The organism is Pseudomonas caspiana (assembly GCF_040224095.2).
GTDB classification, from domain to species: Bacteria; Pseudomonadota; Gammaproteobacteria; order Pseudomonadales; family Pseudomonadaceae; genus Aquipseudomonas; species Aquipseudomonas caspiana.
Genome location: NZ_CP167995.1, coordinates 3047231 through 3104049, shown reverse-complemented (window position 1 = coordinate 3104049; position 56819 = coordinate 3047231). Strand labels below are relative to the sequence as shown.

Below are 56819 nucleotides of genomic sequence, written 5' to 3'. Positions count from 1 at the left end.
CACCGCACCTGGCTTGAACTGATCGATCCACCCCGCCCTCTCTTCGTCTAGATCACTCACCGCCTGCTCTGACAGCTCGTCGATATCAATACCCAAGCTCGCTGCTGTTGCGAATACAGCGACGAGAGCCTGCTTCAATTCCATTGCGTGCTTGTCGGTCATGTATGAACACTCGTGGGTTGAGATATGAGCTTAGACCAGCAGTGCGCTTGGCTTTAACCCTAGTGGTTATAACGGTTATTCCGAAGTGGCCGCTCAGCTAAAAAAAGCTACTGGTACTAAATATGGACCGGCGCCACCAGGTACCGGAAGAATGCACGGACAGGCAGGTGCACGCTGTCAGATGAATGCGTGCACACCTAGGGAACGGGCTTGAAGGTTAATTCAAGGCTTATGAAGATCATGACCTGCCAGCCAGGCGTTACTTTGTTTCAGGCTTTCGGGGCTGCCGGCGCATAGACCATCCATTACCAGATTCATCAATCTGGCGAGACGGGGGCGCCAGTCTGTCTGGGCATCCATTTGCCATATTCCGGCGATGGCTAGAAAAAAGTCGTCGTTAGTAATTCCGCTACGAATCGTTCCGGCCTTTTCATTTGCCCTCAAAAGCAGCTCTGCAGCTGTCTGGACTGGAGCATATCCAGACTTCCCTGGAAACTCGCAGTCGCCGCGAATCTGTCGCTCATCAACGACCTGATCCCATCGAAGGAAGACTCGGGAACAGCCATCGCTGTCATCAGCACTGGCGGTAACTTATTTGGCATCTTTGCGCCTATCGTCACGGGCTATGTGATCTCCATGACCCATCAATACCACTATGGTTTTGTGATCGCCGGCGTGCTCCTGGCTCTGGGCGCTATCGTCTCAATGTTTTTGACGCGCAAACCGATTGGCCAAGCAAAGGAGACCGACCATGTACGAGTCGCCGCCACTCCTTCTCACTGAGGTATTCGCCACCTACCCCTCTTCTCTTCAAACGGGGGACGGGAACTCCAGTTGGAGTTTGGCGCAGCCGGGCAAGCATATATTCAAAAGCTTTCTGGAGGGCCCGTCCTTTGATAGGAATGGCGTGCTCTGGTGTGTGGATATCGTCAACGGGCGCTTGCTCAATGTCGATAAAGCGGGTGTCTTCAAGGTTGCCGTCGAATACGACGGCTGGCCGAACGGGCTGAAAATCCGAGAGGACGGGCTGGTTTTTATCGCCGATTACAAGCACGGAATCATGACTCACGAACCTGGCTCCGGAGAAGTGAAGCCATTGCTCGAGCGCGCAGGTGTAGAGCGCTTTAAAGGCGTGAACGACCTGTTCTTCGCTCGTAACGGCGACCTCTACTTTACCGATCAAGGTTTGACTGGATTGCAAGATCCAACTGGCCGCTTGTTCCGCATGACGCATGGCGGGCGCATAGATTGCATTCTCGATGCCGTCCCCAGCCCTAATGGCTTAGTGATGAACCTGGACGAGGACGCGTTACTCCTTGCGGTGACACGTGCGAACGCCATTTGGCGTGTTCCTTTATCCGGCTACGGCGCCGCAAAAGTGGGCAACTTCATCCAGCTGTCTGGCGGTGTTGGCCCTGATGGTCTGGCGCTGGATTCAGAGGGCGGTCTCTGGATCGCACATGCGGGTCTTGGCTCGGTTTGGGGCTTCAACGCAATCGGCGAACCCCAAGCAAGAGTGAAAGTACCGGCTGGATTACTCACGACAAACCTAGCCTTTGCATGCGACGGCACCACCGACATTTATGTCATTGAGTCGTCGACTGCGACTATCCACCGCGTTAACACATCCGTGTCCGGAAAACCGATGGTCTCGCACTGTTAGCCATTTTGACGCCGAACAGCACATCACAGCCTATGAAGAGCTGCGCCTCATTACTAAAGTCGAGCGATGAATTCTTATGCGGTTTAACCGACGTCGATTCATACAAATTGCCGGAGCACTAACGGCTTATTGCCAAATGCCGGCTTGGGCAGATGTGCCTTGGTCTAAAGGCAATGACATCCCCAGGCTAAAGGTTCCGGCCGGAAGCGTGGACAGCCACATCCACCTTTATGATGATCGAGTTCCACCTGTTGCTGGTGCCACATTAACTCCACCTACGGCAACTCTTACGGACTATCGTCGCCTTCAGCGCCGCCTGGGCTTTGAACGAATGATCATAGTTACGCCCTCAACATATGGGTTCGATAACAGTTTGATGCTTGAGGGGCTGATCCAGAGCAACGGCAGTGCAAGAGGCATGGCCGTGATTGAGCCAACGATAACCGATGAGGAACTGAACAGGCTGAATCAAACAGGGGTAAGAGGAATTCGATTCAATCTGAGCTTCGGTGGCACCAAGATCGACGAGATGGAACGCCTCGCCTCTAGGGTCAACGAACTTGGCTGGCACATTCAACTGGTGTCGCCCGGCGAACAATTACCGGCGCTGGAATCTAGGTTATCGAAACTGCCATGCCGTTTGGTGATCGACCATTTGGGGCAACTTGCTCAGCCCGGCGGAGTTTCCTCCGAAGGCTTTGCAGCGCTTTCGAGACTACTGGCCACAGGTCGCGTGTGGACGAAACTTTCTGCCCCCTATAACACTTCGAAAATCGGCCCGCCTGAATACTCCGATTTCGGGCAAGTAGCTTCAGCACTCGTGAAACTCAGATCCGACAGGATCATGTGGGGCAGCGACTGGCCTCATCCAACAATGAAATCTGAGAAACCTGACGATGCACAGATCCTCGATCTCTTAGCGATATGGGCACCCGAGGAAAGCGACCGGCGACTCATCCTTCGAGATAACGCGGTGAACCTGTACGGCTTTGACTCCTGATCGTACGAACAGACTCAAGGGCATTGCCCACCTACTTCCGACACGTTAGTCAGTCAAAACACCGCATCCCGGTTGGAGTTTTATAATGATCGCACGCTTGCTTCCGTCCGAAAAACAAGGCGTGAACCATGACGATTTTCTAACGCAGCTTGGTAACGCTGGCTTCCGAGGGGACGTCGCCCAAAGCTATGGTCAGCGGACAGTGCTTGCAACTGACAACTCTATTTATCAGCGACTACCTCAGGCAGCCGTATTCCCTCTGGACGCTCAAGATGTAGAGATTCTCGCGGCCCTGGCGGCGGATCCGAAGCATAGATCCGTAGTCCTGACGCCACGCGGTGGCGGTACCGGCACCAACGGACAGTCGTTGACCGATGGCATCGTCGTCGACCTGTCACGTCACATGAATTCTATTCTTGAAATCAATGCGCAAGAGCACTGGGTGCGCGTTCAAAGTGGCGTAGTGAAAGACCAATTGAATGCTGCGCTCAAACCTTACGGGCTGTTCTTCGCACCGGAATTGTCCACATCCAACCGAGCAACCATTGGCGGCATGATCAATACCGACGCCAGTGGGCAGGGCAGCTGTACCTACGGAAAAACTCGTGACCACGTGCTGGAGCTTTCCACCGTGTTACTGGGCGGTGAGTTACTTCACAGCGCACCATTGGAAACAGGATCACTGAAGCAAGAAGCAGCACGTCGCGATCGAGTCGGTGAGGTATACCGCTGTGCGCTCGACATTGCAGACAACCAGGCCGATCTGATTGAGCGAGTGTTTCCCAAATTAAACCGCTGCCTAACTGGCTATGACCTTGCTCATCTTCGCGAGCAAGGGGATCACTTCAACCTCAACAGTGTGCTGTGCGGTTCTGAAGGCTCTCTAGGCTTCATCGTGGAGGCCAAACTTAACGTCCTGCCAATCCCAAAGTATTCGATTCTAATCAATGTCCGTTACGCCGGCTTCATGGAGGCTTTGCGCGACGCAAAGGCACTGATGCTGCTCAAGCCATTGTCGATTGAAACCGTTGACTCCAAAGTGCTAATGCTGGCGATGAAAGACATCGTCTGGCACGGCGTCGCTGAATACTTCCCTGAAAATCCTGACAGACCGACCTTGGGCATCAATCTCATTGAGTTCAGCGGCGACGATGAAGCCGCTGTCCAGCAAAGAGTTCATGATTTTGTCTTACACCTGCAGCGCGACAGTTCCGTGCTGCGCCTGGGCCACACGCTCGCCGTCGGTACCGATGCGCTGAAGCGCATCTATGCGATGCGTAAACGAGCGGTTGGGCTGCTGGGCAATGTTCAAGGTGAGGCCAGGCCGCAGCCTTTCGTTGAGGACACTGCTGTACCGCCGGAGAACCTTGCTGACTTCATTCAAGAGTTCCGTGCGCTGCTGGACAGCTACCAATTGCAGTACGGCATGTTTGGCCATGTGGACGCCGGCGTACTGCACGTGCGACCGATCCTCGACATGAAAGACCCAGCACAGGCTGCTCTGATCCGCCCCATTTCCGACGCCGTTGCGGCCTTGACTCAAAAACACGGAGGCTTGCTATGGGGTGAGCACGGGAAAGGATTGAGATCCCAATATGTCCCGGATTACTTCGGTGAGCTCTATCCGGCACTGCAGGCGTTGAAAGCGGCTTTTGACCCCTGGAATCAACTCAATCCCGGTAAAATCGCAACACCCAAAACGCTGCCGGATACCCGGTTGACGCGGGTTGACGAGGTGACGTTGCGCGGTGAACTTGATCGCACCATAGATGAGCGGGTTTGGCGCAGTTACGACACTGCATTGCACTGCAACGGCAACGGAGCCTGTTACAACTTTGATCCAGACGACGCCATGTGCCCTTCCTGGAAGGGTACCCGTGACCGGGTTCACTCACCTAAAGGGCGAGCCTCTCTGATCCGCGAATGGCTGAGACTTCAAGGTCAGCAAGACATTGACGTGTTAGCGGCAAGTGACCACATACGATCCACCAGCAACATCGCTAGCCTCGCAAAACGAGCGGTTAATACGGTCGCGCAAAAAATGGGGCAACAAGATTTTTCTCACGAAGTCTATGAGGCAATGGCTGGCTGCCTTGCATGCAAGTCCTGCGCTGGGCAATGTCCGGTCAAAGTCAACGTGCCTGAATTCCGCTCTCGATTCCTGGAGCTGTATCACGGCCGCTATCTGCGTCCGCTGAAGGACTACCTTATCGGCTCACTTGAATACACGATTCCTTACATCGCACGCTTCCCACGCCTATACAACTCTGTCATGGGCGCCCGCCCCGTACGCTTCATGCTTGAGCATATGGCCGGGATGGTCGATAGCCCATTGCTCAGCATCACGGACTTCGACGCTGTCTGTCGCCATTGGGAAGTTGAAATCGCAACGCCTGATCTTCTGTGGACACTGAGTAAAGAACAGCGTGCTCGAAGCGTAATTGTCGTCCAGGATGCCTTCACTCGTTTCTTCGAAACCCCCGTGTTATCGGATTGGATAGAACTGATCTCAAGACTTGGCTACCAAGTCTATATCGCCCCGTTTGCGCCCAACGGCAAACCGCTTCAAGTGCAGGGCTTCATCAGGGCCTTTGAAAAAGCGGCATATTTCAACAGCGAAGCGTTGCACCAGCTTCAAGTCTACGAAATACCACTGGTGGGGCTCGATCCCGCGATGACACTGGTGTATCGCCAGGAGTATGCGAAGACGCTAGGCAGTGACAATGCGCCCACCGTTCTGCTGCCGCAGGAGTGGCTCGCGGATGCGCTCCCACAGGCTCAAAGCGTCAAGGAAGATGCTCCTTATTACTTTCTTCCCCACTGCACTGAAAAGAGTAATGAACCGAGCAGTATTGGCCTTTGGCAGAAAGTTTACGAGCGAATGGGACTGAAGCTGATCTTACAAGCCAGCGGTTGCTGCGGCATGTCCGGCACCTATGGACATGAGACGAAGAACGCCGTCACCTCTGCGGTGATTTACAATCAGTCCTGGGCACCGCTAGTGACAAAGCTTCATGCTTCTGGACGGTTGGTGGCCGACGGATATTCATGCCGAAGCCAAGTTAAACGAATGGATGGTGTAACTGTTTTACACCCCCTGCAAGCGCTTCTAGCCGCTGTAAGAAATGCAGCAGGCTGAGCCATAGGACATCGCACATCTTTTACTTGGGGTTAAGCCAATGGGTCGGTAAAATTCGCAGCATTTTTTGCTATTCGGCACTGTGCCAGTAAGTAGCCTCGATACTAGAAAGGAGTCTCTGTTGAGGCAATTTACCATTTGCACCGGCACCAACCTTACGGACTCCCCGACTCCATTAGCGGTGCAACGACGATCCCCATCTGGAAACTCCCCGCATGCGTAGATCGGTAGTGCAAAACCTTGCGTTGCTCGGTGCATCAAGTTTGTTGTTCATGTTCATCGCTTTCTTCTCCTACCTTGCCATCAGGAACGCCAAGGACAAGGCAAGCTTTGAATTGAAGACGGCCATCAACGAGGTCATTCAACGCTCCGCCGTGACCCAGGCTCAAGTCGATGGAGCCTTCAGAGCGCAAAGCACTGCCGCCTTGATACCCTGTTCGCCTGATCATCTCGCGCTGATGCAAGCTGAGTTACTTAAAGCCAGCTATTTGAAAGAACTGGCGTACATTCAGGGTGATAGCATGCTGTGCTCAACCCTGCCTGGCGCTAACGCTGAGATCTTTCTGGGGCCAGCCAATCATACGACGGCTACCGGAAGCCGTCGTTGGAATCGCATGGTGTTCCCTAACGCCCCTAACACTACGTTTGTCGTTACAGAACTAGATGGGTACGCAGCAATTATTTCGCCTGAGCTAGTAATAGATGTGGGCGGTGATCATCCCGAAATCGCTATTACACGCTTTCGAAACAGTAATCGAATACTTGCGTACTCCAGAGGCGCTTTTAGGCAGGAATGGCTGACCCGCTACGAAGGCAAATCTATATCGTTCTTCGATGATGAATATTTCGTCTTTATTCAGGCAGGCAGCGATGCTTACTCCTCGGTATTAGCTGCAATGCCTGCAGCGCGTGTCAATCAGATGATTCGAGCAGCAATGCCGAGCTATCTCGCTGGAGGCTTTCTAGCCGGTTTGGTCAGCGCCTGCATCCTGTTTGCTTTCGCCCGCTGCCGACTGTCATTCAGATCACAGCTGGTGCGCGCGCTCAAGAGGCGAGAGTTTTTTCTGGTGTACCAACCCGTCGTCGATATGCGTACTGGTGAATGCATAGGCGCCGAGGCGCTAATTCGATGGAATCATCCGGAAAGAGGCATCATTAGCCCAGACAATTTCATCCCGGCAGCGGAAGCAGACGGGCTAATCCGACAAGTCACTGCACAGGTTATGGAACTGGTTGCTGAGGACGTTGGCCGGCTATTCACAGACATCCCTAAGTTTCACATAGCAATCAACCTCTCCGTTGAGGATCTACATTCCGAGAAAACCGAGGAGCATCTTCTCAACCTCATTCGCGTAACGAGGGGTAGTCCCGAAAATATCCTGATAGAGGTCACCGAACGTGGCTTGATGGATCCGGTTAAGGCGAAGAAGGTGGTGGCATCAATTCGGGAGAGTGGCTTTGAAATTGCCATCGATGACTTCGGAATCGGCAATTCTAGTTTGTCATACCTGTCCACGTATGAGCTGGACTACTTGAAGATTGACAAGTCATTCGTGGACGGGATAGGCAATCACCGCAGCAACTGTCCGCTTTGGTTCCACATTATCGAAATTGCCAAGGCTCTCGGTCTTAAGCTCATTGCTGAAGGTGTTGAGACTGAAAAACAGCGGGATATCCTACTTGAAGCGGGTGTGCACATGGCGCAAGGATGGTTCTTCGCCAAACCTCTGCCAATCAATGAACTGCGCATATTTATTGACGCAAGCAGGACACAGCTGCAAGCAACACCCAGCTCCGTATCATCGCGGTGACTTAACCCTAGGCCTCGTCACCTTCTTCGCGTAGCTCATGAAAATGCATCTCGCCCGGAGGTCGTGGTGCGAGATGCTCAACGCTTTAATTCACAGTCTGCCTGGACTTCTCACCTCAATCCGCTGTGGTGGCGAAAAGCATACGCGCCACCAAGTCTAGGGCTCTCGTACACTTCGATACGGTGCTCAAGAAATTTACGTGAGCGCAAGCCTAGTTTTTCGCCGGAATGCTAGCGAGCGTCTCCTTAAGTAACTCTAAAGCGTGTGCCTGAATTTCACCTTGTTGTCGTATATCGGACACTATTTCCTTTTCACGTTTGTAACCTGTCCACACTGGAGTCAAGGTGCGACGACTCATACTTTGTACCGTCCCCAGGTATTGTTGACTTGCATTGTAGAAATCTAGCGATAGATAAGAGGCTGGATCCGAAGAACGATCGCTGATAAGCCTTGTCCGAATATCCAGTTTCGCAACCAGCTTGAAGCCAGTGCGCGAGGCCTCTTCAAGTGAGTGAACTCGTTGCACTTTCCCAAACCGGGCCTCCAGCATTCGTGTGACCTCTGCAACGCTGCGTTCAGGGTCTGAGGTTTCCGCGTAAGCTTCACGGATGGAGCTCATATACAGACCGGCAGTTAACCCTGATTTGTAATGGCGATTGTAGGCCTCTAGCTCTTTTGCTGTTTCTATTGCAGAGTCGCTCATCATGAGAGCAACTGGGCCATTCGGCAAACTGGCAGGGACTGTAGTCCCAGCTCGATTACTGCTATCAAACTTATCAACAGCACAGCCTGAAATCAATACGAGAAGAGTCGCAACAAGAAATACTTTAAACCTTCCAGCTGGACAATTACTTTTCCATAAATCTGATAGTGACGGGAGATTTTGCACGTTAGATTTCCTACAGTTAAAAAAGCATTGGACGCCGGGCACAAATAAACACAGTGTCGAAAAATATTTATTCTCGCCCTCAATGAAATTATTGTAATTTTAATTGCCAGAAGGAAACGGCCAAAATGCTGGCAATTTATGCCAAAACTGCACCGGCGGCACTGCAGCGATTAGTCGCGACGCATCTCAGACCTATGAAAGGGTTAAGATAAAATAGTCCGCGCTTAGCTTTAACTTAGAGATTACGAAGCACGACATGCGGCTGCCACCCTGCCAAACGTCTGCGCAAGCCGTGCGAAATAAATTTTGTCTGCTACTAGCTTGCGAAATAAGTCTTGAACTATGACCTGCGCCCTCTCTACGCACATCTGCGATGGAGTTGGAATTTTATTTGCTATCACACTCAAACACAATTTTGCGGGATCTAGAAACAAGTAACCCTATCAGTTCTTGCAGTTGACAGGACAGGAAGTGAGCATGCATTGCTTGTTCATCATTCCACAAGCACTCGACTATCCAGCTGTTTCCTTCCGCAACTTTCTTCAGCTCACACTTAGCGAGACCCGAAGAGTTTCGCTCAACCAAACCAAGGATATCAGAGATCTTACCTTCAAGATCATCATCCATATTAACTTCAAATCCCATAGCGCTTTTCATCAGGCCCGACATTGGACACACTCCAAATTGAAGCTATTTTTGGCTGCGTTAGCAACCTAGGTAGGAAGCAAGGCGCTCAAGTGCGTTCAGGAACTGCCAAGAAGCTTCTTCGTCGCATTGCACTCAGCTGCACCGTTCAAGATTAGAAGCACATTATACGAAAATCGGGTAAAAAAATGACAAAACGCTTGCGATTTCTGCCAAAATCACAACGATCCAAGGGAGCGCCTCTTGGGAGGAGTTGATCTAAATGCCAGCGAAGTTGATACAATTCATCGTCTATCCTGAGGTTAGCTTGCTAGATCTGGCTGGCCCCTTGGATGTGTTTATCGCTGCAAACCATTTTGCGCATCCTAATCATCCGCCCTACGCTTTATCTATACTAGCGTTAGACTCCGAGACAGCGATATTCTCTAACCTCTCGCTAAACGCAGTGGTGCTGGAAGCAGAATCGCCTACGGCGCATACACTCATCATTCCAGGCGGGCCTGGAATACTGGAGTTTTGTAAACACTCGAAATTTCTTACACACTTTGTAAAGCACGCAGATAGAGCTAAGCGCCTAGTTTCGGTATGCACAGGGATATTTGCACTGGCAACTGCCAAGAAATTAAACGGGCGAAGCGTTACAACACATTGGTCTGCCTATGAAAAGCTGGAGCTAGATTTTCCTTCTATAAAAGTTATGCGCGGGCCTATTTATGTCAATGACGGAGAATTATGGACTTCGGCGGGTGTTACCTCCGGTATCGACTTAGCTCTTGCAATGGTTGAGGCAGACTTGGGCCATGCTGCAGCGCTTGAAGTGGCACGACACATGGTTGTGTTTCTGAAACGTCCCGGAGATCAAAATCAGTTCAGTTCATCGTTAACGCTACAATCCAGAAGCAGTCAATTCTCAGATCTTCACGCATGGATGAATAACAATCTCACAGGTGATCTATCGATATCATCCTTAGCAAACTTCATGAATATGAGTGAAAGAACATTTTCGCGAAGATACAGCGAATCCATGGGCTCAACCCCCAGCAAGATGGTAGAACAGGTACGCTTAGAAGCAGCTTGCCACCTACTTGTCACCTCGAAGACGCCACTTAAGACGATTGCTGGTAAATGCGGCTTGGGTGATGAATCTACCTTTATTCGTGGCTTTACAAAAAAATACTCTGTCACACCCAAGGAATATCGGGAGCGATTCAAGTCATTTAATTGATCGCCTCCTTGAAACCAAGCCTTAACAGGAGGTTGTGATTCTCTGAGACTTATACGTTACCTACAAGCATGGGATTGACCTCGAGCTCTAAAAACTTGCAGTGCCCTATGATTTATCTTCAAGCTTCATCTCACCAAAAAACATTCGCCGATACTCAGACGGCGAAGTGCCAAGCTGAGTGCCGAATTGCTGTCTCAAGGATAATGGAGTGCCAAAGCCTGCCTCACCGGCCACGCACTCAATGGGTAAATCTGTCGTTTCGAGCAGTTGTTGTGCCCTGGCAACACGCTCAACATTTACCCATTTAGAGACGGTGCTGCCAGTGGCCTCTTTGAAGCGTCGGGTAAACGTGCGCCTACTCATTTTCGCTCTATCTGCCAAAACATCGAGCGACAGATCATCTGCTAGGTTCATTCGCGCCCATGCCAACACAGCGGACAGATGTGTCTCACTCGACAGTTGGGGTACAGGATGCTCGATGTATTGAGCCTGGCCACCCTGTCTGTGCGGCGGCGTAACCAGCATCTTAGCTGTGCGATTCGCCACGTCAGCACCAAACCGCTGTCGTATCAGATGCAGGCAGCAGTCAATTGCCGCCACGGTTCCCGCCGAAGTCACGATATTGCCATCACTGACATAGAGCACCTCAGGCCTGAAACGAACGTCAGGAAAGCGCCGCGCAAACTCGTCTCTGACCGCCCAGTGAGTAGTCGCTTCCCTCCCATTAAGTAACCCTGCATCACCGAGCACAAATGCCCCAAGGCATAACCCAACGATCAGCTTTTCTTGGGCATCTGCGAGCTGTAAGGCTGCAACAAGATGTGCAGACGCCGCGACCGATTGATCCCCCCACGCAGGAATGACAATCACATCGGATGCCTCCATCAATTCCAAGCCATGAGGAACAACCAAGCCGATGCCTTGATCGCTACTCACCATCCCTGGAGCCTCTGCGCAGTAATTCACCTCGTATTGGGGCTCACCAGGCGCCGATTGCGCCGTTCCAAGCACTATGCCCGGTACAGAAAGATGGAACAGGCTTACGCCGTTAAAAGCGAGTACGGCAACACGTATGGTTTGCATCTGGCAGCCTCGGGTTGAGCGCTTACTGGATCGCATCAACCGCCAAAAAGGAGCAATGACGATGGCTCGCGCCCACGGACTTTCACGAAAGAAACGAGTACACCGCCCATCCCAATTTCTAAAGCGATGGGAGCTTGGCCCGATTATATCGAAATGTGTCATTCAGGCCACTGTTGGGCGCCAATATATTAGGCAAGAATGCTGTCATCAATGTCTTAGCAGGATTAATCTCGTGAATCTCACACCTCTTTCCCTTGCCTTCATCATTGCTACCGCCGCAGCGGCCACACCAGCATTCGCGGACACAAGCGCACCCAAAGCGCCTGATTTATCTCATAAAGTAGATTTGAAGCAAGTTCGCAATGCGACGGTGCGAATCTCATACGGCGGCACTACCTTCCTGGTCGACCCAATGCTTGCAAAAAAAGGCACCTATCCTGGATTTGAAAACACTTATCGGAGCAACCTGCGCAACCCCTTGGTCGATCTGACCGAATCGCCCGAGAAGGTAATTTCTGGTGTAGACGCCGTAATCGTGACTCATACGCATCTTGACCACTGGGACGATGCCGCTCAAAAAGCGCTGCCTAAAGATATTCCTCTGTTCACCCAGCATGAAGACGATGCGAAGTTGATCCGCTCCCAGGGTTTCAAGAACGTGCGCGTGCTGACAGATGAAGCTGAATTCGGCGGAGTAAAAATCATCAAGACAGGTGGCCAGCATGGCACTGACGAAATGTATGCCGTGCCAGCACTCGCGAAACCACTGGGTGAAGCCATGGGAGTAGTTTTTCAAGCTCCAGGTTACAAAACCCTCTACTTAGCCGGTGACACTGTATGGCGTAAAGAGGTCGACCAGACCATTGAGAAATATCATCCCGAAGTCATTGTTCTAAATGCCGGTAAAGCAATGATGAGCGGATATGACGGGTCGATCATCATGGGTGAGGAAGACGTTCTGCGCGCCTCAAAGGCCGCGAAAAACGCGCAAATTGTCGCTGTGCATATGGACGCAATTAATCATATGTCCCTAACCCGGGAAGAGCTGCGTACATACGTCAAGAACCAAGGCATTGAGAATCGCGTAGATATTCCAGAAGACGGCACTTCATTAGAATTCTGACTTAAACCTAATGGGGTCGCATAGAGGCAGACGCTTTGCCTCTCGACCTCAGGAGTCACTACCCTATCCAAATGCCTGGATAGCCTGACCGGAGATCGTTAATGAAACGTGGCCTTTTAGTAGTTGACCTGCAAAACGAATATCTGCCCACCGGCAAACTGCCGTTAACTGGCATCGAAGCGGCGGTCGCGAATGCTGTTCGGGTGATCAGTCAAGCGCGCGATATAGATGTTCCCGTTTTCCACATCCGGCATGAGTCCGATGAGCACGCTCCGATCTTTGCCAAAGGATCCGACGGCGGAGAAATTCAGCTAGCTGTAGCTCCTGAAGGTCAAGAACATGTGATCGTGAAAAAACACATAAATGCTTTCAGGGAAACTGACCTTAAGCAGCATTTGGAAGCCTCTGGTGTCCAAGAGGTCGTGGTCATAGGTGCGATGAGCCACATGTGCATCGATGCCGTGGTGCGCGCAGCCGTGGACATGGGCTATCCAGTTACCGTATTGCATGATGCCTGCGCCACTCTGGATCTGTCATTTGGCGGTGTAAATGTTCCTGCCGCTCACGCGCATGCGACGATGATGGCAGCCTTTGAGTTCGGCTACGCTACCGTCAAATCCGTGGATGAGTACCTGTCGGCCTAAATGGCAGACGGCTCAGTTATTGGGGCCTCCGGGCCCCTGTTTCTATCACTCGGGGACGCCAAAGACTTAAGGTTTTAGTATCCCTAACACTGCGCCCCAAGCAAAAGACGTGGCCCGTGACAGCCTCATTGACCAGCCGTCATTGATTACAAACCTAACTCGTCAAACTCATTAATGACGTCCTGCAGTGACGCCACCATCGACCGGTAATACAGTCCCGGTGATCCAAGACGCCTCATCTGAAGCAAGGAACAAAATAGCCTGGGCTACGTCTGCAGGCTGCCCATTACGCCCGAGCGGGTGAAACGCGTTGAAAGTCGGCAGTACCTTTTCAACCTGATCAGCGTCCATGAACGTTCCGTAAACCGGCGTCTCAACTACCGCAGGGGCTACGGTGTTGATGCGTATGTTGGAGCTTGCGAGTTCCAACGCAAGGTTACGTGTCAGCGCATGTACACCAGCGTTTGCTGCAGAGTACGCGGCAGACGGGGTTGCACCGACGGCTTGGATAGCCCAGAGGGATCCTGTTTGCACGATTGCCCCTCCTCCACGCTTGAGCATGGCTTTTGCTGCCGCTTGAGCCATGAAGAATTTGCCTTTCAGGATGATGTCCAGGAAAGAGTCGTACTCTTGCGGACTCACCTCAAGAAATGGCTTTGGATTGAAGATGCCTGCGTTGTTGATCAGGATATCGACGCCACCAAAGTTGTGTACTGCGGCATCAACCAAAGCTTTTGCCGTGGCTAGATGTGCAATATCGCCAGCGTAAGTGCGTATCTTTTGGCCTGAAGCATCAATTTCCAATGCCGCTTGCGCAAGTTTTACTTCATCTCGGCCGCCGATGACTACGCAGGCGCCTGCATGAACGAGACGTTTCGCAACTGCTTTGCCGATGCCCGAGCTGCCTCCGGTTACGATAGCGACCTTGTTAGAAAAACTTTGCATGCTTTAATCTCCGGCGTCGGGTTTCGAATGAGGAACGGCGTAGGATGTTAAGTTCGCCTATTCGCTGTAGTAATCACTGGCTTGGCATGCATCCTGAAGAAAAGTGCCCTAGCTGACGACGCAGAAGATTTCGCTCATGAGACAGAAAAACTATCAATGACTACTCCCGCCTACCTGAATGCATTGCGAGCTTTCGAGGCCGCAGCGCGACATCAGAGCTTTTCAGCAGCCGCTGCAGAGTTAAACGTGACGCCCGCTGCCGTAGGGCAGCAAGTTCGGAACCTGGAGTCATGGCTGGGCATTGCCTTGTTCTTGCGTGCAAGCAGCGGGAGTGCTCGTCTGATGCTGACGGACGTAGCACGGACTGCCCTGCCCGATATTCGAGAAGGGTTTGATCGACTGTCTATGGGACTGACTCGCTTGAAGGACTCAGGCGTGCACGCAGGACTAACGGTAACGGTAAGCCCGGCGTTTGCATCAAAATGGTTACTGCCACGTATCGAGCGGTTTCAACAGGATTATCCAGATCTGGATGTGCTCCTGGACACGAACGCTCGATCCGTAGACTTTCAGGTTGAGCGTGTCGATGTGGGGGTTAGGTACGGTGCAGGGAAATGGCCAGGACTCACAGCCGAGCACCTAATGGATGAAGTCATGTTCCCTGTATGCGCCCCTGACTACGCACGACTGAAGAAGGGCAAACTTACAGCAAAGGCTTTGGAAGGTTCTACGCTGATCCATGATCTCTCAATGGCCAATGACCGCGACTACCCAACATGGCGAATGTGGCTGGACGCCTCTGGGTTCAATCACGTCAATGCCAGCCATGGACTGCGGATCAATAACTCTGCTTCGGTTCTACAAGCGGCCATAGACGGGCAAGGCCTGGCTCTCGCACGAAGCGTGATGGTCAAGGACGATTTAGCAGCGGGTCGCCTGGTGCGACCGTTTGCAGACAAAGGCGTGGACTGCCCTTTGACCCAGGCTTACTACGTCGTTTACCGCCCGGAGTGCGCTGAACTGACTAAAGTGAAAGCCTTTCGAAACTGGTTGCTAGTGGAAGCTAACCAATCACCATCTCAGGCCTAGTCGTTATCGCCACTCCTCAAGCTTTAGCTTGCAGCGGACAACCCAGCTCCCCGGCTACACCTTGAGTCGTTGAACTCCGACTCATCGGCAAGCGCCACGGGTTCGCCTTTTTAAACGAATACTCGAAGTCACGCATTTCACGCCCAGCTATGACTGCCTATGAACGAATTCAGACGAATCGTGGTATAGGTCTCGTACCGCTAACCTGACGCCAACCGCAGTAGTTGACGGCATAGAAAATCTTTGTTGTGGAAGAGCCTTCGTTTAGCCAAATATGGCATCCGATCAGTTTTTTTTCAGCTCTAGCGTTCTTCACATCTGGATTACGGTAAAGATTTTCTACCTGCCTGGTTCTTAGCAATGATAATAAATACAAATGCTAATCAAGACCGCCCTAGCCGCCCACGCTGGATACTCCAAGTGATCTTGTGCTTAGTGGCCTTCGCGGCAAATTCGATTTTCTGCCGTCAGGCGTTGATGGAAGGGCAAATAGATCCAGAGTCATTTACGGCAATCCGCTTGCTCAGCGGCGGTTTATTTCTATTGCTATTGATCAGGCTGCGCACACCCGAGGTAGCAATAAGTGGAAGCTGGAAGGGAGGCCTGTCACTTTTTGTATACGCCTATTTTTTCTCTATAGCCTACGTCCAGCTCGGTGCAGGTATGGGGGCCCTGATTTTGTTCGGCGCGGTGCAGGTCACAATGTTCATCTTTTCCTGGGCGCAGGGTGAACGCTTTCGAAAGAAAGTGGTGATCGGCATGTTAGTAGCCTCGTGCGGTTTGCTTATCTTGTTGCTGCCTAGCGCAAGCTCCCCTCCTCTGGGTAGCGCAGTGCTAATGACAATATCCGGAGTGGCATGGGGGGCCTATTCGCTGCTCGGAAAGTCGGCGGTGAATCCACTCGCGGAAACCGCCGGCAATTTTGCCAGGTGTCTTCCATTCTTGCTTTTACTGACTCCAGCAATGTTATTTGGGAGTGGCCTCAACATGAGCGTTCCTGGAGTGATGTACGCGCTTGCTTCAGGTGTGTTCGCATCAGGTAGTGGCTATGCGCTTTGGTACAGTACCGTCAAATACATCAGCTCGCAGCAAGCCGCCACGCTTCAGCTAAGCGTTCCAATCATGGCTTCGCTTGCGGGCGTGCTGATTTTGAACGAGCCGATATCGCTTCATCTTTTATTGATCTCAGCAGTCGTTCTAGGCGGTGTCGCACTTGCATTGTTGCCGGGCCATAGCGCAGTAGATCGCCGTAATTGAACGGCTGGTCTGCTAGCAATTAGTGCGCTGTGAAGATTGATTATTCGGCAGCAACACCAGCGTCTTCGCGGTTCGATTCGCCACGTCAGCACATAGCCGGCGTTCTGCTAAAAGCAGACAGCAATCGCATGCTGCGACGCTGCCTGCAGAGGTCATGATGTTGCCGAGTGATCGGATTGCGGTGACGCGGTCATAGACGCCATTCCAAGCCCAAATACACGCTACGGCCATCGCCTGGCAGGTAATAAGCACCGTCCACACCCCTCACGTTAGCCTGCACAGCTGTTGTCGCGGCGTAGTTGCGGTCAGCAAGATTTCGCCCCTCGACGAACCAACTGGTATATCGGCCTAGCTCACCACCTACAGTCATATTAAGCAGGCTGTATCCACTGGCAGACAAGGTGTTGGCGTGATCGATGTATGTCTTGCCTGGCAACCATTCGAAAGCGGGCGCAATGTAAAGCCATGAGGACAGCGACCAGCGCAGTTCTGCTCGCATAAACTGGCGAGGAATCCCAGCCAGATGGTTATCGCCATAAACCGAATCGCCATCGAACCTAAAGTCGTTGAAGAGATAGTTCATACGCACTGACCATCGTTCGGCCAAAGGTACGTTGGCGTACAGCTCTAAGCCCTGATGAATTGTCTTGTCTGCGTTGACCGTTCCGAGTGCATTGCCCTGGCTATCGGTCAGTGACAACAACTCTCGGTCGATCCAAGATCGGTAAATCACAGCATCTAGATGCAGATCACCACGGCGGTGGCGATATCCGAACTCCCAGGTAGTTGACTCCTGATCTTCAGCGAGGGGCTGGGTATTTACCGTGATTTCGCCAAAAGGAGGCGCTTCGTAGCCACGACTCACACTCGTGAACCACTGCGTGTTCTCATCAGGTTCAAAAAGCAGGCCTAGCTTCGGACTCATGCCCTCGTAGCGTTCGTCGTAACTGATTGCAGGCAACCCTTTGAAGGTCGTTTTGCGCTCAGCTTGCACAAGCTGCGCGCCAACCTCGATGGCCCAATGGCTGGTTAGACCGTATTTAAACTGGCCATAAAGAGCGTTCTCATTAGCGTCAAGATTGCTCTGGCGGGTCAGGACGCCTGGCTTACCGTCAGGATTGGTGAAGCGATCCTCATCGCCTTCAAGACGCGAGTAAGAGGCGCCCAATGTTAGCTTGCGAGTCTGATCGGCCTGGCCGAGCTCACTGGTCATCCTGACACTCAGTCCCGTGTCGATAAGATCCTGCTGCAGAATCGCAAAAGTCATCGCATGATCTCGCTTGCGATCCGCCACGTAGAATGATGTCTCTACCTCAGTCTGCTCAGAGGCATTCCAACTCAGCTTCAGTGCTGCTCGATCAAGACGATAGTCGTTATGTGCATTCAGGCGTTCGTAGTCAGCACCCGCTGAACGGGGTGAGTTGCGTAGCTCACTTTTGGTGATGCTCCCCGGCATTTCCATCTTGCTTTCGAGGTGAGTCAAGAACAGACGCCCCTCCAGATCTGGGGAAATACGCATACCGATATTGCCGAAGTAACGCGTGGAGTCCGTTGCGGATTGCGCGCGATAACCGTCCTGATGGCTATCGGTGATGCTCAGGAAACCGTCGAAGACATCACCGGCCCCAGAAACAGCCAATTGATTACGGCGTTGATCGTAGGCACCAATCTGGGTACGCAATTGCAAAGGCCCATGATCTCGCCCGGTGGGTGAAACAAAGTTCACCGCACCTCCAAGGGCATTGGAGCCGTACTCCAGACCGCTGGAGCCTCGCCACACCTCTATGTACTTCGCCGCCAGAGGCTCTATTGACTGGAAGTCACCGCTCCCATCAGTGTGGTTTAGCGGGATTCCATCCTGGTACAGCTGAATGCCGCGCATCAGGAAACCACGCTGAATTCCCGAGCCACGAATGGAAAATCGCGCCTCATCGCCGTGACGACTCTGAGCTAAAACACCCGGTGCAAAGCCCAAGGCGTCAACCACAGTGGTAGCTCGCCCATAACGGTAACTTTGGGCATCGACAACTGCTGTGCTAGCAGCCCGGCCCTCAAGCTTCTCGCGCGCACTCGTCACGTCTGGCTGCACGTTGTCCTTGTTGCCGACAATACTCAGTGGATCCAGCTCGATCTTCGAGGGCAATCCATATACCGCATCAGCAGCTTTCAAATGGCCTAGCGGCATGAGCAAGAACAAGCAAGACAGCAGTGTGCCAGAGCGAACCGGTAGTACGGGCATCACATTTCCTTGTGAGAGCCATAGGCTACGAACAGGCGTGGTCGGTCGCATGGACGTGACAGACAGAGGGATAACGTCGGCCAACTGCCTTGGCAATCGGGAACTCCATGAGCGGTAGCGAGTGATGAGTATCATCAGTATCTCCACTGCACAGCTAATTCGAGGCTACGCGGCTCACCCAGGTAATACTGAGTGTTGGTCTGATGAATGAAGCGGGCATAGGTCTCGTCAGTAAGGTTACGCAGGCGCGCACTCAGCTCTGTATGAGCATCGAGGTCGTGCTTGAGGAGCATCCCGTAGACCTTATAGGACGGCACCCACATGGTGTTGGCCGTATTGGCATAGACCGAAGAGACGTAGCGTACGTCCGCGCCTACCTGCCATTGCGGTGCTAAATCGTAGGTCAGCCAGAGGTTGGCGGTACGATCCGGAATGTTCACCGGGTTCTTACCCTTACGTGAACGCACCACACCGGCAACAGTTTCATTGAACTCGTCGTACTCAGCCCGCACCCAAGCGAAATTACCGGCAGCCAACAACTGGGGAGTTATCTTGAACGATGCCGCTAACTCGATACCCGTTGAGGTCTGCTGGCCGGCCTGCTCAGTGGTGTTCTGTAGCGTGGAAGATGGTACAGAGATGTTCTTGCGCACGATTCGATAGGCTGCTGCCGTGACAGATCCGCGACCATCTAGGAAGTCGAATTTACTACCCACTTCGATCTGGCGTCCGGTGCTCAAATCGAAGTCGCCTACTTGGCCGATGCTTGCGCTCGTCAGGGTTCCGCCTGGCGGCTCGGCCGAGGTGCTGTACTGGGTATAGAGGCTGGCCTTATCGGTCACGTCATAGACTAGACCTGCTCGGCCGGTGAAGGCGTCCCAGCGACGATTGAGTGAGTTGCGCGCTGTGTGATCAACAATTTCGAAATCAATGTGCTCATAGCGAAGCGCGGTAACCAATGCCAGACGATCAGTAAGGCGCGTGCGGTTCTCCATAAAGGTCGACGTGGTATCCGTCCAAGTGCTGCGGCCCTTGGTACGCGCGGCATCCATACCGGAAATGTCGAGAAACTCACCTGGATCGAAGCTACCCGGGTCTACCGCAGCGCCGAAAGGCCCATTGATGGACAGCGGATAGTTGACCTGCTTGTTGCGGCTGTATTCCAGGCCAAAGGCCCAGTCACTGGCCCTACCAAACAACTCACCCGTGTGCGTCAGTTCTAGACGATTGCCGTTGACCTCCTGATCATGCCGCTGGCGATAGCCGGCAGAACGGGCCACGGCGTTGTTATCCGCGTTGAAGCGATATACCTCAAGATTGCGGTAATCACGCTGACCGTCATAGTGATAGAAGGTGTTGCGCAACCCGGTAGCATCGTCGAAGCGGTAGTTGGTAATCGACCGCAGCCAGTGAGTTCTCTGCTCGTAGCGCCCATCATCAACATTATAGTTTTTGAAGCGGTTGTGTTTGTCGATATGCAGTTTGCCGCTCAGTGGCTGTAACACCGGCGAGCCCCAGTACGGGCTGTCTTCCTGCTCCTCGAGATACTCAATGGCGAGAGTGTGAGAAAGCTGGTCGTTGATGTCGCTCAACAGAGAAAAGGCCACATTGCCAGCTCCGTTCTCCTGTCGATCGATGTAACCATTGGTGTTCGTGCGGCTGTAATCCAGACGCGCGTAATGGCGAGCCCCGTCCCCCTCGTTGAGCGCCTGGTTGACGCCGATAGCGGTTTCCCAGCTATCGTAACGCGAGTAACTCACCCTTCCTTCGACGCTATCCTTATCACGGCTAGCCAACCTGGTGATGAAGTTCAGGCTACCGCCCACCGCCCCACTGCCATTGAGAAATGAAGATGGCCCGCCCAGTAGTTCGACTCGATCGTAAATCCAGGATCCGACAGGACGCGCGGCACCACCGTATTGCAGATTGATACCGTTGAACAGTTGGCCGATCTGCGCACCATTGAAACCACGATAGGCCACATAACCTCCCCAACCAGGTGGTGCGGATGCATTCACTCCAGGCAGCACATTAGCGGCATCCTGAAAATTGCGCGCTCCGACACGCTCCATTGTCTGGCGGTCTGCGACGCTGACCGATGCAGGGTTCTCACGCGCACTGAGAGCCAGACGCGAGCCGCTCTCGATGGTCTCGTCCAGGTTAATAGCGGTCGCTTCTTTGGGTTCGGAAGCAGAGGTAGATATTTTAATGGCAGGCAATTTCAATGAATCATCTTGCGCCCAAGCAAGGGTGCTGCTGCCAACGAGCAGTGCCAGAGTAGTCATGCGAAACATAGAGAGCTTCCAGTTTTTCACTCGATAAGTTCGTAGGCTGTCTGCATGACAGCCAAGCTGAACAAGAAACTTCAGAGCAACGGAAGCAACACAGGAGATGCACGAGGATTTGCAGGAGGCCAGCGATAACGATTTGAGCGCGAGAGTGGCAACCTGAAGAGAGGGCGCGCTTGGTCGAGGGTGAGCAATCCCCACAAACCAAAAAATACGGCGAGAATGAGGGCATTGAAAAGGCTAACCAGCGCGCAAATGGTGCCTGGGGTAAAAGTCGTTGCGGCTAGGCTAAAGTCGTCAAGATCAGCCCCGAAATCGCCATCAAAAGAACAATACTCACCATCGAGACCGGCGAGCTGCAACCCAGCCATCTGGCCGTGGCCAATCGCGCAGGAAAAAGCGCTGAACAAGATGGATCCATAAAGAATCCATGCGACGAGCGAGCGTTTAGAGAGTGCGAATTTCATGAAAAAAGACGTCACCAAAGTAAGGTTATACGCACAGATCAGTTGAATTATTCTGCGCCGCGAACCCTGTACTAAACGGCTAAGAGCTGACTACACATGAGTACAAACCGCGATGATGACAGCAGCGTAAAATTTCACACCTGCGACGTTCTGTCACATGTATTTTTCAGTTCGATCAGGAATGGGCTAGCGATTCGAAGCTTCGCGCCATCCGCAAATTTCACAAGCTAAAGAGCGACAAGTTGTCGCACCCCAGACAGCTATTATTACGAGTCGAGAGCGTCTACGGCTTGACCGTAAAGGCCATTCGGAACCTACTTACGTCTTTGGCCAGTGAAGGTAGCCATGACACGCTTATTCACCCAATTACGGCACCGCCAGGGTCGTGCTGCGGTACTACGCTAGCGCAAGTCAGGCCCGAAACCTTTCAGAACTCAAGTCAACCGAATGCGAATACCTAGGCACAGCCTGGGTTTTCGATGCAGCGCCGTTCCTACCCCAACGTTGTCATCTTGTTACTGCCAAACGCCAGCTGCCTTATGGAGGTAACATCGTGTCAATGAAAATTCCAGAGTGACATGGAGAGCCCATCTACCGCCCGGACTCAGCCATGCTCCGTTCATAAGGCGCCTGACACGCGGCAGGACTTTTACTTATCACGCAGAGTCCTCGACGACTGTGTCATTCGATCGAATCAGGGGATGGGCAACCAGCGACGAAATCCGGCGCCCCCCTTCCCTGTCAAAGGACACCAAGCGAAATCCCAAGGCGTTGGTGGAAACTCCTCTTGCTCAAGATCAAAGCCTAGGCCTGACCGTGGAGCTACTTTCCAGTCAAACACCCTCATCGGCGATCCCTCCCAAGCCAACACTAGCCCCCGGGCCTGGCTACCATCTGTGCTTATCCAGCGGGCAGCCGCAGCCGTCATGAAGGCGTCGACGTGCTCCTCATGTATTTGCTTTTGGTAGGTTGACGTGAGTAACCAACGACAAACACTCAGGTAATAAGTCCAGTTTAGCGGTGGATGATGACGATAGGCCCACGTCATAAAACTGCGGAATATATTCAAGCCATCCGGTGGATCTAGCTTCAGCAACTTAGGACACACATCAAATAACGTATGCCAGTAAGGCAGCAGACGAGCATCCAGGTGAACAAAACAGCGTGCGTTACTGGGGTAGTCAGGAAATGGCAACAGGAAATCGTCACCACTGCTCATTCGCGAGGCTTTACCGACCAGCCGCGAAGCGCCTGAAGGGGTAATTAAATGTCGCATTCCAGCCCCCACGTAATAGCCGCTGGCGGTTTATCAGAAGCTGGAAAACCAAAAGTTGTTCCTTCGAAAGTGCTGAATCTGCAATCTGGAAAATCGAAAATGCGAGCCATAAAGCCTTCCTTTCCAAAACGACTGAACGACGCCCACCAGCAGTCGCATCAGCGATAATCTGGCGAAAAACGGACGACGAAAGACAAGCGATAGCCGACGATCAAATCAGCCACATGCAAGCGTCAGATCTGGGGAGAAGCGCGAGGATTGGCCGACGGCCAGGAGTATCGAGGGGGAGCCTTGGAGCGCAGCTCCCGACCAGGGCGCGGCCTCTGCACGATTCGCAAAAGCCAGGTTAGGCAAAATAGAAATACGATGCTTAACGTCACAGCTGAACAAATAGGGCAGGAAAGACTACCCGCCCAACTGGAGGGTGACTGGTCAGAGAAATCCGGGCTCTCGGTTGAAATTCTGTTACCCAATGCGGAGCAAAACTCGCCACCTATACCATTGAGGGTGAGCCCGCTCATCTGCCCATGCCCCAAACCGCAAGCCAACACGTTGAATAGGACGCAAAAGTACAGCGTCCAGGCAACGAGTGAGCGGTTTAGTAGGGACGATTTCATGGCGGCGACATTCACACCGAATTACAGGGAGCTTGAAGGTCGAGAGATGTTGAACAGCCCCAACACCAAGAATGCCCACAAGATTGGGTCACAATTCTATCATGCGACCCCGAGTGATTTCACACAGGATTAGCCTGCGACAAAGCCGGTGTAGGCATAGCGCTTTCGAAGATAGCTGGAAATCCGGCAACGCTTCGGCATGTCTCTGTCGTGCAACTCGTCCCTCTCCTGCACTTTGCCATCAGTTACGCGCCAACGGCTTAGACGAAAGGTCTAAACGTTCAAAATTCGAAGGCTGCTCAGAAGTGACTAATGGGCGCAGCTGCTTTTCTATTGTCTCACTGCACGGTGGAAACCCAATCTGCTAACGATTTTAGTTTTTTCTCACACGCATACGGTACGAGAGCCTTTCTCAGGCAAGCCACCTTAAATCCACCTGCGACAGTATGTCGCAGGGTGTTTTGCAAGCTCACTCAAACGAAACTCAACGCCGGGCCTGCGTCATAACGTCGCAGGTTATTAAAGGTCGTTGGCATTGTTAAACTTTTCGCCCGACTTCCGGCGAGCAAGAAAAACTTACTCAACGGTGATCGATGGTTTACGTCTGACCTAGCGTTAAGTCGTGCGCTAGCGATGGGGGCGATTTTAGTAACAGACAGTATCTTATAGGTTATGCGTCCCTACAGTTGACTGAACTGATGGGCGATACAAAAGGCGTTACTTCATGAGCGTTTTAATGACTCGCCGCAAGGTTATTGCTGGAATGGGGTTGCTCAGTTTAGGCATCTTGAGCGGATGCGATCCCCGAGGGAAATTGACGTATAAGCACGGCAAAGATCTGAGCAATCAGATCCTTGGGCGTACCTTCAAGTTAAGGGATACTAACGGCGACGTCAGAATGCTCTCGAGCTATCGAGGCATGATCCCGTTAGTATTTTTCGGGTTTACGCAATGCCCCGCAATTTGCCCGACTGCACTGGCTCGCGCAGTACAAATCAAAAAACTAATGGGCGAGAATGGCAACAGGCTCCAGATCATCTTTATCACGCTGGATCCGGAACGAGACACACCAGCCGTGCTAAACGCTTACGTGAAAACGTTTGATCCGTCATTTGTCGCACTTCATGGGACACTTGAAGAAACTGCTGCTACGGCCAAAGAGTTTGGCGTGTTCTACGAAAAAATTCCCAGCGGATCAACCTATACGCTGTCCCATTCCGCGACGAGCTATGTCTACGACATTAATGGAACGCTACGTCTTGGATTGTCTCATTCGCTTTCAGCACAAGAGTGTGCGGAAGATCTGCTTACCGTCATGAAGGTGTCCTAATGAACTTAACTCTGAATCAAGCCAGCATTATTCAACGCTTCCGACAGCTCCTGCTTGGATTCTCTCTACTGGGACTGACTTGCCAGGTTTCAGCCCAGACGCAGGTAGACGATGCTTGGGTTCGCGCAACAGTCGCAGGGCAGCAGGCGACGGGAGCGTTCATGACTATTACATCTAGCAGCGACAGCAAGCTGCTCAGTGCACAGTCTCCGGTTGCCAAAATTGTGCAGCTTCACCTTTCAACCATGAAGAACGACGTGATGAGCATGCAACCGGTCGAGTTCATCGAATTGCCTGCTCGCGAACCAGTCACCCTTGATCCCCACAAATATCACGTCATGCTTATCGACTTAGTTGAGCAAGTCAAAGAAGGTGACAAGGTGCCGCTGACGCTTACGATAGAGAATGCCAAAGGCGAGAAAGAGTCGATCAAGGTTGAAGCCACAGCAAGGGCTTTGAACATGCCTGATCACAGCAAGATGCATTGATGATCTTAAGGATGTAAATCAGTGACGTTTGACTAAGTCAACGTCACCGATTCAGCAGACTTTGCTAGGCGCATAGAATTTCTCTACAGGTTCTCCTGTCATCCTGACCTGTAACCGTGGCCACAAGCACCTAGCACTCCAGTCGCGCAACCTCTAATAACAAGTAATGAACAGAGCCATTACCAAGCTAAATCTCGCAGGGAAAACGGAGTGCAGTATGAAGTATTTAGCTATTTTAGCCATCAGCGTGCTTCCCTTCTCAGTAGGTGCCGCACAGGATCCAGAGACCGTATTCAATCAGTCATGCGGGATATGCCATAACGGTCAATTACGGACTGCGCCTCAAAAAGGAGATAAAGACGCCTGGGCGCCGCGCCTAGGCCAAGGAATGGATCTACTCGTCGAGCGAGTCACATCTGGATACAGCGTGATGCCTCCTAGAGGTCTCTGCATGCAATGTACGCCAGACGATTACAAAGCAGTGATCGAGTGGATGGCTAAATAAGCTGCCTCCCCCGTCATCCTCCCGAGAAACTTGCTTTCGACGGACGGACGGACACTCCCCTGGTCTAAAAAATAGACAGCCATCTGACTGCCCTTCACGATCTCATCCTAGCGATAACAATGACTGACCACTAAGTTCATGCCCCGTTTGCGACTTACTATACCTATGTGGGCTTCTGGCGCGCGTCAACACATACCTCTCAGACGGTGATTCATCATTCCGGATACCGGAGTGAGCTTAGAACAATGTTATCGATAATTAACAGCAGTTTTTTCCGCTTTTTTATCATGTGAATCCGACTAATCTTGGCTTAATCGACTCAAGCCGATAGAGAATAAAAACCATGCCCAGTATTCTGATCATTGAAAGCAGCGCTCGCCAGCAGGAGTCAGTCTCTCGCCAACTCACCCAGCAATTCATCAGCCATTGGCGGGCTGCGCATCCGACCGATCAGATTATTATTCGTGACGTGGGCTTCAACCCCATACCCCACATGGACGCAAACTTGCTCGGTGGCTGGACGAAGCCTGCTGGAGAGCGCAGCTACAAAGAGCAGGTTTGCTTGGAGCGCTCCGACGAGCTGACTAATGAGCTGCTCGCCGCTGATATTCTAGTCATTGCAGCGCCGATGTATAACTTCGGAATACCAAGCACTATTAAAGCTTGGCTTGACCATGTGATTAGACCTGGCATGACGTTTAAATACACTCCCACACGCACCCAAGGCTTGTTAACTGGTAAGCGCGCAGTGGTATTGACCGCCAGAGGTGGATTTCATGCTGATGATAATTCGGATCACCAAGAGCCGTATCTGCGCCAGGTAATGTCTTTCATTGGTATTCACGATGTCACTTTTATTCATGCCGAAGGGATTAACCTCAGCAGCAACTTTCGTGAAAAAGGTATGCAGAACGCCGCGTCATTACTGGCACGAATTATCTGAGCTGTTCTTTCGAAATTTATCGTCTAATGACATTTGCCGTTAATGAACGCTCATGGCGCACCTCGCAATTGAGTGCGCCATGAGCGTTGAGCCACAGCTCTTTGTCAAGCCAGCTAGCGCCCCTGATTTTTTCCTAAAGTCCGCCACCAGTTCGATCATCGCAGTCTTCACATGCGCCGGAGCGGTCTTCATAGAGCCCGCGCTGAACGGAGGATCGGGGTCGTATTCGCTCATCAGTTGAGCGCACTCGGCATAGGTCTGGTCGCGCAGCTCCGCGACCATACTCAGGCCAAAATCCAGCCCAGCCGTTACACCCGCGCCGGTAATCCGGTTGCGGTCGCGCACAACACGCGCTTCGGTAGGAATCGCACCGAACCCGGCTAGCGCATCCCGGCACGACCAGTGCGACGTCGCCTTGTAACCTTTCAACAATCCCGCCGCACCGAGGATCAGCGAACCCGAGCAGACACTTGTGATGTATTTCGCGCGTGAGCCACGATCAGTCATAAAAGCCAGGGTCTCGGCATCTGAGGCTGCTGCCAGAGTGCCGTCCGTGCCTCCCGGCGCAAACAGCACCGTCAGGTCGCGAGGACAGGTGTCGAAAGTGGTGTTCGGTACAATCGTTAACCCTGCATCGCTCGTCACTGGCTCCAGCGACTTGGCAACAATATAAATCTTGGCGCCCATGAGCGAACCAAACATGCAGTGCGGCCCTACGAGATCCATTACGGTCATGCCTGGATACACCAGCATTACGATTTGCTCGTCGCCCATCCAGGGCACTTTGTTCATGTCGGGGCCCATGTCAGGTATTTTGTGGTCATGCATGGGCTTTTCAGCAGCCGATGCTTCGAGGGTAATGCTGGCAGCCAACGGTGCGAGCAGCGCACCAATGACTAGGTTTCGACGTTGGTTATCGATCATCATGGGTTCCTTAAAAGCTAGCGGTCAGCGTCAAAAAAGCTGAGCGTGGTTGGGTCGGTAATACCACTGGAGACCACAGGTATTGATAGGTCTCATAGACCTTGCGACCTGTCAGATTGACCGCTGATACAGAGACCGTGTAACGGTCAAACTCGTAGGAAGTCTGCGCATCGAGCAGTGCGTATCCCGGCACGGATACAGTGTTAGGCAGGCTTAGTTCTCGGGCGCTGAGCGCGGTAATACCGACACCAAAGCCAAGTCCCTTGGCGGCTCCGTCGAGTACCCGATAGCGGGCTGCAAGCCGACCGCTGTGCTTTGGCACTCGCGGCAGGCCATCACCGACCGGAATCGAGTTGTCCTCTGTCACTTCTGCTTCGGTGTAGGCGTAGTTAGCTAGTAATGAAACAGCCGGGCTCGGCTCCCAAACTAGATCGGCTTCAATGCCACGAGCGCGCTGCTCACCGCTCTGTACCGAGTAACCAAGGATCGCGTTAGCAGGGTCGGGATCAGGGGTGGAAACGTTGCGACGCGTTTGTTCAAACACAGCGAGGGTTCCGGAAAGGCCGAGATCGTTAAACGCCATCTTGACGCCCGCCTCATAATTGCGAGACAGCTCAGGCTTAGGTGTCTCGCGACCGTTGTAGTTGTATGCCCCTCTGAAGCCGGTGGAGTACGCCGCGTAAAGTGCGAGACTTTGGGTCAGGTCATAGGTGATGCCAAGGCGCGGCGTCACACGATGATATGAGGTATCAATACCCTGCTGTTGCTGCTTGAGGTCGAGTTGAGTCAGGCGCAATGATCCCAGCAGGTGGAAGCGACCGTAGGTCGCTTGATCCTGAACGTAAAGGGCCTTTGTCTCGTAGCGGTTGGTCTGGGAAACAATCGTTTCGGGCGTCGCACCGTAGAAAATCCCGTAGCTCGGATTGGCCAGATCAAGCTCGCCGATCAGCTCGGCGTTGGATACTCCCGAGGTGAAGTCTGTACGGTCATAACTGGCGCCCACCAAAAGTTCGTGGCTGCCGCCGAGAGCCTCGACCCGAGTGCCCAAGTTAGTATCCAGCGTGCTTTCACGAACGTCTCCTGGCAGGTAGAGCTTGAAAATCGGATACACCGTTGGCGTGGCAGGGCTCGCCCCGAGAAGTTCTGGATAGATAAAGCTTCCGTAGTCACGGAACTTGCCTTCGTAATACTGAGCGGTGACGGCCAGTCGTGTGTCCTCATTAAACTCATGAGTGAGTTCGGCCGTAGTTGTACGATTCTCGATGGTGGTGTGCGGCTGCCCACTTGTAGCGCCCGGGAAAGCCTTGCGGTCTATGTGCCCACTCAATGCCTGTGCGGCGGGCAGGCCAGAAAATTCAAGCTGGCTGCGATCCTCGTATCTGCCACGCAGCAGCAGCTCCGTGTCTGGCGAGAGCTGAAACGCGATGCTTGGCTGTATCGACCATTGGTGGCCGTTGACGTGGTCAATCCAGCTGTCGTTTTCCTCGTAGTCAGCGGAAAGTCGTGCGGCAACCTTGTCGCCAATGGGTGTGTTTAGGTCAACCGACGGATTCATCGTGCCGAAGCTACCGGTGCGCATCGACACAAACGAACTCTGCTCGGCCTCGGGACGTTTCGAAATCACGTTGATCAAACCACCCAGCGGCGCGCCAATGCCGCCACCGTAAAGGGCTGATGTCGGGCCTTTGAGCACCTCGATACGGTCGGTGCCGATCAGACTGGTCGGATCGATGCTCGCCGCTGTGCCACCGAAGGCCGGCAGCCCGTTCATGTAAATTTCTGCCGGAAAACCGCGCACGATTGGCTGCGTGAACAGAGCCTCTTGAGGCTTGGTTGCTCTCACCCCAGAAACGTTAGCCAGTGCGTCGGCAAGCGAGTGGCTGCCCTGCTCTTTGATCATAGACTGGGTGACGACTTGCACCGACTGCGGGACTTCGATCAAGGGCGTATTGGTGCGCGTGGCCGAAGTAGAAGTGGGTGCGGTATAGCCTTCGCGCGCCCCAGAAACAGTAATAGGTTCCAGCGTCCAGGTCTGTAACCTTTTAGGAGTTGGTGATGCATCCAAGGTGCCGTCCTCCGGCTGCGCGGCGTGGGCAATGGCCGGTAATGCCAGCCCCAGAAACATACAAAAGGCACGGCGCCAAAGCAGACACGCAGGAGCAATATGAAACAGCTGCTGGTACTTGGTGGAGTACATGGGTTCTTCCGATGAAAGTCAGATGTTGGCCGAGCGCGCATGAACAATCAGCATCACCAGGTACGAGGGCCCGTTGACGCAGAGTCAGCAATGCGTGTTCAGCAAAAATAGGGTGACGATCAAAGGTTGATAGGAGGGGCACGGCTTCGCGCTCCCGGGAACACCGGCGGCGCTGTTTGCTGAGTGATGAAGTGGGCGGATAAATGCTGTAACGGTGGGACGAGTAGCCGGAAGCCAGACAGATTTGACTCGGTAAGCGCAGGGTGCTGGAACAGCAGTGAACAATACCCGCACTTCTCCCAAACGATCAGGGCATGGTGCTTGTCAGCATAACCATGGTGAGACATCTGGCTCATGCCAGTCATGTCGTGGCACTCCATGCCCGCCATGCTCATTGATTGGCTTTTACCATGGGCAAGGCTGATCCCCTGACTGATCAGCGGGCCGGCAAATATCATCAGCATGGCGAAAAGACTCAGCCAAGCTCCGATAACTGGACGCTCACGCACTGGCAGGCGCTCTACTCATCGCGCACAGCGTTCGATAGCGGCGGTTGCCCGTCGTATCCAGGGATGGGCAACCACTGTCGCAGTCCAGCGGAGCCCTCGCCTGCTAATGGGCACCAGGCAAAATCCCAGGGCGTTGGTGGAAACACCTGCTGCTGAGGGTCTACTTCATCGCCACGACGAGTCTCGACTTTCCAGTCAAACACCCGCAGCGGCGAGCCTTTCCACGCCAACACTAGCCCGCGAGCCGGGCCGTCGTCATCCTCTACCCAACTGGCTGCTGCAGCAGTCATGAAGGCCTCGATGTGTTCCTCGCGTATGTGCTTCTTGAAAGATGAAGTGAGCAACCAACGACACACACTCAGGTGGTAAGTCCAGTTCAGGGCCGGGGAATTGCGGCATGCCCACTTCATGAAACTGCGAAACATGTTCAAGCCTTCCGGCGGATCAAGCTTGAGCAACGCAGGACATACATCGAACAACGCGTGCCAGTGCGGCAGCAGCCGAACATCAAGACGGGTAAAACAGCATGCATTGCTGGGGTAGTCAGGGCATGGCTGCAGTAGATCGGCACGACTGCTCGTGCGTAACTTCTTGCTGACCAGTCGCGAGGCCCCTGAAGGGATAGCTAGAGAGCGCATACCACCCTCCAGACCAACACTTGCGACTTAGACGAGGCAAAAAAACTTGACGTTATTCCTTCGAGAACTTTGATTCTGCAATCTGGAAAATCGGAAACGCGAGCCATAAAGCCCTCTCTCCCAAGACGATTGAACGACGCCCAGCAGCGGTCGCATCAGCGACAATCTGGCGAAAAACGGACGACGAAAAATAAGCGGTAGCCGACGATCAAACCGGCCGCGTACAGCGTCAGATCAGAGGGGAAGCGCGAGGGTTGGCCGACGGCCACGAATATCGAGGGGGTGCTTTGCAGCGCAGCTCGCGACCAGGGCGCGGCTTTTGGATGATTCGCAGTAGCCAGATCAGGCCCAGCAGAAAAACGATGCTTAATGTCACAGCAGAACAGATAGGGCAGACAAGACTACCGGCCCAACCGCTGGGCGACTGGTCAGAGAAATCCGCACTGGCGATCGGGGCCTTGCCACCTGATACAGAGCAAAACTCACCGCCGATACCATTGAGTGCGAACCCGCTCATCTGCCCATGACCCAAACCACAAGCGAACACATTGAATAGCACGCAAAAGTAAAGCGTCCATGCAACGAGCGAGCGATTGGGTAGGGACAATTTCATTGCCACAAGATTAACATCGAAGCGTGCGGGCTTGAAGACCACGAACCCAGGATCTACCCAAATATGAAAAATCAGCCGACCCTATTACCGGTCAACCTGGACGCAGGAAGGCTACCTGCTTTTGCAGTTCCGTTCATGGTGTTCAATGACGTGCGAACAGCAAAATTAAGGGTGAGCTTCAAAGGTTTTCTTACGAGCTGAGACCAGCAGAGCTGATCACCGCAGATTTGCACTGAATCAAGCGGCACTGTTTCTCCACCTTGAGTAGCAGTCCCTTGAAGGAGCCCACCGGCGATGAGTATTGACAGCCTCACCTTCATAGTACCGAGAGGTGTACTTATCTCAACGTCCCAGTCGCCCACAAACTCCCTGCCCTCGCTCGACACTGCCTTTGGATTTTGAACATCAGCGATTCCGTCATGTTGATCTACATCGGATGCTGGATGCCAACTCAGAGGCGTCATGCCTCCTGCATTCCACACTGTGCCACGCCGTTCGTATTCAAAGAGCACCTCAATGCTAAGGGCTATTTGTGAGCCCAGCATACGCTCAACCAAATACAAGGCGAGATCCAGCCCTGAAGTCACACCACCACTAGAAACAAGGTTTCCATCATCCACTACACGAGCATTTACCGGACACACTCCAAGTGTCGCCAGCATAGGCATACCGAAGTGATGAGTCACTGCGTTACGCTTTTCGAGCAGACCGGCCATAGCCAGCAACAGACTCCCTCCACAGACGCTTGCGACAATCGTTTCAGGCAGATCAAATGCCCTTTTCATGAGAGGCACAATGTCGGTGTTGGCGGCTTGATTGAGCAGAAATGGAGCTGCATCCTTGCCATCACCGTGTGGATTTCCTGCAGCCCCTGGAATTACGATGATGTCAGCCTCTTCAGGGCTTAGCGTTCCATCGGCTGGAATAGATAGAAAACAAAGTCCACTGGTCACGGAGCGCGGCCCCTCAGCGGTGACCAGTTTGACTTTCAATGCTCCGTTGGAAGCTTGTGCAGCAGCTAGAAATACTTCGTACGGAGCGATGGCGTCGAGTAGATCAAATCCATCAAACAGTACAATTTGTACACAAAGCGGTGTATCTGAAGAATAAAGCCTGGTCATAAAAAAGCCTCATTAACTGAAATTTATGAATGCCAAATACTCACGCAGCCGAACAAAAATCCGGCATGTGAAAATTCAGCGCTCTGCTCTGGTTACTTAAAAACTCTTACCTAGATAGCAAGTCGTGGGAATTAGAAAGGCTTAAGCACCACTAGAAAAATTATGATGAGAGGTGCCACCAGGATGACGGGTAGCATATTTTTCCCATAGCCCCCAGCCTCTTCACTTGAAAGCATCCGCCTCAGCCAGCCTGCTTGAACCCCGTGAACCGCAGCCAATATCATTACGATTGTTATTTTCGCAAATAACCATCCGCTACCGAAGAAACTTAGCGTAAGCGCAATATATAGACCACTAACAAAAGCACAAATCATGGCAGGCGTAGTTATGGCCTTGTCCCATTTACGTACCAGGCGAAGCCGCGCTAGCTCTCTAGGCATAGCCGGGCCTGATAATTTGCCATCAACGATTATGACGACCGCCTGCATGATCACACCTGAAACCCAGAGCAGTATCGAAAAAATGTGTATGACTTTGAGGATCAGATAAATCATAAGTCATTCAACTCCGCCCGTAGCTTGACGTCGCAGCACGTGGTGGGCCATCCACAATCCACCCAAAGGAATGAATGCAGCCACTAAAGCTCGTACAATAATAGTTGCCTTCCATTTATCCTCTGCAGCAACAGTTAAAACCAACCAGATATAAATGAGGAACGATAGGCCGTGTATAGGCCCCATCCATGAAACTATTTCTGGATAACCGAGGGCATACTTTATGGGCACCGCTACGCAGATCAGCAGTATCAAGGTAGAGCCTTCCAGCAGCGCAGCCCATCCCAGCAAACGCTGAGGGGAGAACATTCCAACTTTTTGCTTAAACATCGTTTAACCCATCTAGGTCGTCGTGGGCCGCATTGTCTGCAACCTGCCAGCACTGCGCCATGGCTAGAACGCCATTCTTCACAGGATTTAAGCCAGCCAAGACCCTTACGCAGATCACAGCCAATAGATATTAAAGCTGTTGGCGGACGCTTTACTGACGGGCTTCAACGTATCCATGATGTTGATTAACCACGAGGACGGCAGCCTAACGCATAGGTAAGCGATGTCCTTATATGCCGCCCTCTGTCTTGTGAGCTTTTCGACCATAGACTTCCGCCTTCCTTAGATCGCCACCATTCGCTCCCTCAGCAGCCCCTGATACCCTCCTCGCTAAGCCCCGCGAAGGTCTTGTCCACTCATTGCGCATCAAGCTGTGAGACTGGAATCCTGTCCAGATTGGCCGTAATCAGATGGTCAAGACAATTTGGCTGAAATACTATTTCCCGTATGATTCCCGCCATCATAGATAAGCGCTACTGCACCTGTACGAACAGGCAAGGCCCGAGGAAATTTACGATCAAAACTCATAACGTAGTAATCCTTGCCTTCGACGGTGTAGTAGCTGGCGACCTGACAATGCCTGCCGAGCTTTTTGAACGCGTGGAACTCACGAAAGGCCACTACCCCTACCAAGTTCGCGTATGCGCTAGCAGCCCCACGGTACAAACACGCTCATTCGATTTGCAGATCAGATTTTCTCTAGACGAAATTACCCGCGCTGACACATTGATTGTGCCTGGGCTAAGCGATCCAACCGGTCACGTTCCCGATGCCATCCTCGACGTAATCCGCTCCGCCACCCAGACGGGAGCAAGGATCGCGTCAATATGTACAGGGGCATTTGTTCTCGCACAAAGCGGTGTGCTAGATGGAATGAGGGCTACCACCCATTGGAAAGCCGCCGACAAACTGGCGAGGCAATATCCAAAGATCGAAGTGAACCCAAATGTACTGTTTGTTGATAACGGCCAAATCCTGACATCCGCCGGAGCGGCGGCCGGCCTGGATCTCTGTCTACACATGATCAAGCAGGATCATGGCGCCAGTGTGGCGGCTGGAGCGGCAAGACTCGCGGTTGTGCCGTTGGAGCGTTCCGGCGGTCAGGCGCAGTTTATTGTCAGAGACATGCCCTGTTCGCACACAAGTCTTTCGCCCGTTATTCAATGGATCGAAAGCCGACTGGCTACGATCATCACTATCAGGGACATGGCGGAATTTGCACTGATCAGCACAAGAACACTCACCCGTCGCTTTCAAGAGCAACTCGGCTTAAGCCCACTCCAGTGGGTGATCCATGCGAGAGTAACCCGCGCGCAGTGCTTGCTTGAAGCGACTGACCTACCCATCGAACACGTTGCTGCGCAGGTTGGTTTTACTTCATCGACCTCTCTAAGAGAACACTTCCTGCACATCGTCGGAACGAACCCGACGGCTTATCGACTGGCCTTCAGAAAAGCGCCCTCAAAGCTTGAACATACCTGATTTCATGAAGAGAAATCTCTGATGGGCAACCGCAGAAATTTGCCAGACCCAGATTGTCTTAGCTTCATCAAACTGCGATATAGATTCAGATATTTTGGTTACGACATGGACGGATCGTATGCGCTCCTACAGCGTAATGGTGGCGCGCGTTCGTCCGCGCAGATCGTCATGACGTCTGCTTATGCACTGCCCTGTGCATAAGTAAACGTGGGCTGTTTATCAATCCGTCGGGACACTCTCCCCAACGTTATGCATCTTATACGTCGAAGAATTCGACTTGACCATTTTCAAGAGAGTAGTAAGCGCCAACCACACGAACTTTGCCGTCCCTGATCGGATTGACCAGTGTAGGCTCAGACGCCGTACGCAAGCGCTTGACGGTTCGTTGCACGTTGCTCTTCACCGAGTCCTCCAGCAAATTGTTGGTTTTTTTGGCTTTGGCGAGGAGCACTGCCGGAATGATCGGCTCGATCATTTCGCCAATTGCACCGGGATACACGGTGTTATCTTCGACCACAGAAACAGCGGCAGCCACCGCGCCACATTTCTCATGGCCCATTACCACGATCAACGGCACGCCAAGCTGACTGACTGCATATTCGACCGAACCCAAAGCCGTCGTGTCGACAGTATTGCCGGCGTTTCGCACAATAAACAGTTCACCCAGACCACGTCCGAACAGCAACTCCGGCGGTACGCGCGAGTCCGAACAGGAGATCAATACGCAAAATGGTGTTTGCCCTTTGGCAATTTCCAGACGTCTTTCTCGGTTGGTCTCGATCTTTGTTTCCTTATCACTTACGAAAGCCTTATTGCCTTCGCGTAGTTTTTCCAGAGCTTGATCAGCAGTCAATGTGGTACGCGGAGAGGCAGGTGTTGCGGCGAACGCGGTCATTGGAAGTTGCGCCATAAAAGCGGCGGCTGGCAGGCAGCAGGCACACTGCAGCATTTTTCGACGAGACATCGTTGGATTCATTAAAACCTCGGCACGAAAGGGACATTGATTTTAGAAATATTGGATCCCAAAGTTTGCGTTAAAAACCCGCCACTTCGTGTCCAATTAATAAATGCATCGATAGTTTTTTGCAACAGCTTTTAGGAGGCTGTGAAGAAGGCTTACAAATTTTGCAGAACGTTTGACCTCAACCATCGCTGCCCGTGATTTCGTTGGGCTCTGGATCACAGTTGAAACGCCGGGTAGCTGGTGATCGCACAACAATCGATTGACCGGCTTTTTGGCGCTCTTGCCCGTTGGTTTTGGGATTTTACTTACCGCCACTCAGCGTTAAGGTTGAACTGAATCGGTCTTGCCAGCTGGACACGCCGCAAGAGCTGGCATTGTAGGTGCGCCAAGCCTTAGGCCGCTGATCTCCCTATATTTGCCCGATGAACCTGAGGAGCCTCTGCTATCGTCTTTGCACGTCAAGGTGCTGGCGATCAGCGCCGGGCAGATGTGGTTTAAATCGTTGCACGGCTTTATGCGCAGCCTGGTTATTTCGAATCGATCCTGCACCTTCGCTTCTCCCAACTATGTTGAGGTAGAACATGGAGGAAACCGTCATCATGAACAGCCAGGCAAGAGAGGCGCGAGAAGCTCTGATCGCTGTGCTCAGCACCGCCGCGTCAATAGGTATCGACATAGATCAGCTATGTCACCTATCTGCAGAAGAACTGGCGAGTGAAGACGTGCGGGAGGATGTGAAGCCCTACGTATCTGGCGCGATCTATCAGCTAGCGGTTTGCATGAACTACGTCGTTGATCTCGGTTGATCTGGGTTGTCAGCGACCACCCTCGGGGGTGGGTAGAGTATCGGAGGTTGAGAGTACGTAATCCTGCTGCTCACCATGCCTTCGAGATCCAAGCCCTGAGGTTGGCGGAAACCGGCTGGAATTCTGACCTACCCGGCTCCAACAATTACAGGTCGATCTCACAATTATGCTGCCGTGGGTCTGGAAAGCGGTATCCAGACATCCAAGTAACCATTGCCTTTAGACGGTTCGAAATCGGAACTGTACTGTTCGAACTCAGGGGCATCGGCAAGCTCATAACCAGATTCTGGAATCCAGTGATTGAAAATGGTGAAAAATGTTTTATGGATTTTCGAGATGTGCCCAAGGTGTCGGAACACAGCATAGTTTTGCGTTGGAACTTTGAAGTACCGAAAAGCTGACGGAAGACATTCGACGCGGGAGACTTCGGTGCCGGCAATGTACTCAAAGCTACCATCCTCCCCAGGATTACAGCAAAGTCCATAATTCCAGCTGTTTACCTGGTCTGGAACTCGTCCAATGTGAGGCACGAACGCTTGCCACAAGCTGATGATGCCTTCGTTCTTATCGATGGTAAAACGACCACCCAGACCAGCAATGAAAAACTCGGCTCTGGTTTCAAAGCGCGGTTCTGAAAGTGCTATCACCTCAGTCTCTTTCATACGTAAAGGCTCCACCAGTGAAAGGGATTGATCCTCGTGTGCACGCACCTGTTTAGGAGTGAACCCAAACTGATCGGTGAAGGCCCGCGTAAACGCCTCATGGGAACCGTACCCAGCAGTCAGCGCAACATCTAGAATATCCGGCGCTCCCTGCCGCAACGTCAGTGCAGCTTGGCTCAAACGCCGGGCTCGGATATAGCGCATCACCGACCAGCCCGTCGATAGCGAAAACAAACGGGCAAGAGCAAAAGGAGACATGTTGCAATGGCGCGCAACACGTCCTAGATCTAGGTCGGACTTAAGCTCCAGTTCGATGTACCAAAGTGCTCTTTCAATATTCAGCATTGCGGCGCTCCTTGAATTCAGAGCAACGTTATCAAACGAATAGCTCACGAATTTGATCGTTCTTGCTGTATTTACTTTCGACCTAGCTCATCAAAACACCTAGGATTTATGACTGTCCATCCGGCGGTACAAGGTGGCATTGGCCCACTATTATTGCGTGGTGCGCGGCCTCGCAGAAGCAAGTGACCTTTCTAGGAAACTAGGCCATTTGTGCCGAGACCTATGCCCATGACGCTGCTCTCTACGCATTTATGCCAAATGTCTCGAGCGCAAGCGGAGCGCGCTGGCCCGAAGGGCCAAAGGCTTGAGGATGGACGCCCGTAGGGACAAAACCTGGCGAAGCCTGGGTTTGGTTCACGACAGCCGTACCCCGAACGGGGGCAAGCCCAAAGCGGATGTACCGTGAATCGCCATCAAGCTACGAGGCAGGAAAGTCGCTGAACGCGTCGCAAAGCAGGCTCTGCATCATCACAGAGACTGGGCCTTGAAAAAAGTGCTCTTGGCTGCTGATATCGAACCGCACAGAGCTGATATGAATCATAGTCGCACCGTGACCCGAAGCACGTAGCTGAAGCTCAGCAGCCGGATACAAAACCACGGACGTACCAATCGAAAGGAAAACATCGCATTCCTCTGCAGCGTGTAGACCAGCTCCATACATCCTCAGGCAACCAGCTAAATGGCGGTACGTGTTAGTCTCAATCGCACTAGGACGTTTGGTCTCAACTCTATTAGGACGTCGGACACTGCTCGATACACTGGAGTCTCCGGCTCAGGAATGCATCCCCCCAGGAACGTGTCATGTCGCTAAAGACAGCTTTCGCTGCAGTGCTCAAGTCGATGCGCACCAGTCGCGGACTCACCCAGAAAAACCTGTCAGACGCGAGCAGCCGCACATACCTCTCGAAACTTGAGCGCGCTCAGTCTAGCCTGACCCTCGATAAGCTCGACGCTATCAGCAAGACATTGGAGCTGAGTCCTTTGACGTTGGTCGCCATTACACTTGGAACCGAGAGTCGTACACCTCTGAGAGACCTTTTGAATCGACTGGAAACCGAGTTGCTCGATCTACGACATGCCGGCGTGCTCAAAGACCTCGAAATTGATTTTGAAGCGGTTAAGAAAGCGCCAAGATTGGTGGCTCAACCACTTCCTAAGAAAGGATCGTTTAGTTCTTCTCAGCAGACAGAACTGCACTTCAGCGATTGAAGTCGCGGCGGGCTAACGCAGATTGCTACCGAGCCCAAACGGCTTTGGCTAGTGACAAGCTATGCGCAGTGCTGTTCGAACAAAACGCACTCAGGGGATCAAGATGAGCCGAGGCAAAGAGTTCTTCCAGGGAATGACGAAAACGCGATTGAAAGAAGTGATCCGGGGTGAGATCGCAGAGGTCGATTTCGGACAGGAGTTTGAGTCCCCCATCATTGCCGACTTAATACATCAGAAACATTACCACTGCTCGGCACAAAACCTTCGCCCTTCCCGCTTTCGAAAACTACCCCGCCCAGGATCAGTTTACGATTTCCAAGGCTACTTTCCTGGCCACGGCTGGCACGGCGTTTCATGGACACAGTGCATCGACCCTAGAGACGAAATGGCTTGGTTGGATCGCGCACTCCGAGATGCCGCGCACCCTATAGTTTCGAGATACAGAGCAGCGCATCCAATGTGCGAACGCTGCGGAGAAAAACCATCAACTGAAGTCGACCATGTGTCTCCTCAGTTCAACGTAATGGTCACACAGATCATTCAGACGCTCAGCGCGTCTCAGGTTGAGGAGATATTTTCCCGCTTTAACTGGCTGGAGAAAGAACCTTTTTCGTTACCACCAGGCCATTCTGCTTTGCAGCTCCTCGATGACGCACATCAGGCTGCAATTCTCCAGGCAGTGTGCCAGCCGTGCCATGTGCTCAACGGTAACGAACGCCGGCGCTAAGCGATTTAGATGCTCGCTATGAAACCGAGAGAAATTCCTCGCGGGATAATTCTCAGCCCCTGAAATTGCTGGCAAACGAGCCATTTAGGAAGGCTCCGCAAGGTATAATTCGAGCATCTCGCTGCTACGAATTTGAGACCTTGCATGTCTCATGGAATCGCACTATCCGCAGCAATCAGCCTAGGAGATCCGTGACGTCATGACTAATTTTTTGAGGCTTGCAAAGAACGATCGCGGCAGAGATTTCGTCGTCGGTGATATCCATTTTAAGACGATCGACTTGCACAAAGGTCTTCACGCGCTCGACTTCGACAAGCAGGTTGATCGGGTCATCGCAGTAGGCGATCTTATTGATCGTGGGCCAGGAGTGCTGGATGGTCTGAAGCTGCTGGGGGAGCCCTGGTTCTTCACAGTTCAAGGTAATCATGAATGGATGCTGATCGATGCCTACCGCCGCGCCCCCCACGCCCGGTATGCGTCACATGGAGCTGGATGGTGGTCGACGATCTCTGATGAATCCAAGCCCATGATTATCGAAAAGCTTGAGAGCCTTCCTGTTGTTATTGAAATCGAATGCACACGAGGAATCGTTGGAGTCGTCCATGCAGATGTCCCGGCGGGCATGTCGTGGAGCGAGTTTGTCGAAAGCGTGGACAATCGGCAGATTGAGGAAATCGCGCTATGGGGGCGTGAACGCATTATCAAGCATTACAGAGGCGGTGTTACCGGCGCATGGAGGGTATGCGTGGGTCACACTTGGATTCCCCACCCTCTTCGTCTCGGTAATGTCCTTGCGCTGGATTGCACTGGTGGCGGCGAAGGCCCGCTAGCGATCTACTGCGTACAGGACGACGCGATCTATGTCGATGGACGTTCTGTCTCCCTCGACAGCGTTGAGCGTTTGGCAGAACAACTGGAAAAGCTTGACCACACATTGGTCGACCTCAGTACGACCCTCCAGAGTAACAAGCTCATTGAATCACAGGGTCTGAGCCGAGAAGCTGATACTTTGATCAAGCAAGCTCAGTCCACGTGGCTGCCGATGCGGGCCGAGATTGCAGATTCCCAAAATTTTTTAAATGCGCTACATGGGCTCAGCCTCACCACTGGGGAGCGCAAAGCAGCAAAGCTAGAACAGTTGAAAACTCGGTATGCCGGGACGCAGATTGGAGACTTATTGAACCGGTTATTTTGAGGTAGAAGCGCAGCCACCCAGCGGCCCAGGCCCCTTCTCGTATCGTTGAACTAGCAACGAGGCAATGCGAGCTGTAGCCGGTGGGTATGTCCGCCAAGGTTCAGCCCGCATAGCATTGCAGCCCATGCAAATAGTAGGCAAACAGCATCAAACAGTTTGGCGAGCACGGTCGTTGTCGTACGCCTGCTGTGCCAGTTGCTCAAGATGTAGATTCAAGCGCGTTTCCATCTTTTTATAGCATTTGAAATCTACTGTGTACCGGTAGACCAGATATCCAACGCCAGCCAGAAAAGCAAACATGTAAGCGCCGGTTAAGTACCCCAGGATTGCAATAACTGCGATGCCGATCATCATTACCTTGAAGTGCAGTGATTGAAGGCCTAGCAGCTGGTTCAACGCAGGAGCGCTGTTCAAAAACCAATGTTTTGCGGCGCTGTGGTTCACAATGATGCTGTACCACCCTTTTCCGGATCCATTTTTATGCTTGACCTTGATGAGGGTAATACGCTGACCGGTGCGTAACGGGATGTCTTGTCCTTTCAACTTAACATCGTGCTCAATTCCCGTGTCGTCCCGCACCCAGAACTCATGATTGATCACACTCGTTGAGCTGATTTGTGCTGCTCTGACATGCCCGCCTTCCCTGCCTACATAGCCACCGCCACCAGATGAGGACACATGTGTTTCACTTAGTTTTTCACTACCGATTACTTCCCCAACCAATGACGTGAATTCAATCGTTTTATCGCCATGCGTGAAATCTTGCATTTCTATTCCTTGAGAATTCCACGCCTGTGGCGTGACTGCCGCCATGCTACTAATTGGCCATCACCCACATCAAGCATTTTTAGCTTCAGGACTGCCCCCAAGCGGCATCGAACGATCAAAAATTGTCTGACACACGCCCCTTAGCTGATGCATACGCACCGCGCATCAGGGGCTTCCTAACCGGTCGGAGAACCATGTGTGACTCAATCATCACCAATGGCAGTGCGCAGCCTGACCATGGCCAATGGGTCAACCGCTACAAGCACGCGGAAAACACAGCATCATCAAGCACACAGGGACTAGAGAATGGCCTCAGTCGACAACATCGCAGCCACCCGCTGACTCGCTAGTTGACCCACAGACCGTGCATCAGTAGCATTCCGATCAAGCGGTTACCTGGATCGCGCGGTCGGCACGCAAAGACTTCGTCACAGGCGAAACACCCCTTCTTTTTTCACGCATTCGACAGTCGTCATTTCGGGCAGCCGACACCGCCATCGACCGGAGTTTGCGCAATGATAGTTCCTGTTTTCCCAGCTGATCTCGAACGTAACTCAGGCATGAAAAGGGCTGCTCGCTTCCTCTTCAAAACCTGGCCAGGCGCAGTACCGATTAAACATACTGAAGCCCTGGACATTCTCGCCAGAGGCCTTGGCTATCAAAGTTATCACGACGTCACGAAGCAAGGATCGTCTTGGACTGAAGCACGTCCTGACATCGATATCCACTCGATCGAGTGGAACTTGTCTCGCGTACTGAGCGAAGAATTTCAAGCTCCTGGAAACCCTGGCGTCACCATCAACCTAGGCAATCTCCTTGCCTACATCCAAACCATTCCTCTGCATCACCTGACGGTCTTCAAACGCTTTCCTGAACTGTTGGAGGGGCGGCATTCCTTCCCGCTTCTGCCATACGACAAACAGTCGCCGTTTGGGAGGTTCCAACATAGCCCAGTTGTTCCCCACGATGACGACTGGCGGATTCTCGACAGCGATGACGATGAGCGGGTCAAACCATGACGCCCGATGCTCCCCCAACATCAGGAAAACTCGGCCCAATTCGACAGTCGGGAATATCATGAACCAGATCATCCAACCCCTGCCTGAACTCGAGATCACAGAATTTAGAGAGCGGTATCCCAACATGTTCTCAGACCAAGCAGTCGATGAAATCTACTGTGATCCTGGGTGGCGGGAAATCCTGATTGCCCTGTGTGACACAATTCAGGATCACCTCAGGAGGCATCCGGAAGTCCCAGCAGTCACGATCGGGCAGATCAAATCTAAATTCGGAGAACTGCATTTTTTCTATGACGGGGGGGGGATGCTTACTGCAGGGGCGCAGTAGATGTAGCGATCCAGCTGTCGCTCAAGACGTGTTCAGTCTGCGGAGCGCCAGGAAAACAGGTAGGTGGTAGATGGGTTAGCACCCTGTGCTCAACCCATGACGGAAGCAGTCGTCAAAATTCGAAGGTGTGAACTGACGGGCCTCACTAACGGCTTAGTGAACCCTTAACCACTAGATGAAAGGTGATGCGCGCTCATAATGCAACGCAAGCGGAGCGCGCAGGCCACCGGCCGTAGGCGTGAGGATGGAAGCCCACCGGGCCGAGACACGTAGTGGCTCGGTTTACGACAGCCGTCCGCAAAGCGGCACGCCCAATGCCCAGAAAACGTATGACGCCCTCGCTAACAAATCGGGCCTCAGCAAAGTAAATTGAGGAAAGCAACTATGCCCATTACCACACTTGCAGAGCACCTTCGGGTAGCCAAACACGTCGTAGTTTTTACCGGCGCCGGCGCATCAGCAGAAAGTGGTATTCCGACCTTCAGAGATGCGCTGACTGGCCTCTGGGAAAACTTCGATGCATCGAAACTCGCGACAGCTGAAGCATTCCGTGCAGATCCAAGTCTCTGCTGGGGGTGGTACGAATGGCGTAGACGCAAAGTCACCCAGGCCCAACCTAACGGCGCACACCATGCAATTGCACAGCTCTCCACCCAACCTCCGACGCTCAAAGCGGAGCAATCCTTGAAACTCGACTCGGGCGCAATAGCGACCATGCTGATCATTCTATGCCTGGGTTGGGTTGCGATCTTGGGCATAGCCACTACCGCACGCTTCATGAGAGCGCTCGTTTTGTGGTCGGCGTTACGAAAGGTTCGGTCACGACGCAATGACGTAATAAGGGGCTACAGAATCATTGCGCCTTACGAATGAAGGAAACCGGCCAAGCACCTACGTCTAGTCACCGACTGCGGCTCAGACGAAAAAAAGGGCATAGCCGAAGCGTATGCCCTTGATTTTACTCATGTTTGGCGGGAAACCAGGGATTCGAACCCTGGGAACGCTATTAACGTTCGCCGGTTTTCAAGACCGGTGCATTCAACCACTCTGCCAATTTCCCGGGTGTTGCTGGAGGTCACAGAGCAAGGCGCTACAACTGGGTACCTTAGATAAGAACTCTAGAACCTGTTACAGTCAGCAGTTTTCAATACTGCTGGTCAACCGATGCGCTCTGGCCAGCATGCAGTTGGGCAAGCTCGGCTTGAGCCGCAGTCAGGAGAGCTTGAGCGTCAGCCGCTTGCAGATTAGCCTTCTCTACAAACTCTCGCATCGACTCAACTTCTCCTCGTAGCTGCCCGATCTGCTCCCTCAGAGACTCCTCCCTACCGCCTGCCTTAGCTGTTGCTAGCTTCAAGCCTTGAATCTCTCCGGTCAGACGATGCACCGCGTTTTCACTTGAATCCAGCGCCTTGACCTGCTGCCGGGACTCGCTCAGCAACCGCTCGTTATCTCGATTTAGCCGCGTCAGTTCGTCTTGCTTGATGATTAGCGTTTGCTGCATCTGACGAAGCTCAACCTGAATCTGCTGGATCTGCCCCTCATGCCGGCGTTGCTCTTGCTCTCGCTGCTCCTTGACTGCATTGCGATAGTGGTCAAGCGCATCACGAGCATGCAGATGCTTTTCTTCCAGCGAGCGAACCTGCTCATCCTTTTCCTGGACGCGTACCTCCAAGTCACTGCAGTTCTGGCTGAGGCGCGCGTTACGGGTAATCTCAGCTTGCAGCGATGTCTGGCTGGTCTGGAGCTCATTCGTTTGAGCTTGCAGCGCCACCCCCTGCACGTCGAACTGCCGCTGCAGGTTTAGCAAACTGGTTTCCACATGTTGAAGCTTTAATTCCAACTCGGTGCGTTGCTGATCAAACTGTGCCTGAGCATTGGAAATAGCCTCGCCACCCTCTTCCATGAGGCGCTCCATCAAACGGGAAACAAGCTCCGTTAACTCATCGCTTAAGCGATCTCGGGACGCGCGCGGCCGAGGGTCAAACGCTTCAATTTCCTTCAGATAACGATGAATGGTGGTCTTCGATCCAGTATTCCCAAGCTCTACGCGCACGGCATCAATGCTGGGATTCTCGCCCTTGGCAAGCAGCGCTTCTCGAGCCTTCTGAACGATTGCCTTATTTATTCCGCCGCGCGCCATGATCTGCTCCTACGATTTCGTATGATGTTACGTACTACGTAATTACATAGTACTAAGACATTCAAATCGAAGCAATTTATTCCCTTTTCTGTGATAAGATAATTGAGGCTTATCGCATGTGATACGCGTTAAAATCGAGTCGACGCTCCCAGATGGGTACGTTTGCTTTGTAAGGGGGGCGAAATGAGCAAGGCTGATCAATACCTGCGGGCCGGCACCCGGGAGAACACCCGGAAAAGCTACAAGGCTGCGGTGGAGCACTTTGAAGTGACCTGGGGAGGATTTCTGCCGGCCACTGGAGACAGCATCGTGCGCTATCTCGCTGACTACGCCGACCAGCATACGATTAGTACGCTTAAGCAACGCCTGGCGGCGCTGGCTCAGTGGCACATCACCCAGGGCTTTCCGGATCCGACCAAGACCCCCACCGTGCGGCAGATGATCAAAGGGATCCGAACCTTGCACCCTGCGCAAGAAAGGCAAGCCGCGCCCCTCCTACTGCGCCATCTTGAACAAGCCGTAGGCTGGCTAGAGCGCGAAGCGTCACTTGCAGCAGAAAGGAATGACTTGAAAACCGTCATGCGGCATCGACGGGATATTACACTGGTATTGATCGGCTTCTGGCGCGGCTTTCGCAGCGATGAACTCGCTCGGCTGCAGGTTGAAAACATTCAAGCCGAATCGGGTGTAGGCATCACGTTTTACCTACCCCACACCAAAGGCGATAGACAGCACTTGGGCGCCACGTTCAAAACCCCTGCTCTCAAGAAACTTTGCCCGGTCAATGCATACATCAACTGGATCTCCGTAGGCGGCCTTGCTCGTGGACCAGTCTTCCGGCGACTGGATCGCTGGGGCAACCTTGCCAATGCAGGCATCAACTCCAACAGCATCATCCCGATGCTGCGTCGGATTCTCGAACAAGCAGGGGTTCCAGCAGACACCTACAGCAGTCATTCGATGCGCCGAGGATTCGCAACCTGGGCCTGCAGCAATGGCTGGGATATCAAGTCACTGATGAGCTATATAGGCTGGAAAGACGTGAAATCAGCCTTGCGCTATGTGGATACTGGAGGTTCTTTTGGAGATATCGACCTTCGAACTACTACATCACACATACAAGCTTATTAGGAAAGCATGCCTCCCCCCTACCAGAAAACCCTGACAGCTACTTCGAACATAGGTACCCAAACGTAAGCAGTACCACGCATATCCTGTACGCATAGCGCAGGAACCGAATGAGGAAAGCACCATGCGAAAGCAAAAGACCGACCATTGCTAACTATAGTGTTCGATTTTGGAACTGGCTAGCGAATCTAACCCTGCTGTTAATCCACACAATGCAGCGTACTGGCCACCTGCACCATCAAGCGTGACGCTGGCGGCGATTGCTATCTGGAAGTGGGACTCGGAACGATTTCTCCCGCAGCAGGGGGATAGGGAGCTTTCTCAACCCTACCCTCTAGGGCTCAACCTCCTTAAGAATGCGCTTTATCAGGGTCGCCAAGTCATTATCTGGCTCCAGAATCAGGAAGGTCTCCACCATCAATGTAAGTGGATGAACACCCGTATACCGTGCCAGATCAGCGGCTTTTTCCACCGTCACATTCTTGAGGCCACGCTCCAGAGTGCTCAAATATGTCCTGCTGCTTACTCCGTGAAAATCTTCTTGCGTTAATCCTCGCCGAACTCGGGCGTTTCGAAGCGCAACGCCAAAGGCCTCTCTGATTTCCATCACCGTTCCTCACAAAAGGAACGATAAAGCCTTTTTTGATGCCTATAGAGCTACAATCTATAGTGTTCATTTCTGTAGAATCTTCACGCTGAACGACCACACATGAGCGCAGCAACCATCTGGACGAGTGATCAAATTGTCCAATGCGTAGCAGCTAACATTAATTTTTCTAGGTGCTTTTAGTGATACTCGTTTATGACCCGACTCACCGCCAAGTTCGGATGTGGACTCACGCCGAGATTGAGGGGCCATGCTTCATCGCTACCATCACGTCGATGCGGACCGGACAACGCAACCGAGCTGCGGTGATTGAATGCGCTCATGAACTGCACTACTACCTCTCGGTAGTCGACGATGTCGAGGTCAAGCACGTTCAAATGATGTGCCCTCCCTCAATCAGCGGTCGGAGTCATTGGGTCCTTGAGGAGCTAGAGAGCATAATTATGTTCCGCGGAATTGCTTCAGGTGAAAACGCCGTAGTCTACCGGACTAATGTAGCGAGCTATAAAGTTGGCGACTTGGATTTGCGGAGAAAAAAAGAAGCGCGGGTGCTGTATAACATACAAACACTAAAACATCGTAAAAGCCAATACATCAATAACGACACAAAAGATTCTGATCTGAGGCTATATGGCGCGCTATGGGAAAAATGGGAAAATAGAATTCACCCCAAAAAAACTTAAATAATTTTGCACCGATGGCTCGCCAATCAAAGCCTAGGACACTGAAATCACCTGCTAGAGTGTGGGTCAATCTCACTCGGGTGGCGTATCTACAGATAACGAGCCGAACGGATTCACATCTTCACGCAGAGATCGTCGTATACTTTGAATGACACCCTCAAGAGCCTGAATGGTAGAATGCAACTCCCGGATTTCTTGAACTAGTTTTAAGTTCATTTTATTCAAATTATCTCTACTCTGCTCACAGACATAGAGCTCATAACAAGCATCACTTTTAGCCTTATCAGCCTCAAGCAACCGATTTAAAAGTCTTTCATTATACTTTTCAAGATGAAGCACTCGCTCTGAAAGTGAATGTGACATGAAATATTCCTCCTGCATCCAAATTTTTAACATTGATGCAACGTTGGATCTGAGCTACAGATTGGCCATTAACAATGGTACACTCAATATGACTGAACTATTAGACTTTAACACACGCAGCTACCCTTCACAATTTCAAGAGTTGATACCCACTCAATCCTCTCAACATTTTTGCCGGCAATTAAGATACGATACCAGCGTCTCCAAATCAGGATTCATGTGAATGCTAGGAGCTCAAACTCATCATTCAACGCCTGTACTGCCGTGAGTCGAAAATATGAACACCTGGCCGCTCGGATTGAGCTCTCCGAACTAAAGTTCGCCCCCTCCTTCCTAGGAGAAAGGGCGTGATTAACTCTTGCTGAGCTGGATCTAATTTTGAAGTAATAAAGGGCTTAAGATGGCCTACACAATGTCTATCAATTCCCCCTTCCACATTACGCGCCCGCCCAGCCCGAATGAACTTATTTCGAGCGTCGTTTATTACTCAAATTAGTGAGAATCATCCCGTCTCCTGTTACAGACTTCCTTGTGGATCTTATTCGCATCTGTGGCAGCTGGCTATACTCAAGCATAATGCTGCAGGAAGCTATACTATTAGAACATCAAGATGACCAGACTGCGAAGCATGTTTCGAAGAATTTAAGCTCACTGTTAGCGCCCCACCGCTGCCATCTCGATTGATATCTAACGACATCCTCGAATTGTTAAAACAACAATTTCTAAAGCGAAACGATGATCTTCGGATGTAGACAGGCCAGCAGCTGCCCACTGAAAACATCGGTGTTTGACGACACACTACCCGGAAGTCGCACCCTCTTTCAATCATGTATTGAAGCTCACCTAAAATCCAGAGAAATAGCATTCGAAGCTCCCGAAAAACCGACCGATCACCCAAGCTTGAAACCACACTTGAAAACTCAACGAAGCCGGCCTCTAGCGCCGACACCCCACCATATATAGGCCAGTGAGGATAAGCTAATTTTAGCCTCATCAACACGTAAGCCAAAGCAACTGGACACAGGGAGTTTCGATAAGGTTGCCCGTCCGGATAACCAGATATTGCATTAGCTTCAATCAAGCAATTTCTATGGCTTTTCAGGTAGCATTTCTCTACCGCATCGCAACTTTCTTGAACAGTTTGGGTTCTAACATTAAAATCTAAACCGTCTACTCTTGAGTTATAGGCCGGGTGCCGCATCCAAAATACCTTTTGGCCTGGTCCGAGAATTCTACATACGCGCTCAGGACTTGGAAGTTTCATCAACTGTTCGAGCGGCTCGGTCAAAGCCCCACGCTCATCTAGCGATTCATAATATGATCGAGCATGCGGGTGCCCACCTTGATATAATTTAAAAAGTTTGCCGTACCACGATGCCAATTCCTCACCATTTTTTCTTAATATCTCAGGTATAGCATTATTTCTTCGCATCCTAATCTCTTGGACCATCTCAATAATATGGAATCCACAAGCGCATGTTGTAGATTTTGCCGAAAAGTTATCATTAGGAACATAGCCTTTCAGGTATTCGCTACTACATACTTTACAAGCAGATTTTAGCGCGCACTTGTGAACATGACAGAATGACTGTACTGTAATCATATTGAAAACAGAGTGATAGCCAAAAGCAATGCATTTAGGACAATACTTTATTCCCCTTCTTTCGTCTCCTAAGCATGCTACAGGTGCAAATCCGTGAGGGTAGTTGTTTTCTTTAACAGGCAAGAAATTTCGCACATCCAGTCTTGAGAAGGTATTAGGACCAGATCTAGGTGAGCCTACCAACTTAGCAAGTTGAGGCGTTCCGATAAAGTTGAGATGCGAAGCTTTTATGAAAATTGACGTTACCGACTCATATGGCATTGGGCCGATCTTGGGGTAATATAAGCTCATCATTAGTCACCTGTGTCAATCTTACGGCAGAACTGCTCAAAATTGCTTTCTTTGACCGCTTCTTCAATCAAGTCAATAGAAACCCTCAAAGCCTCACAGTCATCATGGCTACATATAAGGAAGATGTATGACACTACTTGGGTAATATGTTCCATGGGAAGGTTGTCAACATACCGGCCTCGGGCTACCCGCGACATTTCTCGCCAAATATCCTCAGCAAGGCTACTGAGCAAGAAACCTCCCGCATACGCCAGCGGCAAAATTTCCTTTGTGAAACTATCAGAACAATCTGAGGCACAGTCTGTGTCATATAACGCAAGTACCGTTGTCAAATCTTTTAATTTCGTTACGCCGTACAAGGGTTTGATATCACTCATAAACCGACCTATCATGTGACGATCGTCATTTTCAAGAAATTCAACTATTCGTTCTTCAATACTGGGCATGGCGAATGAAATCACCGTTAATGTGATTTTATGCGCTCGTAACTTGTTATAAAGATCTGCAAGCTGATCAAAATCCCTTGCAGACAGACGCTGCAGCTCATCGATTATCAGCACTATTTGCTTCGCATCACTTTCAGCCGCCCTTATCTTTAATCGCTCTATGAGCATCGCCTGCCGTTGGATAAATGTTACTCTTGGCTTGGGCTTTAACCTTTCCTGCTCTATTAGCTGATGAATGATAGAAGAGTATTGCGGATTCAAATCCTTGTTTGTAGCAACAATCATAAATGTATAAACCTTAGGGAATTTTTTGGGAATTTCTACCACAAGTGCTTCGCAGCATCGCGTTTTACCGACGCGAGGCTCACCGGTAAAAATTACTCCTGTTTTGCGCATGAGGACTTTGAAGCAACAGTTCTCAATCACCCACTTAAGTGTTGGAGTGTTTAACTGATACTCAGTGCTCAATATTGGATGTTCGTAATCCATAGCGCCCCCTAGCTAAAAAGCTTTAGCATTTTCCAACGCGCAGTGGTAGCTGGCAACACCTGTTCAGAAAGTTGATGTTCGACGTCGCCAGTTAGATCATTCAAAGATGCTTTCTCTGTCTCCAGCTGCAATCGCTTTAGTTCACGATTATTATTAGTGCTTGAATTCCCCCTTAAATGCTTATTCCAAGCAATAATAGGATTCTGGCCAGACACCAACCTAAATTCTTTTTTCCCCAATGCTCTATTTATCAACTTGCGTGTAGTTACACTGTGTGCAACATCCCTCCAAGCAGCTTCAACAGTAAGAACGCCTAGGTATATACCATCAGGCAGATATGCCTCAACAGTACGGTAATCGTGAGGTGTGATCTTTAACAACAGCTTCACCCCAATCAGATGAGGTGAATTTGCAAGCTGAGGGTTGGTGTAGGTAGCTTGGTCAAGCTTAATACGTGGACGTATACCCTTTTTCACACTTCCGGTGACCCTTGCTTGACTGGTGAGGCTACCCAAAGACACAGTATTAATATAAGTTTCAGCTGTATATGAGTGCAATACATCTTTCTCGTATATAAAGTCACGCAATATCTCTAGTGGTGAGTTTGCTTTAATTTTACCACCTTGCGGAGTCCCATTATAATTTGCCGTGTATACATCCATAACTTCTAGAGCTTCGTCAACATCTACTTGGTAGCATACCGCAGCCTGCTCAGGGGATTCGACTCGACCGTTGCCTTCTGCGGGCGAGCTCCCTGTAGTGGAAGGTAATTGATGCATAACCTTACTCGCAATCCTTTTGAACAGCCTCTCAACGTTCGGTCGCCTTGCGGGCTGCTTTAGCGGTCCGTAATTAATAGCGAATCCAAGGGAGTGCAATGCCAAATCATATATCTTCTTAGCGTGATGCTGCATCGCGTTATCCAACGCTACTGCACCCCAAGTATGATATTTTAACTCTGGTAAGACGTATGAAGGCATACCTCCGTCATCATTATACTTTAGATCCTTCACACTCAATGACTTCCTTGGCACCCAATCACCTGAGTATGCTTCGCAGATAAGATCGAATAAATCCTGCGACCTGATTTCACTTGAAAAAACAAATTTTATAGCAAGTACGGCGTTACTCCGCTTACAAATTGCTGCTATTAACCAAAACCTACTTATTACGTCTTTAGTTTTGGTTCGTCGATCCCCGCTGATATTCAAAACGAAATAAGCATCCACGTAATATGAGTCTATTTCAATAAAATCGTAAACATCGTAATCGGCTAAAAAAGGCTCGTAACCTGTACCAACCTTGCTATGAATTAAAGCATTAAGCCCGCCAGTTGCTCGTGCGGCCTTAGTGAAGTCACTATGCAGAATGTCATCGATCAACTGATAGATAGTCTTTGGTGCGCCCCTGGGCTGGTTCAGTGGCCATTCATCATCGCGGATGCCCTTGGTCTTGCATAAATCATAGAACACATCACATAGATGTCTTTTATCGAACCTGCTTCCATGATCATGACTCCTACCCTTCCTAAGAACCTCATTAGCAAATGCCTCAGCAAGCCCAGGGGTCTTGGCTAACGTATAGCCTAACGCCCCACTTAAGCCTCCTTGCTGTTCACTTCTCTTGGGTTCTAGAGGTTTGCTTCTTAGGTTAGGGCCAATTCGCGCGCCAGGGAGCAGAGCAGCCTGTCCCCAATATAATCCTTCATCTGTAATAGACGTGTAGCGATCAAGAAATCTAGATAGTTCGCTTTCGCAAATGCCTGTCATTATTTTTATTTCAGGCCCGGTGACCCCATCAAGTTTTAGTTCTACGGCCTGAAGCCGTGAAAGATAGGTGATTTTATCTTCGGGATCTAGGTTCGACGGATCGACTTTAACAATCCCCACCTTAGCTAACGACTCTCTAGTAACTTTAGTTTTCATTCAGCCACCACTGAGTATCGAGCGCAAAAAAAACCCGATCAAAGTTAACTTGTATTTTTCCTTCCGCATACATGCGACAGAACACTAGCAGGCATAGGTTTCGGTCATAGTTTTGGACGCCGGACAGGTAGCTTTTCAAACTCCCATATTTATGGGTGTTCACATGCACGTTTGCTTCCTCGACGAGACCGAAAGGAATATAAGTATTTTTTCCTCCGCATAAAAAGGTAGACACTCTTAGCAGTGGGAAAACCTTCCACTTGCTGGCCGCCCAATCATCATCATTAAACTCTTTATATATATATTTCTTCCGAAGGGCGACATCTATTTTCTCAGCTACGTTTGCTGAATAGCCATTAACTCGTAGGAAATGGAGTTCAGTCGCTCCCTGGACAGGTAGTACTTCGAAATGGAAGTCCAGATTATATTGTGAGCTGGAGGGCGACGTACTAACTAGGATCTTGCTTCCAGGCTGGAAGGCAAAACTTCTTACGTCGGGAGAAAACTCAAGATTTAGCAACCAATGTGCTAGCTGACGATCGCTACCCAACAGCAGAACTTTATCAGCCTTTAGACTATATGCTGCCCATAGGTTGCCGAAGTTTTTGCCGCGCGTAGTAAAATATGATGTTTTACTTTTTTTAGGCATAGCCACCCCCTTAATGGGTTGTGGATATGCTGGTCCTTATCTCAATTCCCTATGCTCGGGGCATTCCTAATAGTCCATAGCGGCACTATATCCCCTGAAAACCACTATGACAATACTAAAAGCAATTTTAGCATAACTTGTTGATTATATTGACTCTTTATAAAGGCGCGATCAGTGCAATGATTGTTTCTGCAGACGTTATGTCATGTCACCTCACCAACCCTGCGCTCTCACTCCAAGCTGAAGGGGCCAGTCTCTTGCGAAGGGACAGTCCTAGGGGGCGGGTGTGTAGAGAAATGCTCCACCGGTTTTAGAGTTGGAGATGTTGGCTTAACTCACGCTACGTAGCGGTCCTGCGGACCAACCGCTGTGTGCACCTATCGCAGTCGAATCAAGACGTCGGCCAATGAGAAAGCGGTCAAGTTCTGAATAAGCGTCCGGCAAGTCATCAACCTGACTGTATTTCTATCACCCACAAATAATGAGTGCTGACCTGCATCATCCCACGTCACCGTCCGGGCAACACACCTCCTGATGCCATTGCTTACAGCGATGGTGCCCACCTAAATTAATATTGATGGAGAATTGCATTCCACTTGACCACCCGTTTGCATTGCCACTGACCAATCATTTGCATTCGACGTGACCAGGCCTTTGCACGAGACTTGACCGGAGCATTGCATGCCCCGACCGGTTGGAGTCGACCCAAAGCGGCCAGTCGCACCGGCCAGTTCTTGAGATAGCATAAGGATCAGGGTGGACGAACTTGGGTTGTTGGTGGACCTGACCGAAGGCCGATGGTAGGGAACGCGAGATGAAATAGAGTGGCCAGCACAGTCATTGTGAGCCTTTAGGGATGGAATATGATTTTCAACGAGGACGATCGCTTTGAGCGATGGCTAAAGGGATGCTAAGAGGCTTTCAGCGGTACTAGCAGACAGCTAGCTTGAAAAAAGTAAGTGTTAAGGCTTGGCCCTAGATAGGCGAATAGGTTGGCTTCCTATAGATTGCTTAGCTTGGCAAACATCGAAGGGAATCTCATGGCTGACGAGTTCGTTGTTCAAAGCGATCGGGGCTCTCTGTGGCATTGCTGGGACCCTCATATCCAAACCCCCGGTACCGCGCTGAATGACCAATACACTGGGCCAGATCCTTGGAGCAAGTTCCTGGATGCTGTTGAAGCTTCCAGCCCGCCTATTCGAGCCTTAGGCATCACCGACTACTCCGGTATTGAGCGGTACGAGCAGGTCGTGGAACTCAATAGAAAAGGCCGATTACCAGGCGTCGGTCTGATATTCCCAAACGTAGAACTGCGATTGGGCGTCGAGACTGCGAAGGCATCCGCATTCAACATCCATCTGCTTTTCTCACCTCATGACCCGGATCATGTCGAGCGGATTAAGCGTTTCCTATTGGAGTTTGAGTTTCCTCACCTTGGGGAGACCTTTCGGTGTCATCGTGATGACCTTATCCGGCAGGGACGCACTCACAACGCCCAACTGACTGGTGATGATGCCGCTCGTTCCGAGGGCGCTAACTAATTCAAGGTAAGCTTCGATCAGCTTAAGAAGACGTTGTCGAAGAACGAATGGGTCAAAAAAAATGCACTTATCGCTGTAGCAGGCGGAGAGAAAGATGGCTCATCCGGGCTGCGCGATGCTACGGCTTCATTTGCTGCGCAGCGCAAAAATATCGAAGGTTTGGCGAATATCGTATTCAGCGCAAACCCAAAGCAAATTCGGTTTTGGCTCGGCAAAGAGTCAGCTTCAGTTGAGGAGCTCGAAAGTCAGTACAACGGCTGCAAACCTTGCCTGCATGGATCGGATGCTCATTCTGCTGCAAAAGTTGGCCAACCCGATGGTGACCGCAAATGCTGGATCACCAGAAGAGCGAGTTTTTGTAGGTGCCGAGCCTCCACGCGGCGCGGTGGATAGCCACGCGATCAAGTCAGTGTCCGTCACGAATGCGCCGTGGTTCGCCAACGGTCCTGTAGTATTGAATGCTTGCTTGGTTGCAGTGATTGGTGCTCGGGGGTCTGGTAAGACTGCACTTGCAGATTTGATCGCCGCCGGGGGCCTTGCGCTTTCCCCCCATATGAACGAACGATCCTTCATCCTTCATCCTTCATCCTTCATCCTTCATCCTTCATCCTTCATCCTTCGGGCGAAACAGCACCTCGATGATAGTGAGGCTGAATTGCATTTGGCGTCCGGAGAAAAGACCGGAAATCAGCTCACCGAAACTCACATGGAAGATTATCTGGCTAGCCCGTACGTTCAGTACTTATCGCAGCAGTTTGTAGATCAGCTCTGTTCTGCGGAAGGCTTGAATGACGCGCTGGTCACGGAGATCGAGCGAGTTATTTTTAATGCGCATACCCGATTAAATAGACTGCTGCCATCGTCGAGGTGCAGAGCTACATATTCGTCGAGATGTGCATTGATGAATTGTAGCGATTTGCAATCATCGAGGCATTTGGCTAATTTCTCTCAACCCCAAGTGAGCGCAGCTCGAAACCCGACAAGGAGGTTGAATTGGATATCGTCATCCTGGTTCCAGGCATCATGGGCACTACCCTGCTGGCAACCGACGCAGACGGCAAGCCAGAAGAGGTTTGGCCGCCGACGCCCTACGAAGCCGTGATGGGCTACAAGCGCCTGGATCTGCTGACTCGGCCCGACCTGAAAGTCGGCGAGCCGATCAACAAAGTGGCCTGCTACAACTTCTACAGCCTGCTGCGCGAACACTTTGACGACCTGGGGTTCAAGAACACCGACAAAGGCAAGCGCCGCATCGAGTTCGGCTATGACTGGCGGCAAGACAATTTCGATAGCGCGCAAAAGCTGGCCAAGCTGCTTGAAAAACTGCACACCCAAGAGCCCGGTGCGCGCGTTACCCTGGTCGGCCACTCCATGGGCGGCCTGGTCTCGCGCTTGCTGCTCGAACAAGCGCAAAACCAAAAACAACCTTGGTTCGCCTGTATCACCCAATTGATTACCCTGGGCACACCACACCTAGGTGCACCACTGGCATTGGCGCGCATCTTCGGCTTGGACAGCACCGCGGGGGTCAGTGCAACAGACGTCAAGCGCCTGGCCAACGACCCACGCTATCCGTCGGCCTACCAACTCCTCCCTGCCCCCGGTGAAGCGGCGGTATGGGCGCTGAACAGTCCTGACCTGAGAGCCGTCGACATCTATGAACAACAGTCGGCCAAGGACTTGGGGCTGGACTATGGCTTGGTGAACAAAGCTCAGCGGATGCACCAAGTGCTCG

The 56819-nt window shown here is 51.7% G+C and carries 53 protein-coding genes, 1 tRNA gene and 3 pseudogenes (2 of these 57 running past the window's edge); 26 read left to right on the top strand and 31 right to left on the bottom strand.

Translation table 11 applies throughout. The features are described from left to right. Positions 1–162: the 5' portion of a hypothetical protein gene (locus tag ABRP31_RS14200; protein ID WP_349970068.1), read on the bottom strand. It extends 54 nt beyond the left edge of the window; only the first 162 of its 216 coding nucleotides appear in the window; the start codon lies at positions 160–162; its stop codon lies off the left edge, out of view. A gap of 222 nt (positions 163–384) precedes the next feature. Continuing rightward, positions 385–663, bottom strand: a pseudogene (locus tag ABRP31_RS14195) (hypothetical protein); the annotation flags it as partial. Between ABRP31_RS14195 and ABRP31_RS14190 the strand changes: the two are divergent. The 5 genes from ABRP31_RS14190 to ABRP31_RS14170 all read left to right on the top strand — a co-directional run bounded on the left by ABRP31_RS14190 (position 595) and on the right by ABRP31_RS14170 (position 7775). Then, a complete protein-coding gene (locus ABRP31_RS14190) occupies positions 595–945 on the top strand; it encodes an MFS transporter (RefSeq protein ID WP_349970174.1) in 351 nt (116 codons plus the stop codon). The pseudogene ABRP31_RS14195 and the gene ABRP31_RS14190 sit on opposite strands and share 69 nt — an antisense overlap. Then, a complete protein-coding gene (locus tag ABRP31_RS14185; protein WP_349970066.1) occupies positions 914–1825 on the top strand; it encodes an SMP-30/gluconolactonase/LRE family protein in 912 nt (303 codons plus the stop codon). The genes ABRP31_RS14190 and ABRP31_RS14185 overlap by 32 nt, the downstream gene beginning before the upstream one ends. A 208-nt stretch (positions 1826–2033) precedes the next feature. Next, positions 2034–2825 carry an amidohydrolase family protein gene (locus tag ABRP31_RS14180; protein WP_349970065.1) on the top strand — a complete coding sequence of 264 codons (792 nt, stop codon included), beginning with the start codon at positions 2034–2036 and terminating at the stop codon, positions 2823–2825. A gap of 85 nt (positions 2826–2910) precedes the next feature. Further along, the gene (locus ABRP31_RS14175; protein ID WP_349970063.1) at positions 2911–5964 is read left to right on the top strand and encodes an FAD-binding and (Fe-S)-binding domain-containing protein; all 3054 of its coding nucleotides are present in this window, start codon (positions 2911–2913) and stop codon (positions 5962–5964) included. Between the two features lie 215 nt (positions 5965–6179). Beyond that, positions 6180–7775, top strand: coding sequence for an EAL domain-containing protein (locus ABRP31_RS14170; protein ID WP_349970062.1), 1596 nt, complete (start codon positions 6180–6182; stop codon positions 7773–7775). A gap of 211 nt (positions 7776–7986) precedes the next feature. Here the strand turns inward: ABRP31_RS14170 and ABRP31_RS14165 are convergent, their stop codons facing one another. Together ABRP31_RS14165 and ABRP31_RS14160 are read right to left on the bottom strand one after the other, a co-directional pair. Next, a complete protein-coding gene (locus tag ABRP31_RS14165) occupies positions 7987–8664 on the bottom strand; it encodes a hypothetical protein (RefSeq protein ID WP_349970061.1) in 678 nt (225 codons plus the stop codon). Between the two features lie 387 nt (positions 8665–9051). After that, entirely contained in the window at positions 9052–9333 is a 282-nt protein-coding gene (locus ABRP31_RS14160; protein WP_349970059.1) for a hypothetical protein, read from the bottom strand. 238 nt (positions 9334–9571) lie between these two features. On the opposite strand from ABRP31_RS14160, the gene ABRP31_RS14155 reads away from it, so the two are divergent. Further along, positions 9572–10534: a helix-turn-helix domain-containing protein gene (locus ABRP31_RS14155; RefSeq protein WP_349970058.1), complete on the top strand. Its 963-nt coding sequence runs from the start codon at positions 9572–9574 to the stop codon at positions 10532–10534. A 105-nt stretch (positions 10535–10639) separates the two neighbouring features. On the opposite strand, the gene ABRP31_RS14150 is transcribed toward ABRP31_RS14155, so the two are convergent. Further along, complete coding sequence (locus ABRP31_RS14150; RefSeq protein WP_349970056.1) at positions 10640–11617, bottom strand: helix-turn-helix domain-containing protein; 978 nt, start codon at positions 11615–11617, stop codon at positions 10640–10642. A gap of 232 nt (positions 11618–11849) precedes the next feature. On the opposite strand from ABRP31_RS14150, the gene ABRP31_RS14145 reads away from it, so the two are divergent. Both ABRP31_RS14145 and ABRP31_RS14140 read left to right on the top strand, forming a co-directional pair. Continuing rightward, on the top strand, positions 11850–12740 hold the full coding sequence (locus ABRP31_RS14145) for an MBL fold metallo-hydrolase (protein ID WP_349970055.1): 891 nt from the start codon (positions 11850–11852) through the stop codon (positions 12738–12740). Between the two features lie 101 nt (positions 12741–12841). Continuing rightward, complete coding sequence (locus tag ABRP31_RS14140) at positions 12842–13384, top strand: cysteine hydrolase family protein (protein ID WP_349970054.1); 543 nt, start codon at positions 12842–12844, stop codon at positions 13382–13384. A gap of 171 nt (positions 13385–13555) precedes the next feature. On the opposite strand, the gene ABRP31_RS14135 is transcribed toward ABRP31_RS14140, so the two are convergent. Further along, positions 13556–14329 (bottom strand): SDR family NAD(P)-dependent oxidoreductase, encoded by a 774-nt coding sequence (locus ABRP31_RS14135; RefSeq protein ID WP_349970053.1) that lies wholly within the window; start codon positions 14327–14329, stop codon positions 13556–13558. 156 nt (positions 14330–14485) lie between these two features. Here ABRP31_RS14135 and gcvA point away from each other — a divergent pair, with 156 nt between their 5' ends. After that, positions 14486–15418: a transcriptional regulator GcvA gene (gcvA, locus tag ABRP31_RS14130; RefSeq protein WP_349970052.1), complete on the top strand. Its 933-nt coding sequence runs from the start codon at positions 14486–14488 to the stop codon at positions 15416–15418. Between the two features lie 360 nt (positions 15419–15778). Beyond that, positions 15779–16675, top strand: a complete 897-nt coding sequence (locus ABRP31_RS14125) for a DMT family transporter (RefSeq protein ID WP_372489411.1) — start codon at positions 15779–15781, stop codon at positions 16673–16675. On the opposite strand, the pseudogene ABRP31_RS14120 reads toward ABRP31_RS14125, so the two are convergent. The 6 genes and pseudogenes from ABRP31_RS14120 to ABRP31_RS14095 all read right to left on the bottom strand — a co-directional run. After that, positions 16651–16840 (bottom strand): annotated as a pseudogene (locus ABRP31_RS14120) (GlxA family transcriptional regulator); the annotation flags it as partial. The gene ABRP31_RS14125 and the pseudogene ABRP31_RS14120 overlap by 25 nt on opposite strands. A 25-nt stretch (positions 16841–16865) precedes the next feature. Beyond that, entirely contained in the window at positions 16866–18914 is a 2049-nt protein-coding gene (locus ABRP31_RS14115) for a TonB-dependent receptor domain-containing protein (protein WP_349970050.1), read from the bottom strand. Positions 18915–19048: 134 nt separating this feature from the next. Beyond that, complete coding sequence (locus tag ABRP31_RS14110) at positions 19049–21208, bottom strand: TonB-dependent receptor (protein WP_349970049.1); 2160 nt, start codon at positions 21206–21208, stop codon at positions 19049–19051. 71 nt (positions 21209–21279) lie between these two features. Then, positions 21280–21669, bottom strand: coding sequence for a DUF2946 family protein (locus ABRP31_RS14105; RefSeq protein WP_349970048.1), 390 nt, complete (start codon positions 21667–21669; stop codon positions 21280–21282). 694 nt (positions 21670–22363) lie between these two features. Next, positions 22364–22945 (bottom strand): putative natural product biosynthesis protein, encoded by a 582-nt coding sequence (locus ABRP31_RS14100; protein ID WP_349970047.1) that lies wholly within the window; start codon positions 22943–22945, stop codon positions 22364–22366. 233 nt (positions 22946–23178) lie between these two features. Then, on the bottom strand, positions 23179–23562 hold the full coding sequence (locus tag ABRP31_RS14095; RefSeq protein WP_349970046.1) for a DUF2946 domain-containing protein: 384 nt from the start codon (positions 23560–23562) through the stop codon (positions 23179–23181). A 724-nt stretch (positions 23563–24286) separates the two neighbouring features. Between ABRP31_RS14095 and ABRP31_RS14090 the strand changes: the two genes are divergently transcribed. From ABRP31_RS14090 to ABRP31_RS14075, 4 genes are all read left to right on the top strand, one after another. Next, the gene (locus ABRP31_RS14090; RefSeq protein ID WP_349970045.1) at positions 24287–24892 is read left to right on the top strand and encodes an SCO family protein; all 606 of its coding nucleotides are present in this window, start codon (positions 24287–24289) and stop codon (positions 24890–24892) included. Continuing rightward, positions 24892–25380, top strand: coding sequence for a copper chaperone PCu(A)C (locus ABRP31_RS14085; RefSeq protein ID WP_349970044.1), 489 nt, complete (start codon positions 24892–24894; stop codon positions 25378–25380). The genes ABRP31_RS14090 and ABRP31_RS14085 overlap by 1 nt, the downstream gene beginning before the upstream one ends. Positions 25381–25597: 217 nt before the next feature. Next, complete coding sequence (locus tag ABRP31_RS14080; RefSeq protein WP_349970043.1) at positions 25598–25885, top strand: c-type cytochrome; 288 nt, start codon at positions 25598–25600, stop codon at positions 25883–25885. Between the two features lie 343 nt (positions 25886–26228). Next, the gene (locus tag ABRP31_RS14075) at positions 26229–26828 is read left to right on the top strand and encodes an FMN-dependent NADH-azoreductase (RefSeq protein WP_349970042.1); all 600 of its coding nucleotides are present in this window, start codon (positions 26229–26231) and stop codon (positions 26826–26828) included. 39 nt (positions 26829–26867) lie between these two features. Here the strand turns inward: ABRP31_RS14075 and ABRP31_RS14070 are convergent, their stop codons facing one another. The 8 genes from ABRP31_RS14070 to ABRP31_RS14035 form a co-directional block, all read right to left on the bottom strand. Beyond that, positions 26868–27752: a DJ-1/PfpI family protein gene (locus ABRP31_RS14070; RefSeq protein WP_349970041.1), complete on the bottom strand. Its 885-nt coding sequence runs from the start codon at positions 27750–27752 to the stop codon at positions 26868–26870. A 10-nt stretch (positions 27753–27762) separates the two neighbouring features. Beyond that, entirely contained in the window at positions 27763–29877 is a 2115-nt protein-coding gene (locus tag ABRP31_RS14065) for a TonB-dependent receptor (protein WP_349970040.1), read from the bottom strand. A gap of 191 nt (positions 29878–30068) precedes the next feature. After that, complete coding sequence (locus ABRP31_RS14060) at positions 30069–30413, bottom strand: DUF2946 domain-containing protein (protein ID WP_372489409.1); 345 nt, start codon at positions 30411–30413, stop codon at positions 30069–30071. Positions 30414–30469: 56 nt separating this feature from the next. Further along, on the bottom strand, positions 30470–31096 hold the full coding sequence (locus ABRP31_RS14055; RefSeq protein WP_349970038.1) for a putative natural product biosynthesis protein: 627 nt from the start codon (positions 31094–31096) through the stop codon (positions 30470–30472). A 229-nt stretch (positions 31097–31325) separates the two neighbouring features. Then, on the bottom strand, positions 31326–31709 hold the full coding sequence (locus ABRP31_RS14050) for a DUF2946 domain-containing protein (RefSeq protein WP_349970173.1): 384 nt from the start codon (positions 31707–31709) through the stop codon (positions 31326–31328). A gap of 71 nt (positions 31710–31780) precedes the next feature. After that, positions 31781–32830, bottom strand: a complete 1050-nt coding sequence (locus ABRP31_RS14045; RefSeq protein WP_349970037.1) for a DJ-1/PfpI family protein — start codon at positions 32828–32830, stop codon at positions 31781–31783. 131 nt (positions 32831–32961) lie between these two features. Beyond that, positions 32962–33384, bottom strand: coding sequence for a CopD family protein (locus ABRP31_RS14040; protein WP_005771428.1), 423 nt, complete (start codon positions 33382–33384; stop codon positions 32962–32964). Positions 33385–33387: 3 nt separating this feature from the next. Continuing rightward, positions 33388–33714, bottom strand: coding sequence for a DUF3817 domain-containing protein (locus tag ABRP31_RS14035; protein ID WP_349970036.1), 327 nt, complete (start codon positions 33712–33714; stop codon positions 33388–33390). 447 nt (positions 33715–34161) lie between these two features. Here ABRP31_RS14035 and ABRP31_RS14030 point away from each other — a divergent pair, with 447 nt between their 5' ends. Continuing rightward, positions 34162–35196 (top strand): DJ-1/PfpI family protein, encoded by a 1035-nt coding sequence (locus ABRP31_RS14030; protein ID WP_349970035.1) that lies wholly within the window; start codon positions 34162–34164, stop codon positions 35194–35196. A gap of 256 nt (positions 35197–35452) precedes the next feature. Here ABRP31_RS14030 and ABRP31_RS14025 read toward each other — a convergent pair whose 3' ends face one another. Next, positions 35453–36172 (bottom strand): carbonic anhydrase, encoded by a 720-nt coding sequence (locus ABRP31_RS14025; protein ID WP_349970034.1) that lies wholly within the window; start codon positions 36170–36172, stop codon positions 35453–35455. Between the two features lie 569 nt (positions 36173–36741). Between ABRP31_RS14025 and ABRP31_RS14020 the strand changes: the two genes are divergently transcribed. Continuing rightward, complete coding sequence (locus ABRP31_RS14020; RefSeq protein WP_349970033.1) at positions 36742–36966, top strand: hypothetical protein; 225 nt, start codon at positions 36742–36744, stop codon at positions 36964–36966. Between the two features lie 164 nt (positions 36967–37130). Here the strand turns inward: ABRP31_RS14020 and ABRP31_RS14015 are convergent, their stop codons facing one another. Next, positions 37131–37973 carry an AraC family transcriptional regulator gene (locus ABRP31_RS14015; RefSeq protein WP_349970032.1) on the bottom strand — a complete coding sequence of 281 codons (843 nt, stop codon included), beginning with the start codon at positions 37971–37973 and terminating at the stop codon, positions 37131–37133. 801 nt (positions 37974–38774) lie between these two features. Here ABRP31_RS14015 and ABRP31_RS14010 point away from each other — a divergent pair. The 3 genes from ABRP31_RS14010 to ABRP31_RS14000 all read left to right on the top strand — a co-directional run bounded on the left by ABRP31_RS14010 (position 38775) and on the right by ABRP31_RS14000 (position 41104). Beyond that, positions 38775–39182 carry a helix-turn-helix transcriptional regulator gene (locus tag ABRP31_RS14010; RefSeq protein ID WP_349970031.1) on the top strand — a complete coding sequence of 136 codons (408 nt, stop codon included), beginning with the start codon at positions 38775–38777 and terminating at the stop codon, positions 39180–39182. 103 nt (positions 39183–39285) lie between these two features. Further along, positions 39286–39909, top strand: coding sequence for a hypothetical protein (locus ABRP31_RS14005; RefSeq protein ID WP_349970030.1), 624 nt, complete (start codon positions 39286–39288; stop codon positions 39907–39909). A gap of 199 nt (positions 39910–40108) precedes the next feature. Further along, on the top strand, positions 40109–41104 hold the full coding sequence (locus ABRP31_RS14000; RefSeq protein ID WP_349970029.1) for a metallophosphoesterase: 996 nt from the start codon (positions 40109–40111) through the stop codon (positions 41102–41104). Between the two features lie 147 nt (positions 41105–41251). On the opposite strand, the gene ABRP31_RS13995 is transcribed toward ABRP31_RS14000, so the two are convergent. Beyond that, on the bottom strand, positions 41252–41872 hold the full coding sequence (locus ABRP31_RS13995) for a hypothetical protein (protein WP_054069997.1): 621 nt from the start codon (positions 41870–41872) through the stop codon (positions 41252–41254). A 515-nt stretch (positions 41873–42387) separates the two neighbouring features. Here ABRP31_RS13995 and ABRP31_RS13990 point away from each other — a divergent pair. From ABRP31_RS13990 to ABRP31_RS13980, 3 genes and pseudogenes are all read left to right on the top strand, one after another. Beyond that, on the top strand, positions 42388–42891 hold the full coding sequence (locus ABRP31_RS13990; RefSeq protein WP_349970028.1) for a hypothetical protein: 504 nt from the start codon (positions 42388–42390) through the stop codon (positions 42889–42891). Between the two features lie 58 nt (positions 42892–42949). After that, a complete protein-coding gene (locus ABRP31_RS13985; RefSeq protein WP_349970027.1) occupies positions 42950–43219 on the top strand; it encodes a hypothetical protein in 270 nt (89 codons plus the stop codon). Between the two features lie 384 nt (positions 43220–43603). Then, a pseudogene (locus tag ABRP31_RS13980) lies at positions 43604–43888 on the top strand (Sir2 family NAD-dependent protein deacetylase); the annotation flags it as partial. A 300-nt stretch (positions 43889–44188) separates the two neighbouring features. Here ABRP31_RS13980 and ABRP31_RS13975 read toward each other — a convergent pair. Beyond that, a tRNA-Ser gene (locus ABRP31_RS13975) sits at positions 44189–44279 on the bottom strand. Between the two features lie 84 nt (positions 44280–44363). Continuing rightward, positions 44364–45359: a DNA-binding protein gene (locus tag ABRP31_RS13970; protein WP_349970026.1), complete on the bottom strand. Its 996-nt coding sequence runs from the start codon at positions 45357–45359 to the stop codon at positions 44364–44366. Positions 45360–45542: 183 nt separating this feature from the next. Between ABRP31_RS13970 and ABRP31_RS13965 the strand changes: the two genes are divergently transcribed. Continuing rightward, complete coding sequence (locus tag ABRP31_RS13965) at positions 45543–46490, top strand: tyrosine-type recombinase/integrase (protein WP_349970025.1); 948 nt, start codon at positions 45543–45545, stop codon at positions 46488–46490. A gap of 331 nt (positions 46491–46821) precedes the next feature. Here ABRP31_RS13965 and ABRP31_RS13960 read toward each other — a convergent pair whose 3' ends face one another. The 6 genes from ABRP31_RS13960 to ABRP31_RS13935 form a co-directional block, all read right to left on the bottom strand. Next, positions 46822–47094 (bottom strand): helix-turn-helix transcriptional regulator, encoded by a 273-nt coding sequence (locus ABRP31_RS13960; protein ID WP_349970024.1) that lies wholly within the window; start codon positions 47092–47094, stop codon positions 46822–46824. Positions 47095–47849: 755 nt separating this feature from the next. After that, a complete protein-coding gene (locus ABRP31_RS13955; protein WP_349970023.1) occupies positions 47850–48140 on the bottom strand; it encodes a hypothetical protein in 291 nt (96 codons plus the stop codon). 589 nt (positions 48141–48729) lie between these two features. Beyond that, entirely contained in the window at positions 48730–50004 is a 1275-nt protein-coding gene (locus ABRP31_RS13950) for a hypothetical protein (protein ID WP_372489406.1), read from the bottom strand. A 32-nt stretch (positions 50005–50036) separates the two neighbouring features. Next, positions 50037–50969: an ATP-binding protein gene (locus tag ABRP31_RS13945; RefSeq protein ID WP_349970021.1), complete on the bottom strand. Its 933-nt coding sequence runs from the start codon at positions 50967–50969 to the stop codon at positions 50037–50039. A gap of 8 nt (positions 50970–50977) precedes the next feature. Further along, entirely contained in the window at positions 50978–52894 is a 1917-nt protein-coding gene (locus tag ABRP31_RS13940) for a hypothetical protein (RefSeq protein WP_349970020.1), read from the bottom strand. After that, positions 52884–53543 carry a hypothetical protein gene (locus tag ABRP31_RS13935; protein WP_349970019.1) on the bottom strand — a complete coding sequence of 220 codons (660 nt, stop codon included), beginning with the start codon at positions 53541–53543 and terminating at the stop codon, positions 52884–52886. Before ABRP31_RS13935 ends, ABRP31_RS13940 begins: the two co-directional genes overlap by 11 nt. Positions 53544–54583: 1040 nt before the next feature. Here ABRP31_RS13935 and ABRP31_RS13930 point away from each other — a divergent pair. The 3 genes from ABRP31_RS13930 to ABRP31_RS13920 form a co-directional block, all read left to right on the top strand. Then, on the top strand, positions 54584–55084 hold the full coding sequence (locus ABRP31_RS13930; protein WP_349970018.1) for a hypothetical protein: 501 nt from the start codon (positions 54584–54586) through the stop codon (positions 55082–55084). Positions 55085–55117: 33 nt separating this feature from the next. Beyond that, on the top strand, positions 55118–55477 hold the full coding sequence (locus ABRP31_RS13925) for a hypothetical protein (RefSeq protein ID WP_349970017.1): 360 nt from the start codon (positions 55118–55120) through the stop codon (positions 55475–55477). Positions 55478–56077: 600 nt separating this feature from the next. Beyond that, on the top strand, positions 56078–56819 hold the 5' portion of the coding sequence (locus tag ABRP31_RS13920; protein WP_349970016.1) for an alpha/beta hydrolase. The gene runs 626 nt beyond the window's last position; 742 of the gene's 1368 nt are visible here — the first part of the coding sequence; its start codon is at positions 56078–56080; its stop codon lies beyond the right edge, outside the window.

What these genes read in the sequence shown, in the direction of transcription:
- ABRP31_RS14065 (WP_349970040.1), bottom strand. Translation starts at nt 29,877, where the DNA reads ATGTTTCTGGGGCTGGCATTACCGGCCATTGCCCACGCCGCGCAGCCG.
- ABRP31_RS14185 (WP_349970066.1), top strand. Translation starts at nt 914, where the DNA reads ATGTACGAGTCGCCGCCACTCCTTCTCACTGAGGTATTCGCCACCTAC.
- ABRP31_RS14010 (WP_349970031.1), top strand. Translation starts at nt 38,775, where the DNA reads ATGTCGCTAAAGACAGCTTTCGCTGCAGTGCTCAAGTCGATGCGCACC.
- ABRP31_RS14100 (WP_349970047.1), bottom strand. Translation starts at nt 22,945, where the DNA reads ATGCGACATTTAATTACCCCTTCAGGCGCTTCGCGGCTGGTCGGTAAA.
- ABRP31_RS14095 (WP_349970046.1), bottom strand. Translation starts at nt 23,562, where the DNA reads ATGAAATCGTCCCTACTAAACCGCTCACTCGTTGCCTGGACGCTGTAC.
- ABRP31_RS14105 (WP_349970048.1), bottom strand. Translation starts at nt 21,669, where the DNA reads ATGAAATTCGCACTCTCTAAACGCTCGCTCGTCGCATGGATTCTTTAT.
- ABRP31_RS14085 (WP_349970044.1), top strand. Translation starts at nt 24,892, where the DNA reads ATGAACTTAACTCTGAATCAAGCCAGCATTATTCAACGCTTCCGACAG.
- ABRP31_RS14115 (WP_349970050.1), bottom strand. Translation starts at nt 18,914, where the DNA reads ATGCCCGTACTACCGGTTCGCTCTGGCACACTGCTGTCTTGCTTGTTC.
- ABRP31_RS14030 (WP_349970035.1), top strand. Translation starts at nt 34,162, where the DNA reads ATGATTCCCGCCATCATAGATAAGCGCTACTGCACCTGTACGAACAGG.
- gcvA (WP_349970052.1), top strand. Translation starts at nt 14,486, where the DNA reads ATGACTACTCCCGCCTACCTGAATGCATTGCGAGCTTTCGAGGCCGCA.
- ABRP31_RS14090 (WP_349970045.1), top strand. Translation starts at nt 24,287, where the DNA reads ATGAGCGTTTTAATGACTCGCCGCAAGGTTATTGCTGGAATGGGGTTG.
- ABRP31_RS14125 (WP_372489411.1), top strand. Translation starts at nt 15,779, where the DNA reads ATGATAATAAATACAAATGCTAATCAAGACCGCCCTAGCCGCCCACGC.
- ABRP31_RS13935 (WP_349970019.1), bottom strand. Translation starts at nt 53,543, where the DNA reads ATGCCTAAAAAAAGTAAAACATCATATTTTACTACGCGCGGCAAAAAC.
- ABRP31_RS13965 (WP_349970025.1), top strand. Translation starts at nt 45,543, where the DNA reads ATGAGCAAGGCTGATCAATACCTGCGGGCCGGCACCCGGGAGAACACC.
- ABRP31_RS14140 (WP_349970054.1), top strand. Translation starts at nt 12,842, where the DNA reads ATGAAACGTGGCCTTTTAGTAGTTGACCTGCAAAACGAATATCTGCCC.
- ABRP31_RS13990 (WP_349970028.1), top strand. Translation starts at nt 42,388, where the DNA reads ATGATAGTTCCTGTTTTCCCAGCTGATCTCGAACGTAACTCAGGCATG.
- ABRP31_RS13955 (WP_349970023.1), bottom strand. Translation starts at nt 48,140, where the DNA reads ATGTCACATTCACTTTCAGAGCGAGTGCTTCATCTTGAAAAGTATAAT.
- ABRP31_RS14150 (WP_349970056.1), bottom strand. Translation starts at nt 11,617, where the DNA reads ATGCAAACCATACGTGTTGCCGTACTCGCTTTTAACGGCGTAAGCCTG.
- ABRP31_RS14060 (WP_372489409.1), bottom strand. Translation starts at nt 30,413, where the DNA reads ATGCTGATGATATTTGCCGGCCCGCTGATCAGTCAGGGGATCAGCCTT.
- ABRP31_RS14025 (WP_349970034.1), bottom strand. Translation starts at nt 36,172, where the DNA reads ATGAATCCAACGATGTCTCGTCGAAAAATGCTGCAGTGTGCCTGCTGC.
- ABRP31_RS14055 (WP_349970038.1), bottom strand. Translation starts at nt 31,096, where the DNA reads ATGCGCTCTCTAGCTATCCCTTCAGGGGCCTCGCGACTGGTCAGCAAG.
- ABRP31_RS14110 (WP_349970049.1), bottom strand. Translation starts at nt 21,208, where the DNA reads ATGTTTCGCATGACTACTCTGGCACTGCTCGTTGGCAGCAGCACCCTT.
- ABRP31_RS14160 (WP_349970059.1), bottom strand. Translation starts at nt 9,333, where the DNA reads ATGTCGGGCCTGATGAAAAGCGCTATGGGATTTGAAGTTAATATGGAT.
- ABRP31_RS14015 (WP_349970032.1), bottom strand. Translation starts at nt 37,973, where the DNA reads ATGCTGAATATTGAAAGAGCACTTTGGTACATCGAACTGGAGCTTAAG.
- ABRP31_RS13945 (WP_349970021.1), bottom strand. Translation starts at nt 50,969, where the DNA reads ATGGATTACGAACATCCAATATTGAGCACTGAGTATCAGTTAAACACT.
- ABRP31_RS14135 (WP_349970053.1), bottom strand. Translation starts at nt 14,329, where the DNA reads ATGCAAAGTTTTTCTAACAAGGTCGCTATCGTAACCGGAGGCAGCTCG.
- ABRP31_RS13995 (WP_054069997.1), bottom strand. Translation starts at nt 41,872, where the DNA reads ATGCAAGATTTCACGCATGGCGATAAAACGATTGAATTCACGTCATTG.
- ABRP31_RS13930 (WP_349970018.1), top strand. Translation starts at nt 54,584, where the DNA reads ATGGCTGACGAGTTCGTTGTTCAAAGCGATCGGGGCTCTCTGTGGCAT.
- ABRP31_RS14040 (WP_005771428.1), bottom strand. Translation starts at nt 33,384, where the DNA reads ATGATTTATCTGATCCTCAAAGTCATACACATTTTTTCGATACTGCTC.
- ABRP31_RS14175 (WP_349970063.1), top strand. Translation starts at nt 2,911, where the DNA reads ATGATCGCACGCTTGCTTCCGTCCGAAAAACAAGGCGTGAACCATGAC.
- ABRP31_RS14070 (WP_349970041.1), bottom strand. Translation starts at nt 27,752, where the DNA reads ATGATCGATAACCAACGTCGAAACCTAGTCATTGGTGCGCTGCTCGCA.
- ABRP31_RS14075 (WP_349970042.1), top strand. Translation starts at nt 26,229, where the DNA reads ATGCCCAGTATTCTGATCATTGAAAGCAGCGCTCGCCAGCAGGAGTCA.
- ABRP31_RS13950 (WP_372489406.1), bottom strand. Translation starts at nt 50,004, where the DNA reads ATGCCATATGAGTCGGTAACGTCAATTTTCATAAAAGCTTCGCATCTC.
- ABRP31_RS13970 (WP_349970026.1), bottom strand. Translation starts at nt 45,359, where the DNA reads ATGGCGCGCGGCGGAATAAATAAGGCAATCGTTCAGAAGGCTCGAGAA.
- ABRP31_RS14045 (WP_349970037.1), bottom strand. Translation starts at nt 32,830, where the DNA reads ATGACCAGGCTTTATTCTTCAGATACACCGCTTTGTGTACAAATTGTA.
- ABRP31_RS13940 (WP_349970020.1), bottom strand. Translation starts at nt 52,894, where the DNA reads ATGAAAACTAAAGTTACTAGAGAGTCGTTAGCTAAGGTGGGGATTGTT.
- ABRP31_RS14080 (WP_349970043.1), top strand. Translation starts at nt 25,598, where the DNA reads ATGAAGTATTTAGCTATTTTAGCCATCAGCGTGCTTCCCTTCTCAGTA.
- ABRP31_RS13985 (WP_349970027.1), top strand. Translation starts at nt 42,950, where the DNA reads ATGAACCAGATCATCCAACCCCTGCCTGAACTCGAGATCACAGAATTT.
- ABRP31_RS14020 (WP_349970033.1), top strand. Translation starts at nt 36,742, where the DNA reads ATGGAGGAAACCGTCATCATGAACAGCCAGGCAAGAGAGGCGCGAGAA.
- ABRP31_RS14005 (WP_349970030.1), top strand. Translation starts at nt 39,286, where the DNA reads ATGAGCCGAGGCAAAGAGTTCTTCCAGGGAATGACGAAAACGCGATTG.
- ABRP31_RS13960 (WP_349970024.1), bottom strand. Translation starts at nt 47,094, where the DNA reads ATGGAAATCAGAGAGGCCTTTGGCGTTGCGCTTCGAAACGCCCGAGTT.
- ABRP31_RS14170 (WP_349970062.1), top strand. Translation starts at nt 6,180, where the DNA reads ATGCGTAGATCGGTAGTGCAAAACCTTGCGTTGCTCGGTGCATCAAGT.
- ABRP31_RS14000 (WP_349970029.1), top strand. Translation starts at nt 40,109, where the DNA reads ATGACTAATTTTTTGAGGCTTGCAAAGAACGATCGCGGCAGAGATTTC.
- ABRP31_RS14050 (WP_349970173.1), bottom strand. Translation starts at nt 31,709, where the DNA reads ATGAAATTGTCCCTACCCAATCGCTCGCTCGTTGCATGGACGCTTTAC.
- ABRP31_RS14155 (WP_349970058.1), top strand. Translation starts at nt 9,572, where the DNA reads ATGCCAGCGAAGTTGATACAATTCATCGTCTATCCTGAGGTTAGCTTG.
- ABRP31_RS14035 (WP_349970036.1), bottom strand. Translation starts at nt 33,714, where the DNA reads ATGTTTAAGCAAAAAGTTGGAATGTTCTCCCCTCAGCGTTTGCTGGGA.